48 protein-coding genes and 1 pseudogene (1 of these 49 running past the window's edge) are annotated in these 57671 nt (G+C 64.1%); 30 read left to right on the forward strand and 19 right to left on the reverse strand.

The window, feature by feature from the left end; all coding sequences use genetic code 11:
• The coding region (locus GXB81_RS09815) for a GNAT family N-acetyltransferase (RefSeq protein WP_205989003.1) at positions 1 to 1642 on the forward strand (1642 nt) is incomplete at its 5' end.
• A 19-nt stretch (positions 1643 to 1661) separates the two neighbouring features.
• Here the strand turns inward: GXB81_RS09815 and GXB81_RS09820 are convergent.
• Entirely contained in the window at positions 1662 to 2207 is a 546-nt protein-coding gene (locus GXB81_RS09820) for a hypothetical protein (RefSeq protein WP_167284098.1), read from the reverse strand.
• A gap of 335 nt (positions 2208 to 2542) precedes the next feature.
• On the opposite strand from GXB81_RS09820, the pseudogene GXB81_RS09825 reads away from it, so the two are divergent.
• From GXB81_RS09825 to GXB81_RS09855, 7 genes and pseudogenes are all read left to right on the forward strand, one after another.
• Positions 2543 to 3014, forward strand: a pseudogene (locus tag GXB81_RS09825) (type VI secretion system tube protein Hcp).
• Positions 3015 to 3118: 104 nt separating this feature from the next.
• The gene (locus GXB81_RS09830; protein ID WP_167039000.1) at positions 3119 to 3520 is read left to right on the forward strand and encodes an STM2901 family protein; all 402 of its coding nucleotides are present in this window, start codon (positions 3119 to 3121) and stop codon (positions 3518 to 3520) included.
• Positions 3492 to 3896 (forward strand): DUF1493 family protein, encoded by a 405-nt coding sequence (locus GXB81_RS31745; RefSeq protein ID WP_205989004.1) that lies wholly within the window; start codon positions 3492 to 3494, stop codon positions 3894 to 3896. Before GXB81_RS09830 ends, GXB81_RS31745 begins: the two co-directional genes overlap by 29 nt.
• 275 nt (positions 3897 to 4171) lie before the next feature.
• Positions 4172 to 5212, forward strand: a complete 1041-nt coding sequence (locus GXB81_RS09840; RefSeq protein ID WP_205989005.1) for an aldo/keto reductase — start codon at positions 4172 to 4174, stop codon at positions 5210 to 5212.
• A gap of 7 nt (positions 5213 to 5219) precedes the next feature.
• Positions 5220 to 6050, forward strand: a complete 831-nt coding sequence (locus tag GXB81_RS09845; RefSeq protein WP_205989006.1) for an amidohydrolase family protein — start codon at positions 5220 to 5222, stop codon at positions 6048 to 6050.
• 76 nt (positions 6051 to 6126) lie between these two features.
• Entirely contained in the window at positions 6127 to 6870 is a 744-nt protein-coding gene (locus GXB81_RS09850) for an SDR family oxidoreductase (RefSeq protein ID WP_167039008.1), read from the forward strand.
• A 48-nt stretch (positions 6871 to 6918) separates the two neighbouring features.
• The gene (locus tag GXB81_RS09855) at positions 6919 to 7767 is read left to right on the forward strand and encodes an ureidoglycolate lyase (RefSeq protein WP_205989007.1); all 849 of its coding nucleotides are present in this window, start codon (positions 6919 to 6921) and stop codon (positions 7765 to 7767) included.
• Positions 7768 to 7917: 150 nt separating this feature from the next.
• Here GXB81_RS09855 and GXB81_RS09860 read toward each other — a convergent pair whose 3' ends face one another.
• Positions 7918 to 8352: a PaaI family thioesterase gene (locus GXB81_RS09860; RefSeq protein WP_167039012.1), complete on the reverse strand. Its 435-nt coding sequence runs from the start codon at positions 8350 to 8352 to the stop codon at positions 7918 to 7920.
• 268 nt (positions 8353 to 8620) lie between these two features.
• On the opposite strand from GXB81_RS09860, the gene GXB81_RS09865 reads away from it, so the two are divergent.
• Positions 8621 to 10243: a methyl-accepting chemotaxis protein gene (locus tag GXB81_RS09865; RefSeq protein WP_205989008.1), complete on the forward strand. Its 1623-nt coding sequence runs from the start codon at positions 8621 to 8623 to the stop codon at positions 10241 to 10243.
• A 158-nt stretch (positions 10244 to 10401) separates the two neighbouring features.
• Here GXB81_RS09865 and GXB81_RS09870 read toward each other — a convergent pair whose 3' ends face one another.
• Both GXB81_RS09870 and GXB81_RS09875 read right to left on the reverse strand, forming a co-directional pair.
• Positions 10402 to 10605, reverse strand: a complete 204-nt coding sequence (locus tag GXB81_RS09870) for a cold-shock protein (RefSeq protein ID WP_167039016.1) — start codon at positions 10603 to 10605, stop codon at positions 10402 to 10404.
• A gap of 314 nt (positions 10606 to 10919) precedes the next feature.
• A complete protein-coding gene (locus GXB81_RS09875) occupies positions 10920 to 12059 on the reverse strand; it encodes an AGE family epimerase/isomerase (RefSeq protein WP_205989009.1) in 1140 nt (379 codons plus the stop codon).
• A 290-nt stretch (positions 12060 to 12349) separates the two neighbouring features.
• On the opposite strand from GXB81_RS09875, the gene GXB81_RS09880 reads away from it, so the two are divergent.
• The 6 genes from GXB81_RS09880 (at position 12350) to GXB81_RS09905 (ending at position 17732) form a co-directional block, all read left to right on the forward strand.
• Positions 12350 to 13036: an MgtC/SapB family protein gene (locus GXB81_RS09880; RefSeq protein ID WP_205989010.1), complete on the forward strand. Its 687-nt coding sequence runs from the start codon at positions 12350 to 12352 to the stop codon at positions 13034 to 13036.
• Positions 13037 to 13242: 206 nt separating this feature from the next.
• Complete coding sequence (locus GXB81_RS09885; RefSeq protein ID WP_205989011.1) at positions 13243 to 14682, forward strand: hypothetical protein; 1440 nt, start codon at positions 13243 to 13245, stop codon at positions 14680 to 14682.
• Positions 14683 to 15065: 383 nt separating this feature from the next.
• A complete protein-coding gene (locus GXB81_RS09890; RefSeq protein WP_167284087.1) occupies positions 15066 to 15224 on the forward strand; it encodes a hypothetical protein in 159 nt (52 codons plus the stop codon).
• 449 nt (positions 15225 to 15673) lie between these two features.
• Positions 15674 to 15979, forward strand: a complete 306-nt coding sequence (locus tag GXB81_RS09895; RefSeq protein ID WP_167039027.1) for a hypothetical protein — start codon at positions 15674 to 15676, stop codon at positions 15977 to 15979.
• Positions 15980 to 16179: 200 nt separating this feature from the next.
• Positions 16180 to 17055, forward strand: a complete 876-nt coding sequence (locus tag GXB81_RS09900; protein ID WP_240162832.1) for a 3-hydroxyacyl-CoA dehydrogenase family protein — start codon at positions 16180 to 16182, stop codon at positions 17053 to 17055.
• A gap of 65 nt (positions 17056 to 17120) precedes the next feature.
• Complete coding sequence (locus GXB81_RS09905) at positions 17121 to 17732, forward strand: flavin reductase family protein (protein ID WP_167039031.1); 612 nt, start codon at positions 17121 to 17123, stop codon at positions 17730 to 17732.
• A gap of 157 nt (positions 17733 to 17889) precedes the next feature.
• Here the strand turns inward: GXB81_RS09905 and GXB81_RS09910 are convergent, their stop codons facing one another.
• On the reverse strand, positions 17890 to 20667 hold the full coding sequence (locus tag GXB81_RS09910) for a heavy metal translocating P-type ATPase (protein WP_205989012.1): 2778 nt from the start codon (positions 20665 to 20667) through the stop codon (positions 17890 to 17892).
• 187 nt (positions 20668 to 20854) lie between these two features.
• Complete coding sequence (locus GXB81_RS09915; RefSeq protein WP_205989013.1) at positions 20855 to 21559, reverse strand: FMN-binding negative transcriptional regulator; 705 nt, start codon at positions 21557 to 21559, stop codon at positions 20855 to 20857.
• A gap of 327 nt (positions 21560 to 21886) precedes the next feature.
• Here GXB81_RS09915 and GXB81_RS09920 point away from each other — a divergent pair, with 327 nt between their 5' ends.
• From GXB81_RS09920 to GXB81_RS09930, 3 genes are all read left to right on the forward strand, one after another.
• The gene (locus GXB81_RS09920) at positions 21887 to 23308 is read left to right on the forward strand and encodes a DUF1254 domain-containing protein (RefSeq protein ID WP_167284083.1); all 1422 of its coding nucleotides are present in this window, start codon (positions 21887 to 21889) and stop codon (positions 23306 to 23308) included.
• Positions 23309 to 23667: 359 nt separating this feature from the next.
• Positions 23668 to 27450, forward strand: a complete 3783-nt coding sequence (locus tag GXB81_RS09925; RefSeq protein WP_205989014.1) for a DUF748 domain-containing protein — start codon at positions 23668 to 23670, stop codon at positions 27448 to 27450.
• A gap of 336 nt (positions 27451 to 27786) precedes the next feature.
• Entirely contained in the window at positions 27787 to 28479 is a 693-nt protein-coding gene (locus GXB81_RS09930) for a phosphatase PAP2 family protein (protein ID WP_205989029.1), read from the forward strand.
• A 111-nt stretch (positions 28480 to 28590) separates the two neighbouring features.
• Here the strand turns inward: GXB81_RS09930 and GXB81_RS09935 are convergent, their stop codons facing one another.
• Positions 28591 to 29271 (reverse strand): DJ-1/PfpI family protein, encoded by a 681-nt coding sequence (locus GXB81_RS09935; RefSeq protein WP_205989015.1) that lies wholly within the window; start codon positions 29269 to 29271, stop codon positions 28591 to 28593.
• Between the two features lie 135 nt (positions 29272 to 29406).
• Between GXB81_RS09935 and GXB81_RS09940 the strand changes: the two genes are divergently transcribed.
• Positions 29407 to 30381: a GlxA family transcriptional regulator gene (locus tag GXB81_RS09940; RefSeq protein WP_205989030.1), complete on the forward strand. Its 975-nt coding sequence runs from the start codon at positions 29407 to 29409 to the stop codon at positions 30379 to 30381.
• Positions 30382 to 30440: 59 nt separating this feature from the next.
• Here GXB81_RS09940 and GXB81_RS09945 read toward each other — a convergent pair whose 3' ends face one another.
• Genes GXB81_RS09945 through GXB81_RS09960 form a run of 4 tightly spaced genes read right to left on the reverse strand, consistent with a single transcriptional unit; the run spans position 30441 to position 34978 of the window.
• Entirely contained in the window at positions 30441 to 31226 is a 786-nt protein-coding gene (locus tag GXB81_RS09945; protein ID WP_167039044.1) for an enoyl-CoA hydratase/isomerase family protein, read from the reverse strand.
• A gap of 60 nt (positions 31227 to 31286) precedes the next feature.
• Entirely contained in the window at positions 31287 to 32429 is a 1143-nt protein-coding gene (locus GXB81_RS09950; protein WP_205989016.1) for an extracellular solute-binding protein, read from the reverse strand.
• The gene (locus GXB81_RS09955; protein ID WP_205989017.1) at positions 32426 to 33652 is read right to left on the reverse strand and encodes a CoA transferase; all 1227 of its coding nucleotides are present in this window, start codon (positions 33650 to 33652) and stop codon (positions 32426 to 32428) included. Before GXB81_RS09955 ends, GXB81_RS09950 begins: the two co-directional genes overlap by 4 nt.
• A 24-nt stretch (positions 33653 to 33676) precedes the next feature.
• Positions 33677 to 34978 (reverse strand): MFS transporter, encoded by a 1302-nt coding sequence (locus GXB81_RS09960; protein ID WP_167039048.1) that lies wholly within the window; start codon positions 34976 to 34978, stop codon positions 33677 to 33679.
• Between the two features lie 214 nt (positions 34979 to 35192).
• Between GXB81_RS09960 and GXB81_RS09965 the strand changes: the two genes are divergently transcribed.
• Positions 35193 to 36230: a LacI family DNA-binding transcriptional regulator gene (locus tag GXB81_RS09965; RefSeq protein WP_167039332.1), complete on the forward strand. Its 1038-nt coding sequence runs from the start codon at positions 35193 to 35195 to the stop codon at positions 36228 to 36230.
• Positions 36231 to 36282: 52 nt separating this feature from the next.
• Here the strand turns inward: GXB81_RS09965 and GXB81_RS09970 are convergent, their stop codons facing one another.
• On the reverse strand, positions 36283 to 37293 hold the full coding sequence (locus GXB81_RS09970; RefSeq protein WP_167039049.1) for a LacI family DNA-binding transcriptional regulator: 1011 nt from the start codon (positions 37291 to 37293) through the stop codon (positions 36283 to 36285).
• Positions 37294 to 37641: 348 nt separating this feature from the next.
• Here GXB81_RS09970 and GXB81_RS09975 point away from each other — a divergent pair, with 348 nt between their 5' ends.
• The 4 genes from GXB81_RS09975 to GXB81_RS09990 all read left to right on the forward strand — a co-directional run bounded on the left by GXB81_RS09975 (position 37642) and on the right by GXB81_RS09990 (position 41802).
• The gene (locus GXB81_RS09975; protein ID WP_205989018.1) at positions 37642 to 38733 is read left to right on the forward strand and encodes a Gfo/Idh/MocA family oxidoreductase; all 1092 of its coding nucleotides are present in this window, start codon (positions 37642 to 37644) and stop codon (positions 38731 to 38733) included.
• 106 nt (positions 38734 to 38839) lie between these two features.
• Entirely contained in the window at positions 38840 to 39754 is a 915-nt protein-coding gene (locus GXB81_RS09980) for a sugar phosphate isomerase/epimerase (protein ID WP_205989019.1), read from the forward strand.
• An 84-nt stretch (positions 39755 to 39838) separates the two neighbouring features.
• Entirely contained in the window at positions 39839 to 41035 is a 1197-nt protein-coding gene (locus GXB81_RS09985) for an aldose 1-epimerase family protein (RefSeq protein ID WP_205989020.1), read from the forward strand.
• A 38-nt stretch (positions 41036 to 41073) separates the two neighbouring features.
• Complete coding sequence (locus GXB81_RS09990; protein WP_205989021.1) at positions 41074 to 41802, forward strand: SDR family oxidoreductase; 729 nt, start codon at positions 41074 to 41076, stop codon at positions 41800 to 41802.
• A gap of 73 nt (positions 41803 to 41875) precedes the next feature.
• On the opposite strand, the gene GXB81_RS09995 is transcribed toward GXB81_RS09990, so the two are convergent.
• Positions 41876 to 42919 carry a LacI family DNA-binding transcriptional regulator gene (locus tag GXB81_RS09995; protein WP_167284073.1) on the reverse strand — a complete coding sequence of 348 codons (1044 nt, stop codon included), beginning with the start codon at positions 42917 to 42919 and terminating at the stop codon, positions 41876 to 41878.
• A 212-nt stretch (positions 42920 to 43131) separates the two neighbouring features.
• Here GXB81_RS09995 and GXB81_RS10000 point away from each other — a divergent pair, with 212 nt between their 5' ends.
• Positions 43132 to 44583 carry an MFS transporter gene (locus GXB81_RS10000; RefSeq protein ID WP_275691468.1) on the forward strand — a complete coding sequence of 484 codons (1452 nt, stop codon included), beginning with the start codon at positions 43132 to 43134 and terminating at the stop codon, positions 44581 to 44583.
• A 119-nt stretch (positions 44584 to 44702) separates the two neighbouring features.
• Here GXB81_RS10000 and acnA read toward each other — a convergent pair whose 3' ends face one another.
• From acnA to GXB81_RS10030, 6 genes are all read right to left on the reverse strand, one after another.
• Positions 44703 to 47417: an aconitate hydratase AcnA gene (gene acnA, locus GXB81_RS10005; protein WP_205989022.1), complete on the reverse strand. Its 2715-nt coding sequence runs from the start codon at positions 47415 to 47417 to the stop codon at positions 44703 to 44705.
• A 42-nt stretch (positions 47418 to 47459) separates the two neighbouring features.
• Positions 47460 to 48923: a bifunctional 2-methylcitrate dehydratase/aconitate hydratase gene (locus GXB81_RS10010; protein WP_205989023.1), complete on the reverse strand. Its 1464-nt coding sequence runs from the start codon at positions 48921 to 48923 to the stop codon at positions 47460 to 47462.
• 29 nt (positions 48924 to 48952) lie between these two features.
• A complete protein-coding gene (locus GXB81_RS10015; RefSeq protein WP_167039065.1) occupies positions 48953 to 49474 on the reverse strand; it encodes a hypothetical protein in 522 nt (173 codons plus the stop codon).
• A gap of 104 nt (positions 49475 to 49578) precedes the next feature.
• A complete protein-coding gene (gene prpC / locus GXB81_RS10020; RefSeq protein WP_205989024.1) occupies positions 49579 to 50778 on the reverse strand; it encodes a 2-methylcitrate synthase in 1200 nt (399 codons plus the stop codon).
• A 52-nt stretch (positions 50779 to 50830) separates the two neighbouring features.
• Positions 50831 to 51847, reverse strand: a complete 1017-nt coding sequence (locus GXB81_RS10025) for an aldolase/citrate lyase family protein (protein WP_205989025.1) — start codon at positions 51845 to 51847, stop codon at positions 50831 to 50833.
• Positions 51848 to 52060: 213 nt separating this feature from the next.
• A complete protein-coding gene (locus tag GXB81_RS10030) occupies positions 52061 to 53044 on the reverse strand; it encodes a malate dehydrogenase (protein WP_062128179.1) in 984 nt (327 codons plus the stop codon).
• Between the two features lie 506 nt (positions 53045 to 53550).
• Here GXB81_RS10030 and GXB81_RS10035 point away from each other — a divergent pair.
• The 5 genes from GXB81_RS10035 to GXB81_RS10055 form a co-directional block, all read left to right on the forward strand.
• Positions 53551 to 54351, forward strand: coding sequence for a GntR family transcriptional regulator (locus tag GXB81_RS10035; protein WP_167039069.1), 801 nt, complete (start codon positions 53551 to 53553; stop codon positions 54349 to 54351).
• A 157-nt stretch (positions 54352 to 54508) separates the two neighbouring features.
• On the forward strand, positions 54509 to 54925 hold the full coding sequence (gene sdhC, locus GXB81_RS10040) for a succinate dehydrogenase, cytochrome b556 subunit (RefSeq protein WP_167039071.1): 417 nt from the start codon (positions 54509 to 54511) through the stop codon (positions 54923 to 54925).
• A gap of 3 nt (positions 54926 to 54928) precedes the next feature.
• Positions 54929 to 55297: a succinate dehydrogenase, hydrophobic membrane anchor protein gene (sdhD, locus tag GXB81_RS10045; protein WP_167039073.1), complete on the forward strand. Its 369-nt coding sequence runs from the start codon at positions 54929 to 54931 to the stop codon at positions 55295 to 55297.
• Between the two features lie 4 nt (positions 55298 to 55301).
• On the forward strand, positions 55302 to 57077 hold the full coding sequence (sdhA, locus tag GXB81_RS10050) for a succinate dehydrogenase flavoprotein subunit (protein WP_167039075.1): 1776 nt from the start codon (positions 55302 to 55304) through the stop codon (positions 57075 to 57077).
• 24 nt (positions 57078 to 57101) lie between these two features.
• Positions 57102 to 57671, forward strand: the 5' portion of a protein-coding gene (locus GXB81_RS10055; RefSeq protein WP_167039077.1) for a succinate dehydrogenase iron-sulfur subunit. The gene runs 135 nt beyond the window's last position; the window shows 570 of its 705 coding nt (coding positions 1-570); the start codon lies at positions 57102 to 57104; its stop codon lies off the right edge, out of view.

Genomic DNA, 57671 nt, shown 5'->3' on the forward strand with positions numbered 1-57671 from the left:
GCTCGCGCCGTGGCCCGCCGAGGTGTCGGAGGCGCTGCGGGAAGCGCTGCCGCACGCGGTCGGCGGCAATCCGCTGCAACTCGGCGACAACGCGCGTCCCGAGCATTTCGGCACCGCGCTGAAGCTGCTCGCCGAGCATCGCGACACGGGCACCGCGTTCGTGGTCCACGCGCCGACGCATGGCGCGCCGGTTGGCGAAGTCGCGCAGGCGCTGATCGAGCATCAGCGTTTCGCGTATCGAGGGCTGCTCGCGTGCTTCTTCGGCGGCGTCGATGCGACGATGCGCGACGCGTTGCACGCGCAGGGCATTCCGGTTCATACGACGCCGCAGCGGCTCGCGCGCGCGTTCGCGCGTCTCGTCGATTACCGGCTCGGCCGCGAACTGCTGATGCAAACGCCGGAGGGTTTGCCCGCGCGGATTCCCGAGGCGATCGACGCGGCGCAGGCGCAGGTCCGGGAGACGCTGGCGGCGGGCGAGAGCCGGCTCGCGGGGGCCGCGGCGGCGCGGTTTCTGGGGCGGTTCGGCTTGCGGGTGGAGGGGCATGAGGGCGCGGACGCGGCGCGGCGCGCGGCAAGTCATGCGGCGGGCGGCGTGGTCGATGGCGCAACAGGCGGCGCAACGAACGAAGCAACAGATGATGCAACGGGCAGCGCGCCAGGCAACACCGCCAGTACGACGCCAAGCGCTACGGTAAACGCTACGGCACAGCCCCCAAATCCCATCGTCGACATCACCGTCGAACTCCACGATGACGACAACTTCGGCCCCGTATTCCGCTTCACCACGCCGCCCGTCGATGGCGTGTTCGAGGCGATACGCGTCTACGGCTTGCCGCCGCTCAACCCGATGCTCGCGCGCGATATCGTCACGCGTTCGCACTACGCGCGGCTCGTCGCGCCGGAGCCGCCGCTCGCGGCGCTGACGTCGCTCTCGCAGGCGGTCTGCGAGGTGCGCGAGATCGTCGGGATTGCGTTGCGGCTCAGGGTCTACGCGGATCGTGTGATGGTGGTCGATCCCGTGCTGAGTCTCGGCGCGCAGCGCAGCCGCCTCGCGATCGTGCCGTATCCGCGCCGCTTCGAGGAGACGCTCGACTGGCACGGCATGCGCGTGACCGTGCGGCCGATTCGTCCCGAAGACGAAATCGCGCATCGCGACTTCGTGCAGGCGATGACGCCCGAGGATTTGCGCTTGCGCTTCTTCGGCGCGGTCGGGGCGTTCGATCATTCGCAGCTCGCGCGCATGACGCAGATCGACTACGACCGCGAAATGGCGCTGATCGCGACGATCGACAACGAAGCGGGCGTCGCGCAGACGCTCGGCGTGGTACGCGCGGTGGCCGATCCCGACAACGAGACGGCCGAATTCGCGGTGGCCGTGCGCTCGGACCAGAAAGGCCGGCGCCTCGGCCAGTTGCTGATGCAGCGGATCATCGCGTACGCGCGGGCGCGCGGCACTCACTGGCTGGTGGGCGAGGCGTTGCGCGAGAACGGCGCGATGATCGCGCTCGCGAGGTCGAGCGGCTTCACGATCACGCGGACTGACGATCCCGGCGTGGTCGGCTTCCGGATGGCGCTCGACGAAAGCGTCGAGGCGGATACGAAGAGCGGGCCGAAGTTCGGGGAGCCGCAGCCCGCGCGTTGAGCGGTTGAGCCAGCCCGGCTTACGCCGCCAGCTTCCCCGCGGCCTCGTCGACCTGCTCGCGCGTCACGGCGAGTTCGTCGAGCCAGGCCTGCGCGTACACCGCGCCGGTTTCGCGCTCGAGCCGCGCGATCGTCGCCGCACAACGGTTCGCATCCTTCAGCGTCGAGATGAACGACTTCACCGACTCGCCGCCCTTGAACGCATCGAACAGCGGCACGCGGATTTCGTCGGGCAGCGCACGCGTCGTCCATTGATACGGCTTGCCGTTGAACGTCAGCGACGGCGGCAGCACGCGCTCCTTGCGCGCGGCCGGAATCAGGCCGAAGGTGCGCGCCGCTTCGCCGATCTGTTCGGAAGAAAACAGCTCGTCGGGCGTGATGTCGAATTGCTGGATGAAGGTCTCGATGCTTTGCATCGCGGCGGCGCGATCGTCGCGGCGCTTTTGCGCGTGAGCGACGATGTCGCGCAGTTCGTCGGCTTCTTCAGGGGTGATCGTGAAGCTCGACTGCTTCTGCTGGAGTTCGGAAAAGCGCTGAAATTCGGAATCGGTCAGAAGTTTGGCCATTGCTCAATCGATGCGCGCACGAGTCTGCTCATGCGGCGTAATTTTGGAAGGGCCGCCATTCTAAACCATGTGGGGGAGTGGTCACGATGCCGGGAGTGAAACTGGGGCCGCGCCATGAATGTTGGGGTGTAGCGGTTCGTGGCGTTGAGCGCAGAGCAACGAATAGCGTGCGGCCCGACAGAAAATGCCCTGATTACCTTGCCTAACGGGGGCGACACAATTAGATTGTTAAAAATGACTATCCCGAAATTAAATATTGAAATTTAAGATGAATCCGAAATTAGAATCGGTAGCGAGGAGTCGTCAAGGAAATTCGAAAATAAACGGAAATTGAAATGGCCGATATCTTTATCAAGATCGACGGTATCACCGGTGAATCGCAGGACACAACGTATCCTGATGAAATCGAGGTTCTTGGTTGGAATTAGAAAATCACACAGCAGTCCAGCATGCATTCCGGTTCGGGTCGTGGTGCAGCTAGGGCAACAGTTTCGGATTTGCATTTCGTACACAGGATCGATCGCGCAAGTCCTAATCTGGCGAGTTACTGTTTTCGGGGAACACATGTTCCTAAGGCCGTGCTCACCATGCGTAAGGCCGGCGGTGCTCCTCTGGAGTATCTGAAAATCACGCTGTACGACGTGATTGTTTCGCACGTTGAGCCGGCGGCCAATGACGGCCTGGATTTGGAGCATGTCGCGCTGTCGTTTGCACGTATCAAGAAGGAATATGTAGTGCAGCGCGACTGGCGGCAGTCGGGGGACAGTGACCGCGTTGATTGATGTAAAGCAGAATAATGTCAGTTGAGATTACGCAGCAATGAATGAATACGAGCGGCTACTAAACGACGAGTCAACGTCTCCAGTAAATCACTATTCGTATGGGGACGCAATGATCTTACGGCCTGTGAGTTGTACATTGCGGTGCTGACGGAGGAAATATGTAAGCGACTGGGCGCGGCGGATGTTGCTGCGATTATTGCATTCTTGATCGGTCAACCGTTTCTCACAACCAGACAGAAATTTGCGGGCACTACGCCCGGAACTTCCATAGCATCGCAGATCGCCAGGGAGCTTCTTGATTTCAATCTTCCAGTTAGAGTTCCAACGCTGACCAATCAGTCTATGGCGGCCTTGCGTTTTTCAATGACGTGCAATCTTGGGGCCGTTGTAGGTCGATGGACGCCTCAAATTGGCGCGATGATCCTGGTTTATGACGTTGTTATGATTGATCTCACGACTACTTTGCACTTCAACAAGCTCGCAAAACCAGAGGACAGAATCAGTGATCGAACGGTCGGAACACTCGGCTAAAGAGGCATGGCAACAGCTCGAGAAATTCCTGAGAGAGCGGAAATATCTGTCTCTGCGTGAGGTATTGCGGCCTGATATGGATATTCGATGGGATTTGGGAATGGATGGACACGATGCCGTACATTTTTTTCCCGACTTCTTCGAGGTATTCCAGATCAGGAGCGGCGACTTTACATACGATAAGTATTTTGATGGAGAGAGCGTCAATATTTTTTCTACCGTATGCACGCTTTTATTCGCGCTGTTCTTCAAAAAATTTCGCAAAGAGATACGCGAAAAAAACGAATCGACAAAACTAACGGCCGGGATGCTCCAACGTGCTATCGAACTCGGTATATGGGATAGCCAACGCCTGATAAAGCAGGAAAAGCAATGACCGAACGGCCCGCTGACATACGGGCTTTTTTTGCAACGGTGTTGAGTCCATCGCGAAGTGCACGCGTCTACCTGTTCCCCTTCCAATCAAAACCCGCCCTGCATCAATCAGGTAACGCAGTGGGCAAATCCCGTTCGCGCATGGTAAAACACCAGACACCCAGGCATGGAACCGGAGAAAGAGCTTCGCACGGGACCCGAGTAGGCGCTCAAGCACCCACTTCGGATCGCTAGCCCAAGAAAGCCCTCACTCCGGTCAACAAGGAGACGCGCTCAATGACTGCAGCGATCGGTTCGAAGATCGGGCAGCGGCGCCGTATCGGCCGCGGCTCGCTGCAAGTGAGCGGATTGGGTCTCGGCACGGCGCCGCTCGGCGGCCTGTACCACGATCTGTCCGACGAGGAGGCTCATGCGACCATCGCCGCCGCATGGGACGCTGGCGTGCGTTACTTCGACACCGCGCCGCACTACGGCAACACGAAGGCCGAGCATCGGCTCGGCACCGCGTTGCGTCATTATCCGCGTGGCGAGTACGTGCTTTCCACCAAGGTGGGGCGGCGCTTCGTGCCGCGCACCACGCCGTTCGACGACCGCGAGGGCTGGCAGAATCCATTGCCGTTCGAAGCGATCTACGACTACACGCACGACGGCATTCTGCGGTCGTTCGAGGATAGCCAGCAGCGCCTCGGCATCGTCGACATCGACATCCTGCTCGTGCACGACATCGGCCGGCTCACGCACGGCGCTCAGCATCCGCACTACTGGCGGCAATTGACCGAAGGCGGCGGCTTTCGCGCGCTCGACCGGCTGCGCTCGACGGGCGCGATCAAGGCGGTCGGCCTCGGCGTCAACGAAGGCGCCGTCATACTCGACACGCTGGCCGAGTTCGATATCGATTGCGCGTTGCTGGCCGGCCGTTATACGCTGCTCGAACAGACCACCCTCGACGATCTGCTGCCCGCGTGCGAAGCGCGCGGCGTCGGCATCCTGCTAGGCGGCGCGTTCAATTCGGGCATTCTGGCGCGCGGCGTCGCGGGCGATCTGAAGTTCAATTACGGCAACGCGCCGCCCGACGTGATTGAGCGCGTCGCGCGTCTGGAGGCGGTCTGCCGCGTGCATCAGGTGCCGCTCGCCGCCGCCGCGTTGCAGTTTCCGTATGCGCATCCGGCGGTCGCCACCGTGCTGACCGGCGCGCGCAGTGCCGACGAATTGCGCGAGAACGTCGCGTCGTTCGAGCAGCCGATCCCCGCGGCCTTGTGGTCCGCGTTGCGCGATGAGGGTCTGCTCGACGCGCGCGCCCCCGCCCCCAAGGATTGACCGGATCATGCCGATCGACGCTCACCAGCATTACTGGGACCCTGCGCGTGGCGACTACGAGTGGCTCACGCCGGAACTGAAAATTCTCTACCGGCCGTTCGGCCCCGCGGATCTACGGCCGCTGCGCGAGCAGGCGGGCGTCGAGCGGACCGTGGTCGTGCAGGCGGCGCCCACGCTCGACGAAACGCGCTATCTGCTCGACCTCGCGCGGCACGAGCCGTCGATTGCCGGCGTGGTCGGCTGGGTGCCGCTGCTGCTGCCGAACGCGCCCGACCTGATCGGGGCGCTCGCGCGCGAGCCGAAGTTCAAGGGCGTGCGGCCGATGTTGCAGGACCATCCCGACGACAGCTGGATCGCGAACCCCGATCTCGCGCCTGCCGTCGACGCGCTGATCGCGCACGATCTCGCCTTCGATGCGCTGATCTACACGCGCCATGTCCAGTACGTCGAAACCTTCGCGCAGCGTTTTCCGGCGCTGCGCATCGTCGTCGATCATGGCGCGAAGCCGCCGATCCGTTACGGCCAGGCGGGCTATCAGGCGTGGCGCGATGCGATCACGCGTCTCGCCGCGCTGCCTCAGGTGCACTGCAAGCTCTCGGGGCTCGCGACCGAGGCGTCGCCGGGCTGGACCGAGGACACGCTGCGGCCCTACGTCGAGCATCTGCTGGATGCGTTCGGCCCCGCGCGTCTGATGTGGGGCAGCGACTGGCCGATGCTCGAACTGAACGGCGACTATCTGCTCTGGCATTCGGTGGCGGCCACGCTGCTCGCGTCGTTGAGCGATGCCGAGCGCAACGCCGTGTTCGGCGAGAACGCCGCCGCGTTTTACCGGCTCTGAGCGCCGGCAACCCCAGACCATTCAGGCCATTCAGGAAACTCAGCAACGTTAGCAGCCCACCCAACTGGAGTCGTAGATGACACAAAGACTGGCCGGCAAAACGGCCCTGATCACCGCGGCGGGACAAGGCATCGGTCTCGCCACCGCCGAACTGTTCGCGCGCGAAGGCGCGCGCGTGATCGCCACCGACATCCGCATCGACGGACTCGCGGGTAAACCGGTCGAGGCGCGCAAGCTCGACGTGCTCGACGGCGCGGCGATCAAGGCGCTCGCCGCCGAGGTCGGTACGGTCGACGTGCTGTTCAACTGCGCGGGCTTCGTGCATGCGGGCAACATCCTCGAATGCAGCGAGGAAGACTGGGACTTCGCGTTCGACCTCAACGCGAAGGCGATGTACCGGATGATCCGCGCGTTCCTGCCGGGCATGCTGGAGAAGGGCGCCGGCTCGATCATCAACATGTCGTCGGCGGCGTCGAGCGTGAAGGGCGTGCCGAACCGCTTCGCGTACGGCGCGTCGAAGGCCGCGGTGATCGGGCTCACGAAGGCCGTCGCCGCGGACTTCGTCACGCGTGGTGTACGCTGTAACGCGATTTGCCCGGGCACGGTGTCCTCGCCGTCGCTCGAACAGCGAATCGCCGCGCAGGCTCAGGCGCAGGGCGCGACGCTCGACGCGGTGCAGGCCGCTTTCGTCGCGCGCCAGCCGATGGGCCGCATCGGCAAGCCGGAAGAAATCGCCGCGCTGGCGCTGTATCTCGCGTCCGACGAGTCGTCCTTCACGACGGGCCAGGCCCATGTGATCGACGGCGGCTGGTCGAACTGATTCTGCCTGATTGACGCAACACTACTGAACGTAAAGGGAAGTGCAACGATGAAACTGCTTCGTTATGGGCCGAAAGGCCAGGAAAAGCCGGGCCTGCTCGACGCGCAAGGCAAGATTCGCGACCTGTCGAAGGTGGTCGCCGATATCGACGGCACAGCGCTCAGCGACGCAAGCCTCGCGACACTGCGCGCGCTCGATCCGGCCACGTTGCCGGTCGTCGAAGGCAATCCGCGCATGGGTCCGTGCGTCGGCAAGATCGGCAAATTCATCTGCATCGGCCTCAATTACGCGGATCACGCGGCGGAATCGAATCTGCCGGTGCCGACCGAGCCGGTCATCTTCAACAAGTGGACGAGCGCGATCAGCGGCCCGAACGACGACATCGAAATTCCGCGCGGCTCGAAGAAGACCGACTGGGAAGTCGAACTCGGCGTCGTGATCGGCAAGGCGGCGAAGTATGTCGACGAAGCGAACGCGCTCGACTACGTGGCCGGCTATTGCATCATCAACGACGTGTCGGAACGCGAATGGCAGATCGAGCGCGGCGGCACGTGGGACAAGGGCAAGGGCTTCGACACGTTCGGCCCGATCGGCCCGTGGGTCGTCACGCGCGATGAAGTCGCCGATCCGCAGAACCTGAGCATGTGGCTCGAAGTGGACGGCCATCGCTACCAGAACGGCAGCACGAAGACGATGGTGTTCGGCGTCGCGCAACTGGTGTCGTACGTGTCGCAGTGCATGAGCCTGCAACCGGGCGATGTGATCTCGACCGGCACGCCGCCGGGCGTCGGCATGGGCGTGAAGCCGAACCCGGTGTTCCTGAAGCCGGGGCAGACGGTGCGCCTCGGTATCGAGGGTCTCGGCGAGCAGACGCAGAAGACTTACGCGGCGGAATAAGCCGCACGACGCTCGAAGGCCGCGCGCGCGTCGGTTTCGGCGCGCGGATGCCGCGGCCAGCAAAAAAGCCGTTCCCTTTTACGGGAACGGCTTTTTTTCGTATGCATCTCCACTTCAGCCGGCGCTTTGCGCCACGCGCGGTACGGCTGGCTACCCCGCCGGCACGTCGTCCCCATTCTGGCCGATCCGATTCACCGTTCCCTGTGCGACCGCGACGAGCTTTTCGCGATTCCCGTCCATCACGAACACGCTGCACTGGCAGGTCGCCTGATGCCGGCCCGCATAAATCACGCTCGCGCGCGCGATCAGTATGCCGTTCACCGCCGGGCGCAGATAGTTGATCTTGTATTCGCCGGTCACGACTTTCGGGCCGAGCGACAGCGCGCCCGCGAAGGTCAGCGCGTTATCGGCGAGATAGCTGATGACGCCGCCGTGCACGAAGCCATGCTGCTGCCTCAGCTCATCGCGAATCGGCAGACTCAGCGTGAGTTCGTTGCCGTCGGCGTGCATCAATTCCGCGCCGAGCAGCATGCTGAACGGCTGGGCGTGCAGTGCGCCGCGCGCCCGGTCGAGAAGGTCGGTCATCGTCGTTCCTTGGGGAAGGCCTGTGCGGGCATCCGCGGCGGCGTACTCCGCGCGGTCCCTACCCACTCTAGGAAGCGTGGCTGCATCGCGTCAAGGCGATTTCGCAAAATACATGCTGCATTGTTGCGCAAAACGACTCTAATTTCGACGATCGCCGATGAACCGTGGACATAGCGCGCTGTTTGCTGAACTTGGCCTCAAGTTGCGCGTCAGCCTGCCGTAAACCCTGGTGTATTCCTCGTCACCCTTTGCCCTTCAGGTGTCCACGATGTTCAGCAAGATCAAGGTCGCATCCGGCCTCTTAAGTGTTCTGGTCGCGTTCTGCGTATTCCAGCTCGTCACGGTGGGTCTCGGCTTCTGGTCGTTGACGCGTTCGCACGACGACGTCGGCGAGCTTTCGAACATCGCGCTGAAACAGGTGAATGCGGTCAACCAGACGACGCAGCGTCTGATGGACGTGCGCATCAACCTGTCGCGCGCCGGCACGCGCATGGCGCGCGGCGGCACCGAGCCGACCGATATCGTGCAGCATGCGCGCGAGCAGCTTACCGCCGCCGAGCAGTCGTTCGCGGCGTTCACGGGCGCGCAGAAAACCAGCGGCGAAAATACCGCGCGCGCCGCCGCACTCGCCGAACGCTACAAGAAGCTGCACGACGCGCTCGCCGAATTGGCGCAGGACCTCGATTCGAACAACCTGCAGGCCTTCCTCGATCAGCCGACGCAGTCGTTCCAGGACGCCTACCTGACGGAAGTGCGCAACTTCGTGCAATTCGGCGACGCCGCGAGCCGCGCGTCGCTCGATTCGATCGATGCGCGCATGGCGGCGTTTCGCATCGTCAGCGTCGTGATCCTGCTCGTGCTCGTGAGCGGCACGCTGGCGGTCTACGCGGCGCTGCGCCGCGGAGTCGTCGCGCCGCTCGAAGAGGCGGGCCGCCACTTCGAGCGCATCGCGCAAGGGCGTCTCGACCAGCCGATCGCCGCACGCGGCACCAACGAGATCGGCCGCCTGTTCTCGGGCCTCGCGGCGATGCAGGCGAGCGTCGCGCGCACCGTGCAGAGCGTGCGCGAATCGGCCGACTCGATCCATATCGGCGCCGATGAAATCGCCACCGGCAACGCCGATCTGTCGGCGCGCACCGAAAACCAGGCCGCTTCGCTCGAGGAAACCGCGTCGAGCATGGAAGAACTGACCGCGACCGTGCGCCAGAACGCGGATCACGCGCGCGAAGCGAACGCGCTTGCCGAGACCGCGCTCGACGCGACCTCGCGCGGCAGCGAGGTGGTCAACCAGGTGGTCGACAAGATGCGCGGCATCGCGCAAAGCTCGGACCGGATCGCCGAAATCATCTCGGTGATCGACGGCATCGCCTTCCAGACCAACATCCTCGCGCTGAACGCGGCCGTCGAGGCGGCGCGCGCGGGCGAGCAGGGCCGCGGCTTCGCGGTCGTGGCCGGCGAGGTGCGCGGACTCGCGCAGCGCAGCGCGCAGTCGGCGAAGGAAATCAAGACGCTGATCAGCGAGTCGGTTGCCGAGATTCAGGGCGGCTCGGCGCTCGTCGAGCGCGCCGGCGAGGCGATGAGCCACGTGTCGGCGTCGATCTCGCGCGTCACGCAGATGATGGCGGAGATCAGCGCGTCGTCGCTCGAACAGAGCACCGGCATCGAGCAGGTGAACCAGGCGGTCGTGCAGATGGACGAAATGACCCAGCAGAACGCGGCGCTCGTCGAAGAGGCCGCGGCGGCGGCGGCTTCGCTGCATCAGCAGACGCAGCAGTTGAAGCAGGCCGTCTCGGTGTTCGAAATTTCGGAAACTGTGTTGCGCACGCAACAGCCGGGCGCGATGCCGGCCGCGAATGCGGAATTCGGATTAAGCGCAATGCATGCGATTTAATGCGGTAGCGCTTTGAAAAGCAGGTATTGAAAAGCACATCGAAAAAGCATCAAAAAGAAAATGGCCCGCGAAAGCGAGCCATTTTGCATTAGATGCGGCAGGCGCCGGAAAAGGCACCTATGCGCGCTATCCAGGTCGTCCTGACAGTACGGAAGTACTTAGGCCGACTGGATGTTCGCGGCTTGCTTGCCCTTCGGGCCTTGCTTGACTTCGAACGTCACTTTCTGGTTTTCCTGCAGGGACTTGAAGCCCGATGACTGGATTTCCGAGAAGTGTGCAAACAGGTCTTCGCCGCCGTCGTCCGGGGTGATGAAGCCAAAGCCCTTTGCATCGTTAAACCACTTAACAGTACCTGTTGCCATTTTTGATCCAATAAATGTTGTGTGTTGCATTCGCGTTCGTTATCCCTCGACGTGAGGCAAAGCGCGAGGGGAGAGTTGTATCACGTCTTTATGACGGACGCCAATCAACCCGTATCCGGGTATTCCCCGGTTCTGATATTTTTTGACGCCCAAAAAGCCTTCGAAAGGCATTGTTTTGTCGCCAGGGTAAACCAGCGAGACCGGCTTGCGGCCACTTCCTGTGAAGAGCGGCAGCGCGTTTTTTCAGCCAAAGACGTTTGTCTTCGGATGATTGGTTCGGCCAGCTATCTTCGTCTATTGTCTTTCAATTTCGCCTAAGACAGCGTTTCCGATTCCGCAGCGGCGGGCAGTGCCGCGTACGCCGTGGCGAGGTGATACGGCGTGGTCGACGGCATGTCCGCGCGCGCCACGTCGCCCGCCGATGTTTTGCATTCGAACCAGCCGCGCGAATGCAAAAACCGTTGCGCGAAGAGTGCAATCTGTTGCGATAACGCGGCGCGCACGGCCGGGTCGTCGTGACAGGCGAGCGCGCGCAGATATTCCGTTTGCGCCCAGATCCGCTCGGTCGCGTCCTTGATATGGCCGGCTTCGTCGAGCGAGGCGCATACGCCGCCGCTGTGCGGGTCCACGCCGTGCTGCCGCGCAAAGGTAAAGGCGCGCGCGAGCGCTTCGGGGAGGCCCGTCCCGTCGACGAGGCTGCCCGCCTGCCTGACCAGCCAGAACCATTCGAACTGATGCCCCGGCTCGAGGCGGTTGTCGCTTGCGCCGATCGGCAATTCGGCGATGCAGCCGCTCGGCGCATGCACGAAATGCCGCGCGACCGCGCCGGCCAGGCGGCGCAACGCGGCGCCGAAGGCGTTGTCGTGGGTAGCCTCGCAGGCGGCGAGCCACGCTTCGGTCAGGTGCATCAGCGGATTTTGCAGCGGCGTGCCGGTGACTTTCGAGAAGTCGACACTGAGCGCGGCGTTGAACAGACCGTCGTCGGCCGCGAAGTTCGACTGGATCAGCGCGGTCGTGCCGTGTACGAGCGCGAGCGCGTCGCGATTGCCGGAGCGCCGGCCGTATTCGGCGCACGCGAAGATGACGAACGCGTGCGTGTAGAGGTCCTTGGTGGTGTCGAGCGGCACGCCGAGCGCATCGACGCTGTAGAACCATCCGCCGTGGTCGGTGTCCTGAAAGGTGTGCTTCAGCGAATCGAACAGCACGCGCGCATGCTCCATGTCGCCCGCCTGCGCAAACGTGAACAACTGTCGCGCGCAGGCCATCGCCCGATAGCGCTGCGCGGGCAGCGGCCGATGATCGCCGGCGTCGAGCGCTTCGTACGGCAGCTTCAGGGTGGTGTTGAAGCCGGAGCCGCGCCACATCGGCAGCACCACGTTCGCGAAGTGCCCGCGCAGCGCGGTCGCTGTCGTGGCGGTGGTGGTCGTGGCGAAGGGCGGGGTCGGGCTCGGCATAGGCGGATGGGGCGGGTGCGGCGTTTCGGCGTGGCGTTGAGGGCGGCGATGCAAGGCAGTGATTCAGGACAGCGATTCAAGGCAGCGGCTCGGGCGCGCCAATGTGCGGCTTAGCATAAAGCAAACGTCTCGCGCTGGCACGGACGTCGGCATGAGTCTGTGACATGCACGACGCATGCGCGATGCGGAGTTCGCGTGCGAGGTGGACCGCGAAAGGGGCATGAAGCCGCGCGATGAAGCATGAGCGAAGCGAGCGGCCCCGCGCTCATTTCAGATAAGGAGGAACAACCATGCTCGGCAATCTCGAACTGGTCTCCCGTCTCGTGTTGGCCGCGGCGCTCGGCAGCGTGATCGGCTTCGAGCGCGAGCGGCTTTCGTGGGCAGCGGGACTGCGCACGCATATGCTGGTCTGCGTCGGCTCGGCGCTCATCATGATCGTGTCCGCGTATGGCTTCGCCGAAGTGCTGCAGGGTGAACACGTCGTGCTCGATCCGTCGCGGATGGCCGCCCAGGTCGTGTCGGGCATCGGCTTTCTCGGCGCGGGCTCGATTCTGCTGCGCGGCGAGATCGTGCGCGGGCTGACCACCGCGGCGAGCCTATGGTCGGTCGCGGCGATCGGGCTCGCGGTCGGCGGCGGGCTGTACACGGCGTCGATTGCCGCGACGATCATCATTCTGATCATCCTCGCCGGTATCAAGCCGCTCGAGCGGCGCTTCATCACGGTCAAGCAGCGCCGCCAACTGACGATGATCGTCGAGCGCGGCGCGCTCACGTTTCACTCGCTGCACGACGAACTCGGCGCCGCCAGCCCGCGCGTCAAGCAGTTCGTGATGCAGCAGAGCGATGACGCGCCCGAGTGCGACGAGGTGATGATTACGCTGCACCGCGTGTCGAATGTGGAATACGACTCGATCTGCGCACGCTTGCGGCAACTGCACGGTGTGAGGCAGTTTCGCCAGGATGACGCGACGTCGTGACGCGGTGTTGTAATACGGCGTTGTGATTCGGCGTGATTTTCCGTGAGGCGTCGTGAGATGGGGGATGGGCGGAAGCGGCGCAAATCGTCGGCGAATGGCTTCGGCACGGGCGGAGCGCCGTGCGACAATGCGGGGTCTAAAAATTCCAATGGCAATGACGAGCGGTATCCGGCGCCCCGTTCCCGGCGACGACCGCTTTTTTCTCTATGGCAGATTCAGTAGCATCCCCGCAGTCCAAGCCCAGGCGCGCTGCTTCGAAGAAGCAGCGGCAGGGCGCCGTCTCCACCGAAACCGAAAACAAGCTGGCGCGCGCGGCGCGCTCGGCACAACGCCTCGCGCAACTGAGCGGCGCCGCGCGAGACGACAGCACGCTCGACCTGTTCCCCGACGATCCGACCCGCGCGCGGCTCGAAGCGATGAATATCGACATTCGCCAGGGCACGCTGCATGGCTTCGAGTTGCCCGACGTGGTGTTGCAGGCCGTCGGTGCGCTCGACGACAACGCATCGCCCGACAAGGCGGCGCGCCGCGCGCCGCGTGCGGCGAAGGCCGATGTGGCGGAGGCGGTCAATGCGCAGTTGAGCGGGTTCGATATCGAGCCGCAGCCGGGAGTAGCGGTTGTGCCGGCGGGTGAGGTAGCGGGCGGTGGGGTGGATGCGGTGGGGGCTGCGGAGGAGTCGAAGGCCTCGGGTGCTTCAGGCGAAGCGGCGCCGGAAGCCGATGCGACTGCCGGCAACTCAGCCGCCGCAGCCGCGCGCGAACAGTCCGCGCCGCTTGCCTCGACGATGGCGGCTACCGTCGCGCGCAGCGTGACCGCGCTGCGTCAGGCGACGGAAGCAGGAGCCGCGGCGGGTTCGGGCACCGCGCCGGCCGTGGGCGGCGGCAAGCCGTCGCAGCGTTTTGCCGCGACGTCCACGAAGGCCGCGGTGGCTTCGCGCGAGGCACCTGACAGTCACGCGGGCGCGAACACCACAAGTCAATCCGCTGTGGACGTTTCGGCTCAAGCGCGTGACGCATTCGTTGCTGCGGTCGATTCCACCGTTTTCACGGATCAGCGCGATGTGCAGCCGAACAAGCCTTCGGCTGCCGCGTCTACTGTCGCACCCGCACCCGCACCCGCACCCGCACCCGCACCCGCACCCGCACCCGCGTCGCTCGACACTCCCGCCGCCTTCGCCACACCGTGGCGCGACGCACATCGCGCCGAGCCGGAACTCGATCGCGCGCGGGCGACCGCCTTTGCCGATACCGTCGATGCGCTTTACGGCGTGATCGCCGATCAGCGCCGCGCCGCGACCGATCATTCGCGCCGTATGAAATGGATGCTGTCGATCGTGGTCGGCGCGCTGCTCGTGACGGTTGCGATCGGCGTTGCGCAAACGCTGCTGCTGATGCGCCTGACGCGCGAAACCACGGCGCAGCAGCAGCGCATCGAGCAGATGATGCAGAACCAGCAGGCGGCGATGGTCAGCCTGCTCGACGCGCATACGGCGGTGGCCGCGGCCACCGCCCCGTCAGCGCCAGCGCCAGCGGCCACGGCACCGGTTGCACCCCAGCAGGTCGCCGCGACGCAGACGGCTCATGGCCGGCACAGCGTCCGCCCGCCGCACGGCCACCGGGCGAAGGCACCCGCCCCGACGCACTGATGATTCTCGCCGCCGCGCCGTGCAAGGCGGGCGCGCCGGCGCTTCATGATGGCCCCATCGCCCGTGCCCGAGGCGGCTCCGAGGCGAAGTGCTCACCCGAAACTCACACCGCGGCGCCGCTTGTCCAGGCGGCGACTCGTTCCCTTGCCCGCCGCGCGCCCGCAACCTTCCAGCGGTCACCTGTTTAACCGCAAACACGCCCCAAACCGCCCAAACGTTAAATCGGGGACGTTGTCCTGATGCAACGCATCATGACCGAAACAGGCCGTGACATCGCGCCACACCGAAAAAATGCTGCGTTGCACTAGCTTTTTATTGGGGAAAACCCTATAGTTGCGCATAAGGGAAAACCCTAGAAACGCAGTCACTAACCGGGAGTCGCCATGAGCTTCATCTTTGCACTGTTCCAAAAGGTCAGCGACCTCTTTGCGTCGCCCCATCTGCCGCTGGATGCGGACTACTCGTACGAAGCGCGCAGCCGCGAAGCGGACCGTGTGCGCCGCACGCAAGCTACGCTGTTCGGCATCAAGCTGACCGACTAAAAGCTGCCTCACCGTCTCAGGCGCAAACATAACGTGCCGGGGCGCGCACTTCGGGTGCGCATCTCAATGAAGCCACTGTTCGCATCAGCGAATCGTGGCTTTTTGTTTTTGAGCCGCCATGCCGTGCGGGCGACGTTGCGGGCGCTCTCGTCCTTACGAAATATTTCTCCGGCGAAATGAATGTAACGGCCGCTCACACCGATTCGCCGGGCCGCGTCGAGGAATCGGGCTGTAAGCCTTGGTGAACGGGGCTCGAAAGCGAAAATCGCCCTGAGTCATCCGTCCCTATCTAAGAAATGCGCGCTTACAAGTGCTCACGTCTTCATGCGCCGCGGGCCGCTAAAGTGCCTCTCAAGCGTACGGCGTCTGGTTCGAACCCAATCGATCCCGAACGGGCAAGCCGAACAGCACGGACGCTGGCTTGAATAAAACTTTGACGGGAGGTCATCATGAAAACTTTCAGCAAGGCATCGCGCTCGGTTATCGCAACGCTGCTCGCCGGTGGCGCACTGCTCGCAGCCGGCAGCGCATTCGCCCAGGATCACATGTACATCCAGAACGGCCCGGCGCCGGTCGTCTACGGCCAGCCGCACATGGTGCCGGTGGGCGTGTCGATCAACATCGGCTGGCATGGCGACCGCTATTGGGACGGCCATCGCTACTGGGCGCACGACGACTGGATGCGCCATCATCCGCACGACTACGATCCGCATCACCGCGACGATCATCGTCCGCCGCCCCCGCGCCACTATTAATGCAGGCATGACGGCGCCGCCTCTCGCGGCGTGAGTCCACGAAGCCGGCCTTTCCCTCGCGGGAAGGCCGGCTTCGGCGCATCTGGGCGTGCGTTTTGCGCATGCTGCGCTATGCTTCGGAGCTTTCATCGACGGCAGCAGGAGCGCATGTGGACAACGCAACGCAGAACGCAACGATAGGCGTGGTGGGCACGGGCCTGATGGGCGTCGGCATCGCGACGCAGAGCGCATTGCATGGATACCGGACAATCGTGCACGACGTCGACCCGGCGCGTCTCGCGAGCGTCGCGCCGAAAGCGGAAGCGGTGCTCGACGAATTGATCGATGCGGGCCGCATCGTCCATGCGGACAAACAGGCGGCGCTCGCGCGCATCGAAACGCACGCGCAACTCGATGCGATGGCGTCGGCGCAATTCGTGATCGAGGCGATTCCCGAGGTGCTCGAACTGAAGCATCGCCTTTATGCGACGCTGACCGATCTGCTTGCCGCGGACGCGATTCTCGCGAGCAACACGAGCGGCTTCCCGCCCGATCGGCTCGCCACGCCGCTGCGCGCGAAGGAACGCTTCGTGATCGCGCATTTCTGGAACCCGCCGCACATGATTCCGCTCGTCGAGGTCGTGCCCGGCAGCGCGACCGCGCCCGAAGTCACGCAGCGGACCGCCGAACTGATGAGCGCGATCGGCATGGAGCCGGTCGTGCTCGCGAAGGCGATTCCGGGTTTCGTCGGCAACCGGCTGCAGTTCGCGGTGCTGCGCGAGGCGCTGAACATCGTCCGGTCGGGGGCGGCGACGCCCGAGGTGGTCGACCGCGTGATGAAGGCGTCGCTCGGACGCCGCTGGGGGATCGTCGGTCCGTTCGAGAGCGCGGACATGGGCGGGCTCGACACTTTCGTCGACATTGCCTCGCATCTGATGCCGCAACTCGCGAAGGACGAGGACGTGATCGATCTGCTGCGCGCGCAGGTCGATGCGGGGCGGGTCGGCGTGCGCAGCGGCGCGGGCTTTCACGAGTGGGACGAAGCGCGGCTTGCGCGCGTCAGGGAAGGGCGTAAGCGCGTGATCGGCCGCGGCTAGTGCAATATTCACGCTAAGTAAGTTTTTTTCAGGCAACTTGTCACACACCAACCCAACGCTACGTCATGTCTCATTACTTTTACGATCCCGCCGCCGGCCACGGTTTGCCTCACGATCCGATCAAGGCCATCGTCGCGCCACGGCTGATCGGCTGGATTTCGTCGCGCGATAGCGAAGGCACGCTCAACCTCGCGCCATACAGCTTCTTCGGCCTGTTCGCCGCACCGCCGGCGATCATCGGTTTTTGCAGCGAAGGCCGCAAGGACAGCATGGCCAATATCGAAGCCACCGGCGAATTCGTGTGGAATCTCGCCACGCGGCCGCTCGCCGAGCAGATGAACCGTTCGTCGGCGCCGGTTGCGTCGCACGTCGACGAGTTTCAGCTGGCCGGGCTCACGCCCGCGCCGGGCCGCAACGTCGCGGTGCCGCACGTCGGCGAGTCGCCGGCCGCGCTCGAATGCAAGCTGCTGCAGATCATGGAGCTGCACGACCTCGACGGCAAACCGGTGGGGAACTACCTGGCGCTCGGCCAGGTGGTCGGCGTGCATATCGACGAGCAGTATCTGAAGGACGGCCTGTTCGACACGCATGCCGCGCAGCCGATCATGCGTGCCGGTTATCGCGCGGACTACGCCGAGATCGGCGCGATGTTCCAGATGTTCCGGCCGACCGCGTAGGCGGTTCGCTTTGTGCCATGCGTGCGGCGGCAACCGCGCTTTCGTGACGGCGTTGACGCCTGAAACGTTGTTGCCCTGTTCGCCGCCGGCATATTGGGCTGAGCGCGGGCCGAGCGGCACACATCCGGCGAACGGCATGCCCGGGCGGGTGCGATGCTCAGCGCACCCGCCCGCTCCGATGGTTCGCCGCTCCGCGCCACGTGCGCAGCAACAGCGCATTGGTGACGACGCTCACACTCGAAAACGCCATCGCCGCGCCCGCGAGCATCGGGTTCAGCAGACCGAGCGCGGCGAGCGGAATGCCGATCAGGTTGTAGACGAACGCCCAGAACAGGTTCTGCTGGATCTTGCGCCAGGTCTTGCGCGAGATGTCGATCGCATCGGCGACGAGCGCCGGGTCGCCGCGCATCAGCGTGACGCCGGCCGCGTGCATCGCGACGTCGGTGCCGGTCGCCATCGCCATGCCGATGTCGGCGGCGGCGAGCGCGGGCGCGTCGTTGATGCCGTCGCCCGCCATCGCCACGATGCCGGCGTCGCGCATCTTCAGGTCGCGGATCACACGGGCCTTGTCGTCGGGCAGGACTTCGGCGTGGCATTCGCCGATGCCGAGCGCCTGCGCGACACTCGCCGCGCTGCCGCGATTGTCGCCGGTGACGAGCACGCTGCGGATGCCCATGCGTTCGAGCCGCTCGACGGCCGCGCGCGCCGACGGTTTGACGGTGTCGCCGAACGCGATCAGCGCGAGCGCTCGCGGTGCTTGCGGCGCGCGTGCCATCAGCCACGAGACCGTGTTGCCGGCGGCTTCGAGCTCGCGGGCGCGCGCGCCGAGCGCGGGCGGCGGCGCGATGCCGAGTTCGTCGAGCCAGCGCGTGCTGCCGAGCGCGAACGTGTGGCCGTCGAGGTCGGCTTCGACGCCGCGGCCCGCGATGGCGCGTGCCGCGGTGGCGTGAAACGCTGCCGTCGTGGCGGGTTTGTCGATCGTGCTGGCGACATGATCGGCGTGCGAGCTTGCCGAAGAACCAGTGGATGAATTCGCGGCCAAATTCGCCGCAGCAGCGTTCGACTCAGCACTTGCCGCAGCGACCAGCGAATCAGTCGGCTCGGCGCCGGCGCTGCCGATAGCCGCCTGTGCTCTTTCCGCCTCATACGCCGCGACGACCGCCCGCGCCAACGGATGATCGCTATGCCGCTGCACCGCCGCGGCGAGTGCGAGCGCTTCGTTGCGGCGCATGCCGTCGACTGGCTCGAACGCCGTCATCGACGGCTGGCCGAGCGTCAGCGTGCCGGTTTTGTCGAACGCGACGACCGTGACGCGATGCGCGATTTCGAGCGCTTCCGCGTCCTTGATCAGCACGCCGTGACGCGCGGCGACGCCGGTGCCGGCCATGATCGCGGCAGGCGTCGCGAGTCCGAGCGCGCACGGGCAGGCGATCACGAGCACGGCGACCGCGTTGAGCAGCGCGGTTTCGCCGCCCGCCCCGGCGATCAGCCAGCCGATCAGCGTCAACGCGGCGATCGCGAGAATCGCCGGCACGAAGATTTCGCTGACGCGGTCGACGAGCCGCTGGATCGGCGCCTTCTCGGCCTGCGCGCTTTCGACGAGGCGGATGATGCGCGCGAGCGTCGTCTCCGCACCGATCGCGGTGGTCGTCACCACGAGCGCGCCTTCGCCGTTGATCGAGCCGGCCGTGACCGCGTCGCCGGTCTGTTTCGGCACCGGCAGGCTCTCGCCCGTAATCAGCGATTCGTCGATATGCGTGCGGCCTTCGAGCACCGTGCCGTCGACCGGCATGCGTTCGCCGGGCCGCACGATCACGACTGCGCCGACGCGTACCTGCGCGAGCGGCACGTCGCGCTCGTCGCCATTGACGCGGATGCGCGCGCGCTCGGGGCGCAGCGCGTTGAGCGCGCGGATCGCGTCGGTGGTCTGACGCTTCGCGCGCGCCTCGAGCCATTTGCCGAAGCGTACGAGCGTAATCACGACCGCCGACGCCTCGAAGTAGAGATGCATCGTGTCGCCGCGATGCATCGCGAGTTCGTAGACGCTGATGCCGTATGCCGCCGAAGTGCCGAGCGCGACGAGCAGATCCATGTTGCCCGCACGGGCGCGCACGGCGCGATAGGCCGCGCGATAGAAGCGCGCGCCGAACGCGAACTGCACGATCGACGCGAGCACGAATTGCAGCCACGGCGGCAGCATCGCGTGGATGCCGAACCATTCGCCGAACATCGGCGCGACGAGCGGCAGCGTCAGGATGGCCGCGGCGAGTACGGTGGCGAGTTCGCGGCGGGCTTCGATCTGTTTGCGGGTGGCGGTGTCGCGTGCGGCTGCTTGCACGCCGGTAGTGAGCGAGGCGATGGGCCTGGGAGCGGGAATGGCCGGCGAGACGATCGGTGTCGCTTCGTAGCCGGCTTTTTTCACGGCGGCGATGAGCGCCTCGGTATCGGCCGATGACGCGCCCGCTGAATGAACGGTCGCGGTTTCGGTCGCGAGATTGACCGTCGCACGCTCGACGCCGGGCACTTTCGCCAGTGCCTTTTCGACACGCATCGCGCATGACGCGCAGGTCATTCCGCCGATCGACAGTTCGGTGACTGGCGGCGTTGCAGTTGCTGTTGCAGCTGCTGCTGTGGTTGCTTCGGCTGGCGTGGTTGCGATATCGGCATCCACATCGAGCGTGACGTCATAGCCGGCTTTGCGCACGGCGGCGGCAAGCTGCTCGGGTTCGATTGCGACAGTGCTTTCCACGCGAGCACGCTCCGTCGCGAGATTGACCGATGCGCGCACGACACCCGGCATTTTCGCCAGTACTTTTTCGACGCGCGCCGAGCACGACGCACACGTCATGCCGCCGACATCGAATTCGACGACGCGCGTGGCGCAAGAAGAGGAAGAGGCGGCAGCGGGGCGCTGCTCGTTGGCAAGTGCGGTCATGGCAGGCAAGGTTCGTGGCGGCATCGGGCCGCATCGTGAATCCAGTATCGACCTTCCCATGCCAGGAAGGTCAAGCACGGATTATGCGGCGGCCGCGCCGCGCATGCCGGCAACGCGACATGGCCTGTAGCACGGCTTGCACGCGGAAGCGCGAAGCATGACGGAAAGTCGTACCGAACGCGTCCGCTCAAAACGGCGGCGGTGCATCTAGCATGGCCTGTCCTACCGCCTTCTGCTGCTCGCCGTCGCGCGCGAGCAGCGTTTGCGCCGCGCCGCGCCGGTCTTCGGCCGCCTTGTTTTGCCCGAGCTTCCATTTGCCGACGAGCCGCGTCACCTCGATCTCGATGCCGACAATCGCGCCGAGCATCTGCGCGATGAAGTCGGCGGGCGCGTCGCCCATTTTCCACGGCACCGGCTCGCCGGCTTCCATCTTGCGCGTGAGCCGCGCGACGAGGCCGCGCACGAATGCTTCATCGTCATGCACCACAATCCTGCCATGTGCATGCACGATCATGTAGTTGTAGGTCGGCACCTGCCTGTGCGTTTCGTGCTTGCTCGGATACCACGTCGGCGAAATGTAGGCGGCCGGTCCCTGGAAGATCACGAGCGCGTCGGGATGGGTGGCCGCTTCCTGCCACACCGGGTTCGCGCGTGCGACATGAGCGCGCAGTATGCAGCGCGACGCATCCTGCACGCCGGCGGCGTTGCCGCTGTCACTGCGGTGGCCGCTATTGCTGCCGCCGTCGCCGGGAATCAGTTGTGCCTCGAACGGCAGATGATTCGCATCGAGTCCATGCGGGCCGTTCGTGATCAGCGCGCCGAACGGCTGCTCGGCAATCAGGCGATGAAGAACCTCTGGGCGGTTCTCTTCGAAATGGGCGGGCATATACATTGAAGCGCTCCGGATGCGAACGGCGAAGGCGTGTCGGCGAATCGAAATTGAAGGCGAAACCGAATCGAAAACTATGGCGTGTGCAGGCGCGAGCCGCCAACGTGGCGACCGCAAAAATGCCATTTGTGCCGTTTATATGAACTGTACGCGGCAGCAAGCGCAATTCCCTGCTTTCTGCTTGCCTGGTTAGCAAGGATACGATACAACGCGATGTTGTCGGGGTCGCAATCCGCGGACTGGCTGCGCAGGCCTTCGGGGGACCGCGCATGTTCCTTGCGCTGCACACCGGCATCTCCCATAGGACTGCACGTTCCGCACTCTGAAAGAATGATAAAAAATCGCCAAGCACTGTTTTCGCCTCAACGGACCTGCGCATCGCTCGCCGGCCTCGCATTTCTGGCCGGCTGCGCGTCGGCCCCATCCGTGACGCATCCGAGTACCGGCTGGATCAAGGATGAAGTCGCCGATTCCTACGTATTCGGTTATCCGCTCGTGCTGATGAGCGCCGCGCGCGACGCGGCGGTCGGCACTGATCCGGGCGAGGCGCCGTTCAACACGTTGCGGCATGCCCAGGCACTGCCGCCGGTCGGCGCGGCCAATCCGCCGCAGCCGAGCCTCGATACGCTCGATTCGACCGGCTGGCTCGATGTCGCCGACGAGCCGGTGATCCTCTCGTTGCCCGATTCGCATGGCCGCTACATGGACGCGCGCGTGCTCGACATGTGGACCAATGTCGTGTGGTCCACGGGACCGCAGTTCGTCGCGGGCACGGCCGGCGCGAAAGGCATCCACGCGCAGACGCTCGCATTCGTCACGCCGGGTTGGCAGGGCGAACTGCCGAAGGGCGCGAAGCGCATCGAGGTGCCGACCCGCAATGCATGGGTGAGCGTGCGCATCCAGTCGAACGGCACGCGCGATCTGAAGGCGGTGCGCAAGCTGCAACACGCGATCCGTCTCGCGCCGCTGAGTGTCTATGGCGACGACGAGCGCGTGGCGCCGGTCGCGCTGTCGCGCGGCAACGGCGGCGCCTCGGGCGCCAACGGCACGCCGGCGCAGCAGGTAGCCGCGCTCGACGCGAACGGTTTTTTCAGCCGTCTCGCGGATGCGCTGCCGGACAATCCGCCCACGCCGGCCGATCCGCACGCGCTGAAGTTTCTCGCGGACCTCGGCGTGACGCCGGGCGATCCGGTGCAGTTGCCGAAAGCGTCGGACGCGGTTGCGGCCGGTCTTGCCGATGGCCGCGATCGGGTTGCCGCAGCGCCGTCCAATCTGCTCAGCGCGAACGGCTGGAACTGGTTCGGCGATGGCGTCGGCAACTACGGCCCCGACTATGCGTTGCGCGCATACGCGGCGAGCACGCAGCCGGGCATCGGTACCCGGGACGACGAAGTACGCGCGGTCGTCACGCAGGACAGCGACGGCAACTCGCTGAACGGCGCGAATCGCTATGTGCTGCACTTCGCGGCGAACCAGTTGCCGCCGGTGCGCGGCTTCTGGTCGATCACCGCCTACACGAAGGATGGCGCGTTGAGCGACGGCGCGCCGGCACGGCTTGCGGTGGGCGATCGCAACGGTGCGCGCCGCAATCGCGATGGTTCGCTCGACGTGGTCGTGTCGTCGACGCGCAGCAGGACCGGCAACTGGCTGCCGGCGCCGCGCGCCGATATGCAGCTCGTGTTGCGTCTCTATGCGCCGAAGCCGCAGGCTACCGACGGCAGCTGGCAGCCACCGCCGGTCGTGCGGCGATGAGGGCTGCGGCAACGACGCATGCAGGACCTCTTCGATAGGCAGCAACGGCAGCCACGGCATTAACGCATTTCAATGCAGCATCGATAAAAATCAGAAAGCGGCCAACCCAAAAAGCCTCGATGAAGCGCGTCATCAACATGACAGCGGCGCGCCGGGAGGCATCGATCGATGTCTCCCGCCGTCTGTCCGCAGCGCACTGCACAACGGACAGACGGCCCCGGACAGTCATCGATCGGCGGCGCGAATCTTCAAACCGTCTCTGACAATACTGTCTTACAACTGATTCACGACTTATACTGCCGCTTGCGGGATTTCTGTTTTTCGCGGCGGGCTTGCCGCCGCATTCATCCAGAGCGAGCATGGCAAGCCTCAATAAAGCATCGTTAGCCTCCTCCATGCAGACCGTGCGCAAAGTCGCACAGTCGCGTCGTACGCGTCGTGTTCTCATAGGTCTGCTGATCTTTCTCGTCGTATTCGGCCTGCTGGGCTTTTTCGCGGCGCCGCCGCTGATTCGCCATATCGCGAGCCAGCAGTTGAGCAAGCAGCTCGACCGGCCCGCCACGATCGGCCGCATCGCGCTCAATCCGTACACGCTGCGCTTCGAAGCCGATAACGTGCATATCGGCGAGCGCGGCGGCGCGGGCGAATTCGTCGATATTTCGCGGCTCATCGTGAAGCCGTCGTGGAGTTCGCTGTTTCGCGCCGCACCGATCGTCGATGAAGTCCAGGTCGATTCACCGCGTTTTCATATCGTGCGCTACGATGCGCAGCGCTTCAATTTCAGCGATCTGATCGAGAAATTCGCGAGCCAGCCCGCGAAACCCGACAGCAAGCCGACGCTGTTCTCCGTTTCCAATATTCGCGTCGAAAACGGCCAGATCACGTTCGACGACCGGCTGCTCGGCACGAAGCACGTGATCGATCAATGGAAGCTCGGCATTCCGTTCATCGCGACGCTGCCCTCGAAAACCAACATCTTCGTCGAGCCGCTGCTGCGCGCGCGCATCGACGGCGACAGCCAGCTCGCAATCGACGGCAAGACCAAGCCGTTTGCAGAGTCGCGCGAATCGGAAGTGTCGCTGCGCTTCGACGATCTCGATGTGCCGAAATTGATCTCCTATGCGCCGAGCAAATTGCCGGTGATCGTGCAGTCGGGCAAGCTCTCGACCGATCTCAAGCTCAACTTCGCGATGTCGAACGAGACGCCTTCGCTGCGCGTCGCGGGCACCGTCGATCTGAACGACGTCGACGTGCGGGATCAGGGCAAGGCGCCGTTTTTCGCGGCGCATGCCGTACACGTGGCGGCTGCGTCGCTCGAACCGCTGAAGAGCGTCTATCACTTCGACGAGATCCGCATCGATGCGCCGAACGCGAACCTCGCGCGCGACAAGGACGGTGTGCTCAGCGTCGAGCGCATGTTCGCGCCGGCGCCCGAACAGAACGCGACGGCCACGGCGGCGGCCAGCGCGGCGTCCCCGGCTTCGGGCGCCAAGGCCGCAGCCGACACCCAAACCGCGGCCGCTGAAAAAGCCGCGCCACCGCTCGATCTGTCGATCAAGCACTTCGCGCTCAACGACGGCACGGTCAACGTTCACGACGAAGCGGTGCCGCGCCCGGTCGATGCCGGTTTGCAGAATCTCGCGGTCACGCTGAACGATTTTTCGACGCTCGCATCGGCGCCTGCTCACTACACGCTGAACACCGTCTTCAAGGATGGCGGCACGCTCGCCGGCGAGGGCACGCTCGGCCTCGCGGCGAAAACGGCCAGCGCGAAGCTCGATCTGAAGTCGCTGAAGCTGCCGCCGATACAGCCGTATCTGGACTCCGCAACCTCGGCGCAGGTGCTCGACGGCGCGCTTTCGGTGACGACGAATATCGACACGAACTGGTCGAAGTCGCCGATGGCGCTGACAGTCGCCGATACGCAGGTGGACATGCAGTCGCTCAAGCTCGCGGCGCGCGACGGCAAGGCGCCGCTGATCTCGCTTGCGCAGGGCAATGTAGCCGTCAAGCAGGTGGATGTGGCGGCGCGCACGGCCGACGTGACGAGCGTCGACGCGACCGGCCTCGCGATCGACGCGCAGCGCCTGAAAGACGGCAGTATCAACCTCGCATCGCTCGCCAGTCCGCATGCAGCGGCGCAGCCGCGCACCGCGGTGCACGCGGAGAAGAAGCCGCAGGCCGAAGAAGGTCCAGCGTGGCACTACAAGATCGGCGAATTGACGCTGAAGGACGCGACCGCCAATTTCACCGACAACACCACGCCGCAGCCGGTCAAGCTCAGCATCGCGCCGCTGCAACTGAAGGTGCAGCAGATCAGCGACGACCTGAGCCACCCGCTGCCGGTCGATCTGCAAGCCACGCTGAACAGGAAGGGCACGCTCGGCGTGAAGGGCGACGTTACCGCGACGCCGCTGAAGCTCGCCGTCAAGGTGAACGCGAACCGGCTCGACGCGGCGGCGTTCGAGCCGTACTTCGGCAGCAAGCTCAACGCGGTGATCGCGAGCGCGCTGCTCAACGCAAACGGCGAACTCGCCGTTACCAATGCGAAGGCGCTGAAAGCGAACTATCGCGGCGACGTCGCGCTCGTCGACGTGCGCATGCTCGACAAGGCCACCTCGGACCCGTTCGCGGGCTGGGGCTCGCTTGCGCTGTCAAACCTGAAGGCCGATTACGACGAACACGGCACCACGGTCGACGCGGGCCGCGTCACGTTCTCGAAGTTCTACGGGCGCGTGCTGCTCGATGCGCAAGGCAAGCTCAACCTGAACGACGTGGTCGCGCATGAAAGCGGTCAGGCGCAGTCGCTCACGCGCGACAAGAGCGGCGCCGATCACGTGGAACTGACGCCGGCGGCGGCGTCGGAAGCAGTAGCTGCGTCTGCGCCGGTCGTGGCCTCGGCGGCCTCGGCGACGCCCGCGACCGTCACGGCCGCCACGCCGCCGCAAAATCCTGTCAAGCTGCACTTCGGGCAACTGGTGCTGCAGCAGGGCCGCGTCACCTACACCGACAACTTCATCCGGCCGAACTACACGGCGAACCTCGTCGACATTCAGGGCACGGTCGGCGCGTTCGGCACGCAATCGACGACCCCCGCGCCGGTCGACGTCGCCGCGAAGCTCGCGGCCAACGGCCCGCTGACGATCCGCGGCAGCGTCAATCCGCTGATCGACAAGCCGGCGCTCGATCTGACCGCGACCGCGCACGACATCGAGCTGACCAACCTCACGCCGTATTCGGCGAAATACGCCGGCTATCCGATCACGAAGGGCAAGCTCAACGTCGATCTGCACTACAAGCTCGACAACGATCAACTGAGCGCGAACAACCACCTGTTCATCGATCAGCTCACGTTCGGCGATCACGTCGACAACGACACGGCCACCAAGCTGCCGGTGCGTTTCGCGATCTCGCTGCTGAAAAATTCGCACGGTGAGATCGACGTGAACCTGCCGGTGTCGGGCTCGCTGTCGAACCCCGAGTTCAGCATCGGCGGCCTGATCTGGCATGCGGTGCTCAATCTGCTGGAGAAAGCGGTGACCGCGCCGTTCTCGCTGATTGCCAACGCGTTCGGCGGCAACGGCGAGGAGCTCGGCTACGTCGAGTTCGACGCGGGCTCGGCCACGCTCACCGACGCCGACAAGCAGAAGCTCGACACGATCGTGAAGGCGCTCTCGGACAAGCCGTCGATCCGCATGGACCTGATCGGCCGCGTCGATCCGAAGGTCGACGAACCGGCGCTGCGCACGCAGTACGTCGACCGGCTCGTCAAGCAGCAGAAGATCAAGGACGTGGTGGGCAACGGCGAGAGCGTCGATCTGTCGACGGTCACCGTCGATCAGCAGGATTACGACAAATATCTGGCGAAGGCGTACAAGTCGGGAGATTTCAAGAAGCCGCGCAATTTCATCGGCATGACGAAGACGCTGCCCGAGGGCGACATGAAGGGTGCGCTTGCCGCCAATGCGCCGATCGACGACGCGAGCCTGCGTCAGCTTGCGCAGCAGCGCGCGCAAAGCGTGCAGCAGTATCTGGATGGCAAGATCGACAGCAGCCGTCTGTTCATCGTCGCGCCGAAGCTCAACGCCGACGGTATCAAGGACAAAGGCGCGACCACGCGCGTGGACTTTGGCCTGAAGTGAGAGCGGCGCGCGCGTGCCGGCCGCCGGGCCGTGCGCGCCGCGACGCGTGCCGCTTGCGTGGCGCATGTCCGTCATGCCGCGTACAGATCACGCGGCGTGACGGCGCTTTCACTATCCCTTCACCCCATCGCGAGCCGTTCGCGCTCGCCACGATCCCATCGTGTTCCCGGCGTATCCGCCGCCCACACAGAACGCTCGCGTAGTAAGCGGCCGCTGAACGCCGGCTGCCGGATTGCGCCGTAAAAGTTGTCAGTGAAAGTAAGTACTAGAAAATGCCGCGCATCCAATAGACTATGCTAACTATTGATGCGACTAGCCCAAGTTTCTTACAAGATGATGAACAACTTCGATTCGTCCATCGAAACATATCTGTCCAACGTACATTTCGGCCATTTCGCGACCCAATCCATACAAGCCATCGCCGACCTGTACACCTTCAAGGGCCTCGTACTCGTTCCCGTGCTGTGGTGGATGTGGTTTCAGCAGGACGGGCGGCGCGAATGGCGGCGGGAAATGGCGCTCGCGACGTTTCTGAGCGGCATCGTGGCGCTCTTCGTCGGAAGATTGCTGACGCACTGGCTGCCGTTCAGAGTGCGTCCCGTCTATAGCGACGAACTGCATCTGCACTTTACGCGCGGCGCGACCAGGGACGCACTGCTGACAAGCTGGAGCTCCTTTCCGAGCGATCACGCGATGCTCTGGATGGCGGTCGCCACCGGCATCTTCCTCGTGTGGCGGGGCATCGGTGTACTGGCGATTCTCTATACCGCGGTGTTCATTTGCCTGCCGCGCGCCTATCTCGGCTTTCACTACCCAACCGATCTGCTGGTGGGCGCGGCCATCGGCGTCGTGATTACCCTGGTCATGACGCGAGATGCGATTCGCGTGCGCTACGCGACTCCGGTGCTGCGATGGATCGAACGCTATCCTGGACCCTCGGCGATGCTGGCTTTTATTCTGTGCCTCGAACTCGTCACGCAGTTCGACGAACTGCGCAAGCTGGCGAGCGGTGTGTTCAAGCATCTGTGAAGTACAAGGCGGGCGCGAGGAGGGTGCCGGCCCGTTATGGGCCGGTCTAATGGGTTTGTCTTCGCTCTCCTCGGGCGCGCACCTTCCGCATGCATTCGTCGACGCGGCCGCTCAGGTTTGACTCGCGGCGATTGCCATGACGATTCGCTGCCTCGACGCAAATCCCTGTTCGGACCGTTGCCTGACGAGTTCCACGATCGCTTGCGGTGCGACGTCCGGGTCTCCCGCCTCGAACGGCGGCGCCGGAGCATATTCGAGTCCGAGCTGAATCGCCTGCGCTTCCTCGGCCCCCGCCAATTCCGCCGCCACCGTCAGCCCGAAATCGATGCCCGCGGTCACGCCGCCGCCCGTAATGAGGTTGCCGTCACGGACAACCCGTTCGCGCGTCGGAATGGCGCCGAGCGGTTCGAGCAGCGAGTGGAAGGCCCAGTGAGTCGTGGCGCGCCGTCCGCGAAGCAAGCCCGCAGCGCCAAGCAATAGCGCGCCGGTACAGACGGACGTGACATAACGGGCGCCGGCGGCCTGCTTGCGAACGAACTCGATCGTCTGAGCGTCCTGTAGCAGATCCGTCACGCCGCTTCCACCGGGAATGCAGATCACGTCGAGTGGCGGGCAGTCCTGATACGTGGCGGTGGGCGTCAGGAGCAGCCCGCTGCTGGATGCCACGGGTTCGCGGGTTTTCCAGATCAATCGGGTCGTTGCGCCGGGCAGCGATGCGAGTACGTCGTGGGGACCGGTCAGGTCGAGTTGCTGTATTTGCGGAAATACCAGAAATCCGATCTGGAGTGTCATGAGGATACCTTGTCAAATGTAGAAACGATTTTTCGATGGGTGTTTCGAGGTGGACGAATCGATTCTATGCAGGTAGCCTTTGGCAAGATTGCCATTTACCCCTCAGTTTCTGCCACGCTCTGTTTTTGCCACGTCATGCCAGCCGAAGCGCGATCTATCCTGATGCTTGCTTTTCCGGACGTCCAACTGCTCGACGTCAGCGGGCCATTGCAGGTTTTTGCTTCCGCCAACGAGCTGGCCGTGCAGCGTGGGCTCGCGGAACCCTATGCACCCCGGCTCGTTGCCGCCGAGGCCGGGCTCGTGACGTCGTCCTCGGGCGTGGCCTTGCTGGCGCGTTCCATCGGTTCCGTGAGAGGGCCTATCGATACGCTTATCGTTCCGGGCGGGCGCGGCGTTTCCGCGGCATCGGCGGATGCGCGCCTGACGCGTTGGACACGGCGGCAAGCCGGCCGGGCGCAACGCATCGCTTCCGTGTGTTCGGGGGCGTTCCTGCTGGCCGAGGCCGGCTTGCTGGATGGGCGGCGCGTGGTCACGCACTGGGCCCGCTGCGACGAACTCGCGAACCGCTATCCGAAGCTGTGCGTGGAAACCGATCCGATCTTCGTGCGCGACGGCGCTATCTGGACATCCGCCGGCGTGACCGCGGGAATCGATCTCGCTCTTGCGCTCGTGGAAGAAGACCTCGGCCGTTCAGTCGCACTGGACGTTGCCCGCGAGCTCGTCGTCTTCGTGAAGCGGCCGGGCGGCCAGTCGCAGTTCAGCGCCATGCTGTCGATGCAAAAGGCGGATGACCGGTTCGGCGAACTGCATGCGTGGATGACGGCGCACCTTGCGTCCGATCTTTCCGTTCCCACGCTGGCCCGACGGCTCCACATGAGCGAACGCAGCTTCATGCGTCACTACAAGGCGGAAACGGGCCGCACGCCGGCGCGCGCGGTTGAGCAACTTCGGGTCGAAGCGGCACAGCGACTACTCGGCGAGACCTCGTGGCCGGTCAAACGCATTGCAACCCGTTGCGGGTTCGGTAGTGAGGAAAGCATGCGGCGCAGTTTCGTCCGTTTGTTGAGAGTTGCTCCGCAGGTGTATAGGGAGCGGTTTTCGTTTTCCTGAACAATGGAATCGTGGAGCGGGGCAACCCTCACGACAACCCCCCCTGCCGCTCCCCAACCCTACTTGCGCGAAAAAACCGGCTGCCGTTTCTCCTTGAACGCGGCACGCCCTTCGCGCGCGTCGTCGGTGGCAAAGCAGATGGTTTGCAGATCGCGTTCATACTGGATCGCGTTTTCCAGCGGCATGTTGAATGCCGCGTGCAGATTCGACTTGGCGGTTTCCGCCGCGATCGGCGCGCGTTGCGCAATGGTCCGGGCGACGTCCTGCGCTCGCGGCAAGACCTGCTCCGCGCTCTCGACAACCTCGCTGATCAGCCCCCACTGGAGTGCGCGCTCGGCGTCGATAGGGTCGCCAGTCATAAGCATCAGCGCGGCATTCGAGGCTCCGATCGAGTTGGCCAGGAAGGCCGCCATGCCGCCGCCGCCGATCCAGCCCAGCTTGATCTCCGGTGCGGCGAATTGCGCATTGGCCGACGCGATGCGGATATCGCAGCTCAATGACGTTTCCAGGCCGCCGCCGAACGCGTATCCGTTGATTGCGGCGATCGACGGCTTCAGCAGGCCGCGCACCGCGTCGCAATAGTCCGGGCGATTGCGGAAATTCCACGGCGTCGTGTAGTCGTCGAGCGTGCCGATGTCGGAGCCCGCGCAGAACGACTTCGGTCCCGCGCCCGTCAGAACGACGGCGCGAATCGCGTCGTCCTCGTTGCAGCGCTTCATGTATTCGACGACCTGTGCGGCCATCATCGGCGTCATCGCATTCAGTTTGGTCGGGCGATTCAAGGTGACCGTCGCAACGAAGTCGCTCACTTCGAACGACACGGAACCTTCAACATGCTCACTCATTTTCGCTTCCTGGTAGTTGCCTGATAGTTTCCTGGTCATTGCCTGGTCATGGCCAGGTATTCAGACGGGTTTGAAGCATTGCCGGTACGACGACTGAAGCCCGTTCAGCAGATCGGCATCGCCGGCGCCGCGCGCGAGCGCGTCTCTGACCATGGCCGAGGCTTGGGTCTGGAACGCGATGTAGCCGTCGAAGCGCGGTCGCACCCACGACTGTTCGAGCGTTCGCGAAGTCCGCTCGAAGAAGCCGTGCGTCAGTTCGTTCACGCGGCCGTCATGCCACGCGGCCCGGTGGCTCGGCTGCCCGGCATGCTGTGGAATGAACTCGCGTTGCGCCGGTTCGGAAAGCAGCCAGCGCAGATGCGCGAGGAGCGCCGGCGTCGCCTCGCAGCGTGTGCTGAGCGCGATGCCCGTGCCGCCGATGACCGAGGTGGCCTCCGACGGCGCGCCGGAGAACGTCGGCACATCGGCGAAACGGACCGCGCGCGAGGTCGTCGCGCCGCGCGAGTAGTTGACGTAGCCGAAGATCAGCGGACACAGCGCGAGACGATCCGTCGAGCTCATCAGGTCGAGCATCCGGATCGGGTTGAGCGCGATCGTCTCTGGGGCGGTTCGGCGATACAGCGCCCTGAGCACGTCCAGTACCTTGCGGCCCGTCGGCTCCGAGACGAAAACCCCCGGTTCCAGCGAGCCGATCGGCTCGCCGAGCGTCGCCGCGATCGACATGAACGTCAGGATCGCGTGCGGTCCCGCCAGAGAAAGCGCGACGGGCGTGGCCGCCGGAAGGTCGATTACGTCGGCCCACGTCGCGGGCGGCGGCGCGTCGAGCAGGTCGGGCCGGCAGGCCATGACCTGTGCCGCGGCGTCGAGCGGCAACGCCCACGTTTGTCCGCCGATCTGGTAGGAGCGCAAGGACGGACCGATCGATTGCGCTTGCCACTGGGCGATGTCGCTCGCTTCGAACAGCGCTTCCAGCGGTTGCAGGCAGCCGCGCGCGACTGCCTCGCCGAGATGCGGATGATCGAGCACGACGATGTCATACGCGCTGCACAGTTCCTCGATCGGATGCGACTCGAAGCCTTCCAGCGGCTGCTTTTCCCATTGGATATCGACACCGTCGAGATCCGCCCGCGCGCTTGCTGCGGCGGCAAGCGCGTCATAGCCACGCGGATGATCCCAGGTGAGTGCGCGGTAGGGGCGCATCATGCCTTCTCCGTTTCGTGCGCATGCTCCTTGACCACGCCGCGCGCCACCAGAGCGTCGATGGCCGCATCGTCGAGGCCTGCCGAACGAAGGATTTCGCGCGTATGTTCGCCCACGAGCGGCGCGCCCATCCGCACCGAACCGGGCGTTTTCTCGAACTGGTACGGGAAGCCCGGCGCCTTGACGAGGCCTTCGGTCGGGTGCTCGTATTCGACGAACGTGCCGTTGTGCCGGATCTGCAGATCTTCGACGACGTCCGCATAGCTGTAGACCGGCCCCGCCCAGATATCGTGCTCGGCGAACAGTGCCAGCCATTCCTCACTCGTGCGCGCGGTCAGACGCTCGCGCGTGCGCGCGAAAATCTCATCGCGGCGTGCGAAGCCGTCGACTTCGTCGACCATGTCGAGAAAGCTCGGCTCACCGATCAGCTCACCGAATTTCTTGAGCGGCGGGAACGCGATGATGATGTAGCCGTCGCGGGTGGCGAAAGCACCATACGGCGCGCGAATGAACACGTGACCATGCGGCTCGTGACTGCGCTTTTGCGGCACCTTGCCCTGGGTGAAGACGGTCAGCTCCTGCATCTGCAGCGTCACGATCGCGTCGAGCATGTTGACCTTGACCAGTTGGCCTTCGCCGGTGCGCTCGCGATGCAGCAGGGCAGTGAGGACCGCTTCGAACGCGGTCGAGGCCGCGACCGCGTCGACGAGAAACTGGCCCGCGGCCTGCGGCGGTTCGTCCGCACGACCGGCGGACAGCATCGCACCCGACATCCCCTGGAGCAGCAGGTCCTGGCCCGGACGCTGCACGTAGGGGCCGTCTTCGCCGTATCCCGACATCGAGACGTACACGAGCTTCGGATTCAGCGCCTTGAGCGTGTCGTAGTCGACGCCGAGCCGCTTCGCCACGCCGGGGCGGTAGTTCTGCAGGAACACGTCCGCGCTCTTGACGAGTTCGTACAGGGCCGCTTTCCCTTCTTCGGCCTTCAGGTCGATCGCGACGGAACGCTTGTTGCGGTTCAGCGAAAGGAACGAGACGTTGATCTGGTTGCCGCGCGCGCCGCCCGCGGACGTGTGGCGTTGCCATTCGCCGGTGGTCGGTTCCACCTTGATGACGTCCGCGCCGAGGTCGCCCAGGCGTTGCGCCGCGAACGGGCCCGCCATTGCGATCGAGCAGTCGAGTACACGGTATCCGCTCAGCGCGCCGCGGGGTTCATTCTTTTGCATGTTGCATGCTTCCTATAAAAAGTATCAGCCGTTCGCCGTGGCTGGGTTCGTGTTGGCGGCCGGGCGATCGAGTCGTCCCGCGCACAGGATCGAGATGGCGGTCAGACCCGCAAGGCCGATGACGAGAGACGCCAGCGGCCATGTCTGCCCGCTCGTCGAGGCGATCAGCGCGGTGGCGACGAGCGGCAGCGGGCCGGCGATCAGCGAACCCGTCACCTCGCGAGCGACCGAAATGCCGCTGTAGCGCACTTCCACCGGGAACAGCTCGCGGTAATAGGCCGGTTGCACGCCGAAGACCGCGCGTTCGCCGAGATGGGCGAGCACGACCGCGGCCCAGACGATCCACGGCGTCCCGCTGTCGAGCATCCTGAAGAACGGGAAGACGAACAGGCAGACGAAGATCGCGCCGCCGAAAATCACCGTGCGCCGGCCGACGAGGTCGGAGAGCGCGCCGAATCCCACGGTCGCGATCGCGCCGCAGATACCCGACAGGATCACGCCGATCAGGATGGTGTTCTGCGGCATATGCAGCTGCTTCGTTGCGTAGGACAACGCAAAGATCTGGAAAACGTAGGACAGGCTCGGGGTGAGATTGACCCCCATGGCGACCAGCAGGCGAGCCTTGTGTTCGCGCAGCAGCGTGCGCAGCGGCATCTTGCGCGCCTGCCTGTCGGTGCCGCGCCGGTAGTCGTCCGTTTCCTTGAGATTGCGGCGTACGAAGAGGCCGAACGCGAGCACGAGCAGGCTGCCGACGAACGGAATGCGCCAGCCCCACGTCAGGTAGTGCTCGCTCGGCATCAGGCTGAACAGCGCGATTGCGCCGGTTGCGCAGACCAGCGACAGATCGACGGCCGCCGCGGGGAAGCTGGCGAAAAAGCCGTGCCGCCGGTTGACGGCCTCGGCTGCCACCAGCACCGCGCCGCCGTATTCCGCACCGGCGCCCAAGCCCTGGACGATGCGCAGAACGACGAGCATGACGGGCGCCCAGATGCCGATCTGCTGATACGTGGGCAGCAGCCCGATCGCGGCCGTCGACAGCCCCATCATGCACAGCGTTACGATCAGCACGGGCTTGCGGCCGTATTTATCGCCGAAGTGACCGAACACCACGCCACCGAGCGGCCGGAAGAAGAAGCCCACCGCGTAGGCGGAGAAGGCGGCCATCGTGCCCGTGACCGGATCGAAGCTCGGGAAGAACAGTCTGTTGAAGATCAAGGCGGACGCGGCGCCGTACAGAATGAAGTCGAACCATTCGACGAACGTCCCTACCGCGCTGGCGGTAAGGGGAATCCACAGCTTCTGCCGTGGTTGGGAAGTGCCGGCCATCCTTGTCTCCTTTGGTCCCTTCTTTGTGTACTTGCGCGACTCGAACGGAATTTTCGCTAGCGCTAATGTTAGCGTTAATGTTAGCGTTGAGATATGGCGATCGAAACCAGGTGTTTACCCGGCGCAGGGGGTGAAGGTGGTGGAACCGCGGAAATCTGACGAAAATGATGGTTTGCACCGCCGCATCGGCGGCAAACCCTTAACTGGAGCAGGAATGGATCGGCCCGCATCACGTCGCAAATCGCTTTCTTATACGGTCACGCTGGCCGAGGTCGCCGCGCAGGCGGGCGTGTCGGCGCAGACCGTATCGCGAGCCTTGCGATTTCCGGACACGGTCGCCGGGCACACGCTCGCGCGCATCACGGCCGCGGTCGAGGCCACCGGATACGTACCGAATCTTTCCGCGAGCCAGCTGGCGTCCAACCGCAGCAAGACGATCGCGATGATCATTCCGACGCTCGCGGCCTCGGTGATCGCCGAGACCGTGCAGGGCATGTCCGACGTATTGCTGACCGAGGGGTATCAGCTTTTTCTCGGTCACACGGACTACTCGCCCGAGAAAGAGTACGAACTCGTGCGCAGCATGCTGGGCCGCCGTCCCGACGGCGTCTGCCTGATCGGCACGGTGCATCGTCCGGAGACGATTTCGCTGCTGCGCAAGGCGGGGATTCCCGTCGTGCAAACCTGGGACTGGACCGAGGAGCGGATCGACATGCTGGTCGGCTTTTCGAATCGCGACGCCGCCCGCGCGGTGGTGGCGCATCTCGCTGGGCGCGGCTACAAAAAGCTTGCGTTTGCCGCCGTCATCTTTCCGGGCGACTATCGGGCCGAGCAGCGCCACGCGGGCTTTCTCGAAGGCGTCGCGGAACACTTCAAGGGCAAGAAGGTGCGCGAGGTGATCTATCGCGACCGGCCTCTATCGATGAGCGTCGGCGCCGAGCTTTTCCACGACATCAGGCAGCGTTACCCGGAGGCGGATGCGATCGTGTTTTCGAGCGACGTCTTTGCGGGCGGCGCGTTGCTCGAGTGCATCGGTGCGTCCATCAGGGTTCCTGATGAAATCGCCATCACGGGTTTTGGCGACTACGACTTTGCTGGACAGTTGCATCCGGGACTGACGACCGTGCATGTGCCGGCACGCGACATCGGCGCGCAATCGGCACGTCTGCTCGTGCGCCGCCTGAACAAGCAGCCGTTGGAGACCGAGGCGCTCGACGTGGGCTTCGATCTCGTCGTCAGAGAAAGTACCTAGTTTTACGGGGTTGTGTTGCAGGCCGGGCCTGTTTGTCAGGCCCGTGCGCTCATCAACTCAGCGGAATGTTTTCCCGGAAGATGACCTGTAGCCGGGGCATATAGGTCGGTTCGGCTTGCCCACGCACCGCCGACGCCAGCAACCGGACCGCTTCGCGCGCCTCGACGCGGGGATTCTGTTCGATGACCGCGTCCATGGTGCGATCCAGCAGGAATTGCCGGGAAATGTGGGTGAGGTCATGGCCGACGAACATGATCTGGCGTTGCAGCCCGGCTTCCTGCAAGGCGCGGCCGATTCCCGAATTGCCCGCGCCGATGTTGTAGATGCCCGCGGGCGTTCCCTGCTGCAGCATCTGCCGGGTCAGCTCGTAGGCGCGGGCACGGTCGTCGCCGATTTCGAGCATGCGGGCGATCCTGATGTGCGGAAACTCTTCGCTGAGCAACGCGCGAAATCCCATTTCGCGCTCCTCGTGTCCCCGGTAGGCCAGCGAGCCGAGAAACACCGCGACTTCCTGCGGCACGCCCTGCGGCAGGAAGCGCCCCAGCAGCCATGCGGCGAGACGCCCGGCCGCGCGATTGTCGATACCCACATAGGCCATGCGCGCCGACGTCGGGATATCCGAGACCAGCGTGCAGACATGGACGCCGCTTGCCTGCAAGGCGGCAATGGCATCGCGAACCTGCGGATGATCGAGCCCGACGAGCCCGACCGCATCGGTATTGCCCTTCAGTTGATGCAACTGGGCGGCGAGCTTTTCGGCGTTGAAGCCCTCGACCAGATGCATTCTTGCCTGGACTTCCGGCCGGCATTGCGCTTCCACCAGCAGATGCTGATGCAGCAGGGACATGAAGCTGTTGTCGCCGGCGGGCAGGACGAAGCTCAGGCGGATGCCGGCCTGGGCGCCCTGGTCCGCTTCCCCGGCGTGACCGAGCTTGCGTGCAACGGCCAGCACGTGGTCTCGGGTGTGGCTGCGCACGCCTTCGCGCCCGTTCAGGACGCGGTCCACCGTGGCGGTCGAGACGCCCGCGGCTTCGGCAATGGCCGTGATGGTGGCGCGGGTCATGGCGTGATTGGCTCGGTGGTTGGGTTCATGAGTCGATCATATCACATCATTTTGATTGAATTGCCTCATTTTGATGGGTTGATACTGGCTGACTACGGCTTGTGGTTTGAGGCTCATCTCTCGCAGCGGTAAGGCATTACAGGCGTTGCGTTTCAGGTCGCAGCAGACTGGCAGCCTGGAATAGCGATAACATCAAATTGATGTTAATAAAGTGAAATTTGTAAGCAAAATGATGTTGCATTCAAATAAAAAAGATGTGATATTCGCGTCTAAACGGATCGGCGATCGATCGGCCCCCGGCAGGCGAGCGGGGCGGTTTTCGCCGGCCGATACCAACAGGAGACGAGCATGTCCGTAATCGGCTTCCAACCCGATGCGCCTGTGCGCGAACGCGGCTACACCATTGGCTGCATCGGCGCCGGCATGATCATGGCGGATTGCCATCTGGCCGCCTATCGCGAGGCCGGCTTCAAGGTCGCGGCGATCGCCTCGCGCACGCCCGGCCGGGCGCAGGCGGTGGCGCAGCGATGGTCGATCGGGCGCGTGCATGACACGCCCCAGGCGTTGATCGACGATCCCGAGGTGCAGATCGTGGACATCGCGTTTCCCCCCGATCAACAACCCGCGCTGATTCGCGCCGCGCTGGCGGCACCCCACGTCAAGGCCGTGCTCGCGCAAAAGCCGCTGGCCCTGTCGTTGCCGGAAGCGCTGGCGTTGCGCGACGAGGCGCGCCGGGCCGGCAAGCTTCTGTCGGTCAACCAGAACATGCGCTACGACCAGTCCATGCGCGTGCTCAAGCAGCTGCTCGATGAACGCGCGCTCGGCGAACCGGTGCTGGCCCAGATCGACATGCATGCGATTCCGCACTGGCAGGCCTTTCTCGAAGGCTACGACCGGCTCACGTTGTCCAACATGAGCGTGCATCACCTCGATGTTCTGCGCCATCTGTTCGGCGAGCCCACGGAAGTCACCAGCGTGGTGCGCACCGACCCGCGTACGCGCTTCGCGCATCAGGACGGCATCGTGGGCACGACGCTGCGGTTCGAGTCGGGCGTGATCGCCTTCTCGCTCGAGGATGTCTGGGCCGGACCGCGCCACGACGGTTTCGCGGACGATCAATACATCAACTGGCGCGTCGAGGGCACCGAGGGCGTGGCGAAGGGCACGATCGGCTGGCCGCACGGCAATCCCTCCACGCTGAGCTACGCGTCGCAACGCATGACGGACGGCCAGTGGGTCACGCCCGAATGGTCGACGATGTGGTTCCCGCACGCTTTCATCGGCGTGATGGAGCAGTTGCAATACGCGCTCGCGAGCGGCACCGAGCCCGCGCTGACGGTGGCCGACAACGTCAGGACCATGGCCTTGGTCGAGGCCGCGTATCGGTCCGCCACCGAGCGCCGTACCGTGCGCATGACCGAAATTCCGCTTCCCGGCTAGGAGCGTTGCCTCAGGTTCCCAGCCGTTTCCGTTCCCGTAGGACCACTTAGCAGGCAGGCAACCGGTTGCCCCATGAGGCGGCCGGCTCATCCCAAGGAGACAGAGGATGATTCAACCCGGCATTTTCTCAGGCTATTTTCCGTACGACCTGGCCACCGCGGCGGGCAAGATTCGCGCGCACGGCTTCAATACCGTGCAACTGGACTTGCACTTCAAGGACATGGACCTCGGCCGCGGCCAGATCACCCAGGACAAATGCGAGCGCATCCGCAACACGTTCCGCGATCACAACCTGCCGGTGTCGTGCATCTCCGGCTATACCAACATCGTGCATCCCGATGCGCAGGAACGGCAGCGGCGCAATGACTATCTGAAGGAAATCATCGCTCATGCGCAGTATCTGGGCTCGCCGTATGTGATCTCGGAGACGGGTACGTTCGCGACCGACAGCGACTGGGTTCATCACCCCCGCAACAAGACCGAGGAAGGCTGGGAACAATGCCGGGCCGTGATTCAGGAACTGGCGCAGCATGCTTATGATCATGGCGCCGTGTTCCTGCTCGAAACCTACGTGAACAACGTCGTCGGCTCGGTGGAAGAAACCCTGCGCATGTTCGCCGAAGTCGATCATCCGGGACTCGGGTTATTGATGGACCCGACCAATTACTTCGAAGACCATAACATCGACCAGATGGACAAGACGCTCAACCAGGTGTTCGATGCGCTGTCCGACAAGATCTGCATTGCTCACGCGAAGGACGTCAAACGTGCCGGCGGCGACAAGTCGGAAAAGCACTCCGATATCGGCGATGCCGATGCGGCGGAGAGCCATACGTTTCGCGGTGTCGGCGAGATCGAGTTACCGGCGCCGGGGCTCGGCGCGTTGAACTACGACCTGTACCTGCGGCGCCTCGCGAAGCGTCACCCCAACATCCCCATCATCATCGAGCACCTGACCGAAGACGACGTGCCGCGCGCCAAGGCGTTTCTGGACGGCAAGCTGCGCGCCAACGGGGTTTGAAAACGGCGCGCCGCCGCGCCGCGAGTTCCCGCCTTCCACATCAACCCGGCACCGCGAGTGCCGGTTTCCGGAGTAGACGTACACATGGTGCAGCTATACGCCACGACGATGAACCGGCAGCAGATCGAAGCGCGCTGCGGACAACTGGCCCAGTTTGCCGGCGTGCGACTGGTCACGCTCGAAGATGGCCTGGAGCGCGGCATCCGGCAACTGGAGTTTCGCAGCGGCACGGGTCTGCGCTTTACCGTGCTGGTGGATCGCGCGATGGATATCGCCGACTGCGAGTTTCGCGGCTATGCGGTGGGCTGGCATTCGCCCGCCGGTTTCCGGCATCCTGGCCTGCACGAGTACGAGGGCGAGGGCGGTCTCGGCTGGCTGCGATCGTTTTCGGGCCTGATGGTCACCTGCGGGCTGGACCATATCCTCTTCATGCATGACGCGCCGGCCGACAACTACGTGTACAAGCCGCGCCAGAAGGTGCAGCACTCGATCCACGGCCGGGTCGGCACGATCCCGGCGCGCCTCGCGGGCTATGGCGAGCGTTGGGACGGAGAGCGCTGCTTCCTGTGGGCCGAGGGCATCGTTTCGCAGGGCACGGTGTTCGGCGAGCACCTGGAATTGCACCGGCGCATCGAGATCGAGGTGGGCACCAACGACATTCAACTGAGCGACCGCGTGGTCAATCGCGGTTTCTACCGCACGCCGCACATGCTGTGCTACCACCTGAACATCGGCTACCCGGTGCTCGACGAGGGCGCCCGCTACCTCGCGCCGATCCGGCACGCGGTATGGGCGGCACATGCCGATGCGTACCGTGCCCAGGGAGTCGGCTATCGGCGCATGCCGGCGCCCCGGCTGGGTTTTCACGAGCAGGTCTGGCAGCACGAAATGAAGGCGGACGACGCGGGCCTCGTGCCCGTGGCGCTGGTCAACGACCGGCTCGGCATCGGCGTGGAAGTGACGACCCGCAAGGACCAGTTTCCCTGTCAGTATCAATGGCAGAACCTGCAGGCCGGACAGTACGCGCTCGGCATCGAGCCCTCGACGAATCACGTGCTCGGAGAAGGCGGCGCGCGCGAGCGCGGCGAACTGATCTGGCTCGAACATGGCGACGAGCGCCGCTATCGGACCAACATCCGCATCCTCGCCGGCGCGGATGAAATTGCTGGCAGCGAGCGGCGCATTCGCGCGATTGCCGAACAGCCGTCCGACGACTACCCCGAACTCTCCGGCCAGTTTGCGCCGTTGAGCGGACGCGAAGGACGAGGAGCCGCCGTATGAGCGCGCAAGCGATGCAGTTTTCCTTGCGTGGCCGGCGCGTGTTGCTGACCGGCGCGGCGGGCGGGCTCGGCCACGGCATGAGCCTGGCGCTGTTGCGGCAGGGCGCGCGCCTGCTCGCGCTCGATCGCGACGTCGAGGCGCTGGCGCGGTTGCGCGACGCGGCGGGGCCCGAGTTCGCCGACTCATTGCAAACCCTGCAGATCGATCTCGCCGACGCAGCCGCGTTGCAGCGGACACTAGACCGGCTGACGGCCGAGGCGCCGCTCGACGTGGTCATCAACAACGCGGCCATTTATCCGTCCAGGCCCTTCGAAGCGTATTCCGACGACGAGCGCGCGCTGATTTACCGCGTGAACGTTTCGGCCGCACTGCAGATCGTTCGCGCGGCGCTGCCGGGCATGCGCGAACAGCGATGGGGCCGCATTATCAACGTCGCGTCCATCACGCTTTCGGGCGGCTGGGAGCGGTTGCAGCCCTATGTGGAATCCAAGGGCGCGATGGTCGGCAACACGCGCGCGCTCGCGCGGGAGTTCGGCGCCGAGGGCATCACCTGCAATGCGATCTCGCCGGGCGCATTTCCGACGGCGGCCGAGGCCATCCATCCCGACCTGCCGGGTTACGAGCGCATGGTGCTCGAGCGCCAGTCCATCAAGCGGCGCGGCCACGCGAACGATATTGCCGCCGCGGTCGTCTTTCTCGCCTCCGAGGAAGCGGGGTTCATTACCGGGCAGACGCTGTCCGTGGATGGGGGATGGGTGATGCGCTGATCGTGCGCGTGAGCCCGCACGCGCCCGCCGTTTGAGACGTCGATACCGCGCATATCAATCGCGGCACGCGCCGCTATGCGCTCGCCCGGTCGATGATCGAAAACCCCGTATCGACCCGAACGGGCGCCGAAGAGGCGCTCTCGCGCGCACCGAAGCGGCCCAGCAACGCTTCGGCCGCGGTCTTGCCGATCGCGGCTCCATCGACGCGCACGGTCGATAGCGCGGGATAAACATGAGCGGCCGTACTCAGGTCGCCGAATCCCATGACCGCGACGTCTTCGGGAATGCGCAGGCCGCGGCTTGCCGCCTCGGCCAGAATGCCTTGAGCCAGCGTATCGGTGCTGCAGACGATGACTTCCGGCAGCCCCGCTTCGAGCATCCGCGTCAGGCCTTCCCTGCCGGTCTGGAGCGTCGCCGGTGCGGGGAGCACTTCAAGGGGAATTGGCGACGCACTGTGCTTTTGCAGTTCGTTGATGACGGCGTGGCTCCGCCTCAATCCTCGCGGGTCGTCCGCGGAAACGACGCCGAACCGCTTGTAGCCCTTTTCCATGAGGTGCCGCGCGACCGCCGAGCCGAGCGCCTCGTGCGAGAACCCGACCAGCATGTCGATGGGCTTATCGGTGAGGTCCCAGATCTCGACGATGGGCACGTTGGCCTGGCTCAGCCGTTCGAGCGTGAGGTCCGTGTGGTCGGTGCCGGTCAGGACGATCCCGTCGGGCCGCCGGCCGAGCAGGGTGCGAACCAGTTCTTCCTCGCGCATCGAGGAGTATTCCGTCAGGCCGAGGAGGGTCTCGTAGCCCGACGCGGACAGCGTGTGCATCAGCGCCTGGACCATATCCGTAAAGATGGACGTCGCAATGGTGGGCAACAGCAAGGCCACCAGCCGGCTCCTGTTGCTCGTCAATCCGCTGGCCAGCATGTTCGGCACGTAGCCCGTCTTGCGAACCGCCTCGATAACCCGCTTTTGCGTTTCACTGCGGACGAGTTCGGGGCGATTCAGTGCGCGGGACACCGTCATCGCGGTGACGCCCGCGACCCGGGCCACATCTTCCAGGGTAACGCTCGCGCCGGTCCGGGGGGCCTGTCCTGCGGCGTCTTGTGTCAAAGCTTCGTCCATTCCTTGCTCCGTCGGTGGACGTTATTTTAAGCGGATTTTTTCCGCCTCCCCGTTGTGTGCCGGGGTTAAAGGTCTGGGAAAATGCGATATATATCATATGACATCGTATGTTTAGATAGCCTAAAACACTGGGGAAACCCTTATTTTAAAAATGTTTGCGCAAACATAATCTGTCGCAGTCATAGGACATCTGATAAAAATCGGAGGCACAGATGCGACAAGGACCTGGGCATACAGGTGAGATGCAGGGCAGCGCGGCACCCGGACCGGACCTCGGAGCAGGCTCGCTGCCTTCGGCCGGGGGGCGGACCGATCCGCATGCCGGTAGAAGCCGGGCGCGATTCCTGATCGTTGCGATGCTGTTCGTGGTCACGACCCTGAACTTCGCGGATCGCGCGACGATTTCGATCACGGGCTCGTCGATCCAGCATTCGCTCGGCGTGTCCCCCGTTGAGATGGGGTACATCTTTTCGTCGTTCGCGTGGTCGTACGTGATCGCGCAGATACCGGGCGGGTGGCTGCTCGACCGTTTCGGCACAAGGCGGGTGTATGCCGGCAGCATCCTGTTCTGGTCGATCCTGACCGCGCTCCAGGGGGTGGTTACGCTGCTGCCTGCGGTGATGGCCGTCGCCACGCTGTTCGTGTTGCGGTTTCTGGTCGGCGCCGCCGAAGCACCGGCATTCCCCGGCAATTCGCGCTTGACCGCGGCATGGTTCCCGACGCACGAACGCGGCACCGCCAGCGCCATCTTCAATTCCGCGCAGTACTTCGCGGCGGTGATTTTCACGCCGTTGATGGGCTGGATCACGCACGCCTACGGCTGGCCGTACGTGTTCTTTACGATGGGCGGGATCGGCGTGGTGATCGCGGGCATCTGGGTCAAGACGGTCTATGCGCCCAAAGCCCATCCGCTCGCGAACGAGGCTGAAGTCCGCTTCATCGCCGACGGCGGCGCGCTTGTCGATCTCGAAGACCCGGTGCTCGCCGAAGAGCGCCGCGCGGCGCAATCGACGGGCCAGTCCGCGGCTGCGAAATCGTCCGGCGTGGTCGGGCAGCTTCTGAAAAACAGAATGATGATGGGGGTCTTCGTCGGACAGTACTGCATCACCACGCTGACCTATTTCTTCCTGACGTGGTTTCCGATTTACCTGGTGCAGGAGCGCCATATGTCCGTTCTGAAGGCCGGCTTCGTCGCGTCCATTCCGGCGATATGCGGCTTTCTTGGCGGCGTGCTCGGTGGCGTGATTTCGGACCGCATGATGAAGCACGGCTTTTCCACGACGGCGGCCCGCAAAGTGCCCATTGTCGTGGGGATGCTGCTGTCGACCTGCATGATCGCCTGCAACTATGTCGACAATCAGTGGATCGTGGTCGGCATCATGGCCGCGGCTTTCTTCGGCAAGGGCATTGGCGCGCTCGGCTGGGCGGTCGTCGCGGACACCGCGCCGAAGCAGGCAAGCGGCCTGTGCGCGGCGCTATTCAACACGTTCGGCAACACCGCGGGCATTACCACGCCGATCGTGATCGGCTATCTGGTCCAGGGGACGGGTTCGTTCGCGGCCGCGCTGGTGTTCGTGAGCGCCAATGCGCTCATTGCAATCGTCTGCTACCTGTTCGTCGTCGGAAAGATTCAACGTTTTGAACTGCAGCCGGCGAGCCGCTGATTGCCTGTTCGAATCTTGACAAAAAAAGCCCGACCAAAGGTCGGGCTTCAAAGTCGGCTGCGCCCTCCACAGGACGCAGCCCCTGCAAAACAGCGAGGCTGTTTGCGTCGTCGCCGAGCTTAAGCAGCCAGCAGCGAACGCAGCACGAACGGCAGAATCCCGCCGTGCTTGTAGTAGTCGACTTCGATCGGCGTATCGATACGCAGCAGGACCGGAACGCGCTTGTCGCCGTCCTTGCCGTGGATCACGAGCGTGACTTCCTGTTGCGGCTTGAAGTCGTCGCCGAGGCCTTCGATGTCGTACGTTTCTTCGCCGGTGATGCCGAGCGACTGCACGCTATCCGAGCCCTTGAACTGCAGCGGCAGAACGCCCATGCCGACGAGGTTCGAGCGGTGGATACGCTCGAAGCTGCGTGCGACCACGGCCTTCACGCCGAGCAGTTGCGTGCCCTTCGCCGCCCAGTCGCGCGACGAGCCCGTGCCGTACTCTTCGCCCGCGAACACGACGGTCGGCGTGCCGGCGTCGATGTACTTCATCGCTGCGTCGTAGATCGACTGCTGTTCGCCGCTCGGCTGGTGAATCGTCAGGCCGCCTTCGACGCGCGTGCCGTCCGCCTTCGCCGGGATCATCAGGTTCTTGATGCGGACGTTCGCGAACGTGCCGCGCATCATCACGTCGTGGTTGCCGCGGCGCGAGCCGTAGCTGTTGAAGTCGGCCTTCTGCACGCCGTTCGCCTTCAGCCACTTGCCTGCCGGCGAGTCTTCCTTGATCGAGCCGGCCGGGCTGATGTGGTCGGTCGTGACCGAGTCACCGAAGATGCCCAGTGCGCGCGCGCCCTTGACCGGCGCGATGCTGGTGTCCGGCGTCATCGAGAAGTCCTTGCCGAAGAACGGCGGCTCGGCGATGTAGGTCGACTTCGGCCAGTCGTAGACCTGGCCTTCCTCGCCCTCGATCTTGCTCCACAGGTCGCCCTTCTTCGTGAGCTGCGAGTAGTTCTTGCGGAACGCGTCGGCGTCGAGCGCGTACTTCAGCAGCGCGTTGACTTCTTCGCTGGTCGGCCAGATGTCGCCCAGGTAGATGTCCTTGCCGCCCTTGCCCTTGCCGACCGGCTCGGTCATCAGGTCGCGCGTGATGTTGCCGGCGATCGCGTAGGCGACGACGAGCGGCGGCGAGGCGAGGAAGTTCGCGCGGATGTTCGGGTGAATACGCGCTTCGAAGTTACGGTTGCCCGACAGCACCGCCGCCGCGACGATGTCGTTCTTCGTGATCGCTTCGTTCAGTTCCGGCGTCAGGTCGCCCGCGTTGCCGATACAGGTCGTGCAGCCGTAAGCGGCCAGCGTGAAGCCGAGCTTGTCGAGGTACTTGAGCAGGTCGGTCTTCGTCAGGTACTCGGTGACGATACGCGATCCCGGCGCCAGCGACGTCTTGATGTGCGGCGCGACCGTCAGGCCAGCCTCGACAGCCTTCTTCGCGAGCAGACCGGCAGCCAGCAGCACGCTCGGGTTCGAGGTGTTCGTGCACGAGGTGATCGCGGCGATCAGCACGTCGCCGTTCTTCACGTCGACGCCGTTGCTCGTCGTGTATTGCGCGTCGAGGTCGGCTTCCTTCTTCGCAAAGCCGTTTTCGGCGACCGGCTTCGAGAACAGGTCGCTGAAGGTCGACTTCACGTTGCCGATTTCGATGCGGTCTTGCGGACGCTTCGGACCGGCCAGCGACGGCGCGACCGTGCCGAGATCGAGCGTGACGACATTCGTGTAGTCGATGTCGCCTTCGCTCGGGATGCCGAACAGCTCCTGCGCCTTGAAGTAGTTTTCGAACGCGGAGATTTCGGCGTCGGTGCGGCCCGTGCCGTTGAAGTAGTCGATGGTCTTTTCGTCGACCGGGAAGAAGCCCATCGTCGCGCCGTATTCCGGCGCCATGTTGCCGATCGTCGCGCGGTCCGGCAGCGACAGCGAGCGCGTGCCTTCGCCGAAGAACTCGACGAACTTGCCGACCACTTTTTCCTTGCGCAGCAGTTCGGTGATCGTCAGCACGAGGTCGGTGGCGGTCACGCCTTCGCGCAGCTTGCCCTTCAGGTTCACGCCAACCACGTCCGGCGTGAGGAAGTACACCGGCTGGCCGAGCATGCCGGCTTCGGCTTCGATGCCGCCCACGCCCCAGCCGACTACGCCGATGCCGTTGATCATCGTCGTGTGGCTGTCGGTGCCGACGAGCGAATCCGGGTAGTACACGGTGTCCGTGCCGTCAGCCTTCTTGTGCACGCCACGTGCGAGGTATTCGAGGTTCACCTGGTGAACGATGCCGACGCCCGGCGGCACGACCTTGAACGTGTCGAATGCCTGCATGCCCCACTTCATGAACTGGTAGCGCTCGTTGTTGCGCTGGAATTCCAGTTTCATGTTCAGGTCGAGCGCGCCCTTCTCGCGGAAGTGGTCGATCTGCACCGAGTGGTCGACGACGAGGTCGACCGGCACGAGCGGCTCGATCGACTTCGGGTTCTTGCCGACGGCCTTCGCGACGCCGCGCATTGCGGCGATGTCGGCGAGCAGCGGCACGCCCGTGAAGTCCTGCAGCACGACGCGCGACACGACGAACGGGATTTCGTCGACGCGCGCGGCGGTCGGCTTCCAGTTCGCCAGTTGCGTGATGTGTTCTTCGGCGATTTTCTTGCCGTCGTAGTTACGCAGCACCGATTCCAGCACGATACGGATCGAAACCGGCAGGCGGTCGATCTTGATGTTCAGTGCCTTGCCGAGTTGCGGCAGGGAGTAGAACTTGCCTTTGCCGGAACCGCTGTCGAATTCCTTGAGCGTTTTGTGGAGGTTGTGGGCCATGGTGTTTTCCTTGGTTTGGATCGCGGAACTACAGTACTTAACCTAGATGACGTACAGATCGACGTACTCATTGACCGGCATCGATTCGAGCCTGGCCTGATCGAGCGACACGCCGAGAATCGCCAGTTGCTGCTTGACCGGAAAGCGCCGCGCGAGGTTGGTCCTGAACTTCTCGACCAGCAACGGGATACCGTCTTCGCGACGGCGCTTGTGCCCGATCGGGTATTCGACTACGACTTCGTCGAACTTCGCCCCGTCGTCGAATTCGATCGTCAATGCATTGGCGATCGAACGCTTCTCCGGGTCGTGATAATCCTTCGTGAATTGCGCGTCTTCGACGCATGCCATCTTCGCGCGCAGCGCGTCGATGCGTGCGTCCCGCGCGACCGACTCTTCGTAATCGGCGGCCGTGAGGCGGCCGAAAATCAACGGCACCGCGACCATGTACTGGAGGCAATGATCGCGGTCGGCCGGATTGTCGAGCGGCCCTTTCTTATCGATGATACGAAGCGCCGCTTCGTGCGTGCGAATCGTGATCTTGCTGATGTCTTCGACGCGCCGGCCTTGCGCGGCCAGTTGCGCATGCAGCGCGAGCGCGGCTTCCACGGCGGTCTGCGCGTGGAATTCGGCCGGAAACGCAATCTTGAACAGCACGTTTTCCATCACGTACGAGCCGTACGGACGCTGGAACCTGAACGCGTTGCCCTTGAACAGCACGTCGTAAAAGCCCCACGTTTTTGCCGTGAGCACCGACGGATAGCCCATCTCGCCGGTCTTCGAAATCAGCGCGAGGCGCACCGCGCGCGAAGTCGCGTCGCCGGCCGCCCACGATTTGCGCGAACCCGTGTTCGGCGCATGGCGGTAGGTGCGCAGCGTCTGCCCATCGACGAGCGCCTGCGATACCGCGTTGATCAGTTCGTCGCGCGTGAGGCCGATCAGCTGGCCGACCACGGCGGTCGAGGCGAGCTTGACGAGCAGCACGTGATCGAGCCCGACCTGGTTGAACGAGTTTTCGAGCGCGATGCAGCCTTGAATTTCGTGCGCCTTGATCATTGCGATCAGGACGTCTTTTATCGTCAGCGGCGCCTTGCCCGCTGCGATGGCGGTGCGCGAGAGCCAGTCGGCCGTCGCGAGAATTCCGCCGAGGTTATCCGACGGATGACCCCATTCGGCGGCAAGCCAGGTGTCGTTGAAGTCGAGCCAGCGGATCATCGCGCCGATATTGAAGGCGGCCTGAACCGGATCGAGCTGGAACGACGTGCCGGGCACCCTGGCGCCGTTGGGGACGATCGTGCCCGGCACGATCGGTCCCATCAGCTTGGTGCAGGCCGGGTAGGTGAGCGCCTCGAGTCCGCAGCCGAGCGTGTCGATCAGACAGTGCCGCGCGGTTTCCAGCGCGAGCGTGCTGTCGATCCGATAGTTCAGAACGTAGTCGACGATATCCGCCAGGACGGTGTCCGGGGCGGGTCGTACGTTCGATATCGCTGACATCAGCGGAGCAGACATCGGGGAGCGTTCCTGACGGCGGAAATCAGTTAGTTGCCGAGCTTGTTGATCGCGTTCGATTGCGTCGCTGCCGGCGCGCCTTGCGCCATGGCTGCGGTTTGGCACTCGTCGGCGAGACGCGAGCTGTCCTTGTCCTGGAACAGCATCGCCTTGGTCGGGATCACGACCAGGTCCATGCCGCTTGCGGCGTCGTGGAAGCGGTCCGCGCCCGTGGTGGTCGTTTCGCGCGGCAGGTTGTAGTTCTTGTTGGCCCAGTGAACCGTGACGATCTGGTCACGCTTCATGTCGCCTTTCATTTCGAAAGAAAGCCCGTCCTTGCACGACCACTTTTCGGCGCCGTCCGGTACCGGATCGACCTTCGCTTCCTTCGCCGGGTTCGGCTTGCGCTTGATCAGGCGGCGCGGTTCCGGACGCTTGGCGACGGCCTTCTTGGCAGCCGGCTTGGTGGTCGGCTTCGTGGTGGTCGCCGTTTGCGCGGCGGCGTCAGTCGAGACGGACAGCATCGTCGTGGACAGGGCGCCAATCACGGCGGCGATCATCAGCTTTTTCATGGAGAAAACCTTTCTATCTAATTTCAGTTAAACAGTGCACGGGAGACCGGTTCCGGGGGCCGCGCGGGTTGAACTGCGCGCGCTTCGAAAGCGCGCAGCGAGCGCTATTTTCTCCTATTTAGCGGCACGTACTTCAAATTCTCGGGGCCGGTGTAATTCGCGCTCGGCCGGATGATCTTGTTGTCGATGCGCTGCTCGATGATGTGCGCGCTCCAGCCCGCCGTACGCGCGATCACGAAGATCGGCGTGAACATCGCGGTCGGCACGCCCATCATGTGATACGACACCGCACTGAACCAGTCCAGATTCGGGAACATCTTCTTCGCTTCCCACATCACCGCTTCGAGCCGCTCCGCAATCGAGAACAGCTTCGTGTTGCCTGCTTCCTTCGAGAGCTTCTGCGCCACATCCTTGATGACCTTGTTGCGCGGGTCCGAGATCGTGTACACCGGATGGCCGAAGCCGATCACGACTTCCTTGTTCTCCACGCGGCGACGGATGTCCGCCTCGGCTTCGTCGGGCGTCGGGTAGCGCGACTGGATCTCGAAGGCGACCTCGTTGGCGCCGCCATGCTTCGGACCGCGCAGCGCGCCGATGGCACCGGTGATCGCCGAATACATGTCCGAGCCCGTGCCCGCGATCACGCGGCCCGTGAACGTCGAGGCGTTGAACTCGTGTTCGGCGTAGAGATTAAGCGAGACGTGCATCGCATCGACCCACGACTTCGGCGGCTCGACGCCATGCAGCAGATGCAGGAAGTGGCCGCCGATCGAATCGTCATCGGTTTCGACCTCGATGCGTCTGCCGTTGTGCGAGTAGTGATACCAGTAGAGCAGCATCGAGCCGAGCGAGGCCATCAGCTTATCGGCGATATCGCGCGCGCCGGGCAGGTTGTGGTCGTCCTTCTCGGGCAGCACGGTGCCGAGTACCGAGACGCCGGTACGCATCACGTCCATCGGATGCGCGGCGGCCGGAATCCATTCGAGCGCGGCCTTGACGTTGGCGGGCAGTCCGCGCAGGCCCTTGAGCTTTGTTTTATAGGCTTTCAGTTCGGCGGCAGTCGGCAGCTTTTCGTGGACCAGCAGATAGGCGATCTCCTCGAATTCGCAGGCACCGGCGATGTCGAGAATGTCGTAGCCGCGATAGTGAAGGTCATTGCCGGTCTTGCCGACCGTGCACAGCGCGGTATTGCCCGCGGTCACACCCGACAGCGCGACGGATTTCTTCGGTTTGAAGCCGCTTTGCGTTTCGCCTTGTGCTTCCTTACCGCCCACTGCGCCAGCGGTTTGCGTCGTCTCGCTCATCTTCCGCTTTCTCCTGTGTGCCGGCTTGCCGCCGCCGTTTGACCCGCGCGGCTCATGTGCCGGACTGTCCGTTAGCGCCTGCTTGCGCAAACAGCGGCGCCGCTTCTGGCGGAACCGCACGGCCGGTGGTTTGCGCGCGGCGCAGCACCGACCAGTAATAGCGATAGCTCGCGCGGTCATGCAGCGTATCGCCATGACGCGTCGGGCCCCATTGCGCGGACTGCGCGGCCAGCAGGATTTCGGCGGCCGTGGCGATTTCCTCGTCGCGCGGCGCGAACGCGGCGACGATCGCCTCGATCTGCGCGGGATGGATGCTCCACATGCGCGTGTAGCCGAACTCGTTGCGCGCGCGGGCGGCGTCGTTGGCGACCACGCTCATGTCGCGCACTTCGGTGCTCACGTTATGCGAGGGCACCTTGCCATGCGCATGGCAGGCGGCCGCGATTTCGAGCTTCGCGCGCCGCACGAGCGGATGATCGAACTGGCCCGGCGAGCGCATGGCCGTGTCGGGAATCGCGCCGTCGTGCGCGGAGACGAAATCCATCAGGCCGAAGCTCAGCGCTTCGACGCCCGGCAGCGCGGCCAGCTCGAACACGCGCGTGAGCGCGCCGTGAGTTTCGACCAGCAGTTGCGCCGGCACCGGTTGTGCGATGTTCAGCTCGCGCCGTGTCGCTTCGATGAACGCGACCATTTCGGCCGCATCGTGGACGTTGCGGATTTTCGGCAACGTGATGTAAGCGGGTGCTCGCTTCGCGGCGCGCAGAATCAGGCGCACGTCGTCGCGCCAGTGCGCGTGAGCGAAGTCGTGGATGCGCACGCCGACGCGGCCGAAGCGGTCGTGCTCGCTGCCGAGCAACGACGCGACGAGTTCCGCATGCTCGGCCTCGCGGCCGACCTGGGCGCCGTCTTCGCAATCGAGCGTGATATCGAACACCGGGCCCAGTTGCTGCTGCAACGCGAGCGACTTCAGCATCAGCTTTTCGCTGCCGGCGTAGTGGTCGCAGGCAGGCAGCACAGCGGGCGGCGCTTCGCCGTCAAACAGCACTTCGGCGGGTGTGAGAACGCGCATCTTCGGCGTGAAGGATGGGGTGATTAGAGAAAACCGGATTCGGGCGTGCTCTGCAGAGGCGCTGCGCGGCAGCTGCAAAGCAGGCTCGAATCCGTTGCGAACCGCTGCCTTTCAGTGGCGATTTCAACGGCAATTCGCACGGCAATTTGCGCGAAAAAAACCGGAACCCGCCGCGCTGAAGCTTCGGAGTTCCGGTTCGTTTGCATCGGAGGCTTAGCCGAGCAGGTGTTGAACGCCTTCGCGCTCTTCGAGCAGTTCCTGCAGCGTGCCGTCCATCTTTTCGCGCGAGAACGCGTCGATGGCGAGACCTTCGACGCGCTTGTACTCGCCGTTTTCGCAGGTCACCGGCACGCCGTAGATGATGTCTTCGGGGATGCCGTACGAGCCGTCCGACGGAATGCCCATCGTGACCCACTTGCCGTTGGTGCCGAGCACCCAGTCGCGCACGTGGTCGATCGCCGCGTTAGCCGCCGAGGCCGCCGACGACAGGCCGCGCGCTTCGATGATCGCCGCGCCGCGCTTGCCGACGGTCGGGATGAACGTGTTGCGGTTCCATTCTTCGTCGTTGATGAGCTTGGTCAGGTCCTGGCCTTCGGCCGTTGCGACGCGGAAGTCCGGGTACATGGTCGGCGAGTGGTTGCCCCACACGGCGAGCTTTTCGATCGACGCGACCGGCTTGCCCGACTTGGCGGCCAGTTGCGACAGCGCGCGGTTGTGGTCGAGGCGCAGCATCGCGGTGAAGTTCTTCTTCGGCAGATCCGGCGCCGACTTCATGGCGATGTAGGCGTTCGTGTTGGCCGGGTTGCCGACCACCAGCACCTTCACATCGCGGCTCGCGACGTCGTTCAGCGCCTTGCCCTGAACCGTGAAGATTTCGGCGTTGGCCGACAGCAGGTCCTTGCGCTCCATGCCTTTCGAACGCGGACGCGCGCCGACCAGCAGGGCGATGTCGGCGTCCTTGAACGCGACCTTCGGGTCGTCCGTGATCACGACGCCCGACAGCAGCGGGAAGGCGCAATCATCCAGTTCCATCACGACGCCTTTGACGGCGGCTTGCGCTTGCGGCAGATCGAGCAGCTGCAGGATGACCGGCTGATCCTTGCCGAGCAGGTCGCCATTGGCGATGCGGAACAGCAGGGAGTAAGCGATTTGACCTGCGGCGCCGGTGACGGCAACGCGCTTTGCGGGCTTAGCCATTGAGAAATCTCCAGGACGATGCGTTAGACGCTAGGAAAAACGCCATTCTATATGCGCGTTCAGCGAAGCGTTATGAAACACGGCGGATTTACTGCTCGCGTACGGATGTGCCGACGAACCCGGTGCATGCCGGGCCCGGACGGCGCGTTGCGGCAAGACCGCCATGCCGGAAACCTGTACTGCCGAGCGGGACGGGATGGTGCGCTGCCGGACCGCCGCTGCACGGTGCGAACTCCTGCGAACAGCGCGTTTCGGCAAGCGTCTGGCCAGCGGATGGCGGCGAATCGAAACCTGAACTGCGTAGGGAACGGCATGGTGCAGAGTGGTTGCCAGCGCGTCGCGGCACTGCATCAAACAGCTGCCGGAAAACCCCGCAAACCCTTGCTCGACAAGGAGTGTAGGAGTCGACACAGACAAAGTCAACATTATCTTATGTCTTATATAAGACACATCTCTTGCCGGGAAAAGTCTGGACGCGCCCCGGCCCTTTATGATGAAATGCGCGCATGAATTCGAACCCGGCGAATCCTGTGAACCCGAATGGCCAGGGGGCCGCGGGCGAGGCTGTACCCGTTGCCGCACCGGTTGCGTCGCCTACTTTCAGCCCTCTATATCAGCAGATCAAGGGGCTGATTACGCAGAGTCTCGAAAGCGGCGAGTGGAAGCCCGGCGAGATCATCCCGAGTGAAGTCGAACTGGCGGCCCGTTTCAAGGTGAGCCAGGGCACCGTGCGCAAGGCGATCGACGAACTGGCCGCCGACAACCTGCTGGTGCGCCGCCAGGGCAAAGGCACTTTTGTTGCGACGCACAACGAAGATCGCGCGCAGTTCCGCTTCCTGAGACTGCTCGCCGACGACGGCGCCGAGCATCCGCACGTGAGCCGCCTGCTCGAATGCCGGCGCCTGCGGGCATCGGCGGAGATCGCCCGGCAGCTCGATCTGAAGCCGGCCGACCCGGTCGTGCTGATCAAGCGTCTGCTGCAATTCGACGGCGAAGTCACCGTGCTCGACGAGATCTGGCTGCCGGGCGCCGTGTTCCGCGGGCTTACGCTCGAGCGGCTCTCGGAGTACAAAGGCCCCCTCTACGCGATGTTCGAGACGGAATTCGGCACGCGCATGATTCGCGCGACCGAGAAGATCCGCGCGGTGGCGGCCGAGCCTTCCGTGGCGGACCTGCTGCATGTGCCGGCGGGTTTTCCGTTGCTTTCTGTGGAGCGCGTGTCCTATACCTATGGGGACCGCCCCGTCGAAGTCCGGCGGGGTTGGTATGTCACAACCGGGTATTACTATCAGAACGATCTGAGCTGAATTGGGCTGGAACGAGGCGTGGCGTCCTACACGCGTGCCTCTCGGAAGGTGCCTTCATCGCGCTCGCGGCAATCAATCCGTAGGGGTTTTCGCTGCAGCGCGATATAAAAAGGCGCTAAAATCGCGGATTAGTGTGACTACATAGTAGGGGTCTAGCATGGCAGAAGCCGTAAAAAAACCGAGGCCGGAATTCCGGAACATCGGTATTGGGCAAATATTGACGTCGTACCGTCTCCCGCTAGCGGGGCGCGTGTCGATTTTGCATCGCGTGAGTGGTGCCTTGTTGTTTGTATTTCTTCCGTTCCTGCTGTACCTCTTCGATCAGAGCCTGACCTCGGAACTCAGTTTCGACGTTTTCAAGGGCTTCCTCTCCAACATCGTCGTCAAGCTGATCACGCTCGTTCTTGCGTGGGCTTTCCTGTTCCATTTCTGCGCCGGCGTCCGTCACCTCGTGATGGATACGAACCACAACGCGGTCTCGAAGGAAAAGGGCAAGTCGACCTCGGTCGTCGTGTTGGTCGTGTCGTCGCTGCTCACCATCGCATTCGCGGCCAAACTGTTCGGAGCATTCTAAAAAATGTCAGCCAATAACCGAATCGGTTCGAAGCGTCTCGTCGTCGGTGCGCATTACGGTCTGCGCGACTGGCTCGCCCAGCGCATCACCGCCTGCATCATGGCGATCTACACCGTGATCCTGCTCGCCTGGTTCTTCGGCGCGCACGACTTCTCGTACGACGGCTGGGCGTCGATCTTCGCGACGCAGTGGATGAAGCTCGCCACGTTCGTCACGCTTCTCGCGCTGTTCTACCACGCGTGGGTCGGTATCCGCGATATCTGGATGGACTACGTGAAGCCCGTTGGCGTGCGTCTGCTGCTTCAGGCGCTGACGATCGTCTGGTTGCTCGCATGTGCGGGCTACGCTGCGCAGATTCTCTGGAGAGTATAAAAGCATGGTTGCAATCAAGAATTCTCTGCCGCGTCGCAAGTTTGACGTGGTCATCGTCGGCGCGGGCGGCTCGGGGATGCGCGCGTCGCTGCAACTCGCGCGCGCCGGCCTGTCGGTTTGCGTGCTGTCCAAGGTGTTCCCGACGCGTTCGCACACGGTCGCGGCGCAAGGCGGCATCGGCGCTTCGCTCGGCAACATGAGCGAAGACAACTGGCACTACCACTTCTACGACACGATCAAGGGCTCCGACTGGCTCGGCGACCAGGACGCGATCGAGTTCATGTGCCGCGAAGCACCGAACGCCGTCTACGAACTCGAACACTTCGGCATGCCGTTCGACCGTAACGCCGACGGCACGATCTATCAGCGCCCGTTCGGCGGCCACACCGCGAACTATGGCGAAAAGCCGGTGCAACGCGCCTGCGCGGCGGCTGACCGTACCGGTCACGCGCTGCTGCACACGCTGTACCAGCAGAACGTCGCGGCCAAGACGCAGTTCTTCGTCGAATGGATGGCGCTGGACCTGATCCGCGACGCCGACGGCGACGTGCTCGGCGTGACCGCGCTGGAAATGGAAACCGGCGACGTCTACATCCTCGAAGGCAAGACCACGCTGTTCGCCACGGGCGGCGCGGGCCGCATCTTCGCGGCGTCGACCAACGCGTTCATCAACACCGGCGACGGCCTCGGCATGGCGGCCCGTTCGGGCATCGCGCTGCAGGACATGGAATTCTGGCAATTCCACCCGACCGGCGTGGCCGGCGCGGGCGTGCTGATTACCGAAGGCGTGCGCGGCGAAGGCGGCATTCTGCGTAACTCGAACGGCGAGCGTTTCATGGAACGCTACGCGCCGACGCTGAAGGATCTGGCGCCGCGCGACTTCGTTTCGCGTTCGATGGACCAGGAAATCAAGGAAGGCCGCGGCGTGGGTCCGAACAAGGATCACGTGTTGCTCGACCTGTCGCACATCGGAGCCGAGACGATCATGAAGCGTCTGCCGTCGATCCGCGAAATCGCGCTGAAATTCGCGAACGTCGACTGCATCAAAGAGCCGATCCCGGTTATCCCGACCATTCACTATCAGATGGGCGGTATTCCGACGAATATTCACGGCCAGGTCGTCGGTACGCCGAAGGGTCATGAAGAAATCGTCAACGGTTTCTACGCTGTGGGCGAATGCTCGTGCGTGTCGGTGCACGGCGCGAACCGTCTCGGCACGAACTCGCTGCTCGACCTCGTGGTGTTCGGCCGCGCGGCCGGCAACCATATCGTCAAGCACGTGAAGGAACTGAAGGAACACAAGCCGCTGCCGGCCGACGCCGCCGACTTCGCGCTGTCGCGTCTCGCGAAGCTCGATAGCTCGTCGTCGGGCGAGTACACGCAGTCGGTCGCGAACGACATTCGCGGCACGATGCAGAAGCATGCTGGCGTGTTCCGTACTTCGGCCCTGCTGGCCGAAGGCGTCGACGCGATCCGCGAAGTGGCGGCGCGCGTCGACAACATCCATCTGAAGGACAAGTCGAAGGTGTTCAACACGGCCCGTGTCGAAGCGCTCGAAGTGGCGAACCTGATCGAAGTGGCACGCGCCACGATGGTCTCCGCCGAAGCGCGCAAGGAAAGCCGTGGCGCGCACGCGCACAACGACTTCGAACATCGCGACGACGAAAACTGGCTGCGCCATACGTTGTGGTTCAGCGAAGGCGACCGCCTCGACTACAAGCCGGTTCACATGCAGCCGCTGACCGTCGAATCGGTTCCGCCGAAAGCGCGTACCTTCTAAGGCACAAGTCAAAGGAATTCAGAAATGGCCAAGCGTACATTTGAAATTTACCGCTACGATCCGGACAAGGACGCCGCACCGCGCATGCAAACGTACGAGATCGACATCGACTCGCACGAACGCATGCTGCTCGACGCGCTCGTCAAGCTGAAGGCGCTCGACGAAACCCTGTCGTTCCGTCGCTCGTGCCGCGAGGGCGTGTGCGGTTCGGACGCAATGAACATCAACGGCAAGAACGGCCTCGCGTGCCTGACGAACCTGAACGACCTGCCGCAGAAGATCGTGCTGCGTCCGCTGCCGGGCCTGCCCGTCGTGCGTGACCTGATCTGCGACTTCACGCAGTTCTTCAACCAGTATCACTCGATCAAGCCGTACCTGATCAACGATACGCCGCCGCCGGAAAAGGAACGTCTGCAGTCGCCGGAAGAGCGCGACGAGCTCGACGGCCTCTACGAATGTATCCTGTGCGCCAGCTGCTCGACCTCGTGCCCGAGCTTCTGGTGGAACCCGGACAAGTTCGTCGGCCCGGCCGGTTTGCTGCAAGCCTATCGCTTCATCGCGGACAGCCGCGATCAGGCGACCGGCGAGCGCCTC

Origin of the sequence: Paraburkholderia sp. Ac-20336, from assembly GCF_017105025.1 — a bacterium.
Classification (GTDB): Bacteria; Pseudomonadota; Gammaproteobacteria; order Burkholderiales; family Burkholderiaceae; genus Paraburkholderia.

Excerpts from the sequence above, each read along its gene's own strand:
- GXB81_RS09820 (WP_167284098.1), bottom strand. The coding sequence starts at position 2,207 with ATGGCCAAACTTCTGACCGATTCCGAATTTCAGCGCTTTTCCGAACTC.
- GXB81_RS09840 (WP_205989005.1), top strand. The coding sequence starts at position 4,172 with ATGACTGCAGCGATCGGTTCGAAGATCGGGCAGCGGCGCCGTATCGGC.
- GXB81_RS09845 (WP_205989006.1), top strand. The coding sequence starts at position 5,220 with ATGCCGATCGACGCTCACCAGCATTACTGGGACCCTGCGCGTGGCGAC.
- GXB81_RS09850 (WP_167039008.1), top strand. The coding sequence starts at position 6,127 with ATGACACAAAGACTGGCCGGCAAAACGGCCCTGATCACCGCGGCGGGA.
- GXB81_RS09855 (WP_205989007.1), top strand. The coding sequence starts at position 6,919 with ATGAAACTGCTTCGTTATGGGCCGAAAGGCCAGGAAAAGCCGGGCCTG.
- GXB81_RS09860 (WP_167039012.1), bottom strand. The coding sequence starts at position 8,352 with ATGACCGACCTTCTCGACCGGGCGCGCGGCGCACTGCACGCCCAGCCG.
- GXB81_RS09865 (WP_205989008.1), top strand. The coding sequence starts at position 8,621 with ATGTTCAGCAAGATCAAGGTCGCATCCGGCCTCTTAAGTGTTCTGGTC.
- GXB81_RS09870 (WP_167039016.1), bottom strand. The coding sequence starts at position 10,605 with ATGGCAACAGGTACTGTTAAGTGGTTTAACGATGCAAAGGGCTTTGGC.
- GXB81_RS09875 (WP_205989009.1), bottom strand. The coding sequence starts at position 12,059 with ATGCCGAGCCCGACCCCGCCCTTCGCCACGACCACCACCGCCACGACA.
- GXB81_RS09880 (WP_205989010.1), top strand. The coding sequence starts at position 12,350 with ATGCTCGGCAATCTCGAACTGGTCTCCCGTCTCGTGTTGGCCGCGGCG.
- GXB81_RS09885 (WP_205989011.1), top strand. The coding sequence starts at position 13,243 with ATGGCAGATTCAGTAGCATCCCCGCAGTCCAAGCCCAGGCGCGCTGCT.
- GXB81_RS09890 (WP_167284087.1), top strand. The coding sequence starts at position 15,066 with ATGAGCTTCATCTTTGCACTGTTCCAAAAGGTCAGCGACCTCTTTGCG.
- GXB81_RS09895 (WP_167039027.1), top strand. The coding sequence starts at position 15,674 with ATGAAAACTTTCAGCAAGGCATCGCGCTCGGTTATCGCAACGCTGCTC.
- GXB81_RS09900 (WP_240162832.1), top strand. The coding sequence starts at position 16,180 with ATGGGCGTCGGCATCGCGACGCAGAGCGCATTGCATGGATACCGGACA.
- GXB81_RS09905 (WP_167039031.1), top strand. The coding sequence starts at position 17,121 with ATGTCTCATTACTTTTACGATCCCGCCGCCGGCCACGGTTTGCCTCAC.
- GXB81_RS09910 (WP_205989012.1), bottom strand. The coding sequence starts at position 20,667 with ATGACCGCACTTGCCAACGAGCAGCGCCCCGCTGCCGCCTCTTCCTCT.
- GXB81_RS09915 (WP_205989013.1), bottom strand. The coding sequence starts at position 21,559 with ATGTATATGCCCGCCCATTTCGAAGAGAACCGCCCAGAGGTTCTTCAT.
- GXB81_RS09920 (WP_167284083.1), top strand. The coding sequence starts at position 21,887 with ATGATAAAAAATCGCCAAGCACTGTTTTCGCCTCAACGGACCTGCGCA.
- GXB81_RS09925 (WP_205989014.1), top strand. The coding sequence starts at position 23,668 with ATGGCAAGCCTCAATAAAGCATCGTTAGCCTCCTCCATGCAGACCGTG.
- GXB81_RS09930 (WP_205989029.1), top strand. The coding sequence starts at position 27,787 with ATGAACAACTTCGATTCGTCCATCGAAACATATCTGTCCAACGTACAT.
- GXB81_RS09935 (WP_205989015.1), bottom strand. The coding sequence starts at position 29,271 with ATGACACTCCAGATCGGATTTCTGGTATTTCCGCAAATACAGCAACTC.
- GXB81_RS09940 (WP_205989030.1), top strand. The coding sequence starts at position 29,407 with ATGCCAGCCGAAGCGCGATCTATCCTGATGCTTGCTTTTCCGGACGTC.
- GXB81_RS09945 (WP_167039044.1), bottom strand. The coding sequence starts at position 31,226 with ATGAGTGAGCATGTTGAAGGTTCCGTGTCGTTCGAAGTGAGCGACTTC.
- GXB81_RS09950 (WP_205989016.1), bottom strand. The coding sequence starts at position 32,429 with ATGATGCGCCCCTACCGCGCACTCACCTGGGATCATCCGCGTGGCTAT.
- GXB81_RS09955 (WP_205989017.1), bottom strand. The coding sequence starts at position 33,652 with ATGCAAAAGAATGAACCCCGCGGCGCGCTGAGCGGATACCGTGTACTC.
- GXB81_RS09960 (WP_167039048.1), bottom strand. The coding sequence starts at position 34,978 with ATGGCCGGCACTTCCCAACCACGGCAGAAGCTGTGGATTCCCCTTACC.
- GXB81_RS09965 (WP_167039332.1), top strand. The coding sequence starts at position 35,193 with ATGGATCGGCCCGCATCACGTCGCAAATCGCTTTCTTATACGGTCACG.
- GXB81_RS09970 (WP_167039049.1), bottom strand. The coding sequence starts at position 37,293 with ATGACCCGCGCCACCATCACGGCCATTGCCGAAGCCGCGGGCGTCTCG.
- GXB81_RS09975 (WP_205989018.1), top strand. The coding sequence starts at position 37,642 with ATGTCCGTAATCGGCTTCCAACCCGATGCGCCTGTGCGCGAACGCGGC.
- GXB81_RS09980 (WP_205989019.1), top strand. The coding sequence starts at position 38,840 with ATGATTCAACCCGGCATTTTCTCAGGCTATTTTCCGTACGACCTGGCC.
- GXB81_RS09985 (WP_205989020.1), top strand. The coding sequence starts at position 39,839 with ATGGTGCAGCTATACGCCACGACGATGAACCGGCAGCAGATCGAAGCG.
- GXB81_RS09995 (WP_167284073.1), bottom strand. The coding sequence starts at position 42,919 with ATGGACGAAGCTTTGACACAAGACGCCGCAGGACAGGCCCCCCGGACC.
- GXB81_RS10000 (WP_275691468.1), top strand. The coding sequence starts at position 43,132 with ATGCGACAAGGACCTGGGCATACAGGTGAGATGCAGGGCAGCGCGGCA.
- acnA (WP_205989022.1), bottom strand. The coding sequence starts at position 47,417 with ATGGCCCACAACCTCCACAAAACGCTCAAGGAATTCGACAGCGGTTCC.
- GXB81_RS10010 (WP_205989023.1), bottom strand. The coding sequence starts at position 48,923 with ATGTCTGCTCCGCTGATGTCAGCGATATCGAACGTACGACCCGCCCCG.
- GXB81_RS10015 (WP_167039065.1), bottom strand. The coding sequence starts at position 49,474 with ATGAAAAAGCTGATGATCGCCGCCGTGATTGGCGCCCTGTCCACGACG.
- prpC (WP_205989024.1), bottom strand. The coding sequence starts at position 50,778 with ATGAGCGAGACGACGCAAACCGCTGGCGCAGTGGGCGGTAAGGAAGCA.
- GXB81_RS10025 (WP_205989025.1), bottom strand. The coding sequence starts at position 51,847 with ATGCGCGTTCTCACACCCGCCGAAGTGCTGTTTGACGGCGAAGCGCCG.
- GXB81_RS10030 (WP_062128179.1), bottom strand. The coding sequence starts at position 53,044 with ATGGCTAAGCCCGCAAAGCGCGTTGCCGTCACCGGCGCCGCAGGTCAA.
- GXB81_RS10035 (WP_167039069.1), top strand. The coding sequence starts at position 53,551 with ATGAATTCGAACCCGGCGAATCCTGTGAACCCGAATGGCCAGGGGGCC.
- sdhC (WP_167039071.1), top strand. The coding sequence starts at position 54,509 with ATGGCAGAAGCCGTAAAAAAACCGAGGCCGGAATTCCGGAACATCGGT.
- sdhD (WP_167039073.1), top strand. The coding sequence starts at position 54,929 with ATGTCAGCCAATAACCGAATCGGTTCGAAGCGTCTCGTCGTCGGTGCG.
- sdhA (WP_167039075.1), top strand. The coding sequence starts at position 55,302 with ATGGTTGCAATCAAGAATTCTCTGCCGCGTCGCAAGTTTGACGTGGTC.